49 protein-coding genes and 1 pseudogene (1 of these 50 cut by a window edge) are annotated in these 57,671 nt (G+C 72.6%); 36 read left to right on the forward strand and 14 right to left on the reverse strand.

All coding sequences use genetic code 11. The features are described 5' to 3' along the window. Window positions 1-867 precede the first annotated feature (867 nt). Window positions 868-1,740 carry a tetratricopeptide repeat protein gene (locus E5082_RS19420; protein WP_135792842.1) on the forward strand — a complete coding sequence of 291 codons (873 nt, stop codon included), beginning with the start codon at window positions 868-870 and terminating at the stop codon, window positions 1,738-1,740. A gap of 87 nt (window positions 1,741-1,827) precedes the next feature. Here the strand turns inward: E5082_RS19420 and E5082_RS19425 are convergent, their stop codons facing one another. Next, window positions 1,828-3,111: a DUF1015 family protein gene (locus E5082_RS19425; RefSeq protein WP_135792531.1), complete on the reverse strand. Its 1,284-nt coding sequence runs from the start codon at window positions 3,109-3,111 to the stop codon at window positions 1,828-1,830. Window positions 3,112-3,183: 72 nt separating this feature from the next. Here E5082_RS19425 and E5082_RS19430 point away from each other — a divergent pair, with 72 nt between their 5' ends. Genes E5082_RS19430 through E5082_RS19445 form a run of 4 tightly spaced genes read left to right on the forward strand, consistent with a single transcriptional unit; the run spans window position 3,184 to window position 7,219 of the window. Then, window positions 3,184-4,212, forward strand: coding sequence for an HAD-IIA family hydrolase (locus E5082_RS19430; RefSeq protein ID WP_135792532.1), 1,029 nt, complete (start codon window positions 3,184-3,186; stop codon window positions 4,210-4,212). A gap of 57 nt (window positions 4,213-4,269) precedes the next feature. Further along, window positions 4,270-5,313: a FecCD family ABC transporter permease gene (locus E5082_RS19435; RefSeq protein WP_135792533.1), complete on the forward strand. Its 1,044-nt coding sequence runs from the start codon at window positions 4,270-4,272 to the stop codon at window positions 5,311-5,313. Continuing rightward, window positions 5,310-6,356 (forward strand): FecCD family ABC transporter permease, encoded by a 1,047-nt coding sequence (locus E5082_RS19440; protein ID WP_135792534.1) that lies wholly within the window; start codon window positions 5,310-5,312, stop codon window positions 6,354-6,356. The genes E5082_RS19435 and E5082_RS19440 overlap by 4 nt, the downstream gene beginning before the upstream one ends. After that, a complete protein-coding gene (locus E5082_RS19445; protein ID WP_135792535.1) occupies window positions 6,353-7,219 on the forward strand; it encodes an ABC transporter ATP-binding protein in 867 nt (288 codons plus the stop codon). The genes E5082_RS19440 and E5082_RS19445 overlap by 4 nt, the downstream gene beginning before the upstream one ends. Here E5082_RS19445 and E5082_RS19450 read toward each other — a convergent pair. Continuing rightward, a complete protein-coding gene (locus E5082_RS19450) occupies window positions 7,203-7,550 on the reverse strand; it encodes a sterol-binding protein (RefSeq protein WP_135792536.1) in 348 nt (115 codons plus the stop codon). The genes E5082_RS19445 and E5082_RS19450 overlap by 17 nt on opposite strands. A gap of 42 nt (window positions 7,551-7,592) precedes the next feature. On the opposite strand from E5082_RS19450, the gene E5082_RS19455 reads away from it, so the two are divergent. From E5082_RS19455 to E5082_RS19480, 6 genes are all read left to right on the forward strand, one after another. After that, on the forward strand, window positions 7,593-7,844 hold the full coding sequence (locus E5082_RS19455; RefSeq protein ID WP_135792537.1) for a hypothetical protein: 252 nt from the start codon (window positions 7,593-7,595) through the stop codon (window positions 7,842-7,844). A 59-nt stretch (window positions 7,845-7,903) separates the two neighbouring features. Then, a complete protein-coding gene (locus E5082_RS19460; protein ID WP_135792538.1) occupies window positions 7,904-8,719 on the forward strand; it encodes a TlyA family RNA methyltransferase in 816 nt (271 codons plus the stop codon). Further along, a complete protein-coding gene (locus E5082_RS19465) occupies window positions 8,716-9,633 on the forward strand; it encodes an NAD kinase (RefSeq protein WP_030812355.1) in 918 nt (305 codons plus the stop codon). Before E5082_RS19460 ends, E5082_RS19465 begins: the two co-directional genes overlap by 4 nt. 63 nt (window positions 9,634-9,696) lie before the next feature. Next, on the forward strand, window positions 9,697-11,415 hold the full coding sequence (gene recN, locus E5082_RS19470) for a DNA repair protein RecN (RefSeq protein WP_135792843.1): 1,719 nt from the start codon (window positions 9,697-9,699) through the stop codon (window positions 11,413-11,415). A gap of 4 nt (window positions 11,416-11,419) precedes the next feature. Beyond that, the gene (locus E5082_RS19475; RefSeq protein WP_135792539.1) at window positions 11,420-12,166 is read left to right on the forward strand and encodes a hypothetical protein; all 747 of its coding nucleotides are present in this window, start codon (window positions 11,420-11,422) and stop codon (window positions 12,164-12,166) included. A gap of 300 nt (window positions 12,167-12,466) precedes the next feature. Beyond that, window positions 12,467-13,603 (forward strand): glycosyltransferase family 4 protein, encoded by a 1,137-nt coding sequence (locus tag E5082_RS19480; RefSeq protein ID WP_135792540.1) that lies wholly within the window; start codon window positions 12,467-12,469, stop codon window positions 13,601-13,603. 45 nt (window positions 13,604-13,648) lie between these two features. Here E5082_RS19480 and E5082_RS19485 read toward each other — a convergent pair whose 3' ends face one another. Genes E5082_RS19485 through E5082_RS19495 form a run of 3 tightly spaced genes read right to left on the reverse strand, consistent with a single transcriptional unit; the run spans window position 13,649 to window position 18,556 of the window. Beyond that, the gene (locus E5082_RS19485; protein ID WP_135792541.1) at window positions 13,649-15,268 is read right to left on the reverse strand and encodes a PucR family transcriptional regulator; all 1,620 of its coding nucleotides are present in this window, start codon (window positions 15,266-15,268) and stop codon (window positions 13,649-13,651) included. Between the two features lie 51 nt (window positions 15,269-15,319). Continuing rightward, window positions 15,320-16,702: an FAD-binding oxidoreductase gene (locus E5082_RS19490; protein ID WP_135792542.1), complete on the reverse strand. Its 1,383-nt coding sequence runs from the start codon at window positions 16,700-16,702 to the stop codon at window positions 15,320-15,322. 51 nt (window positions 16,703-16,753) lie between these two features. Beyond that, a complete protein-coding gene (locus E5082_RS19495; RefSeq protein WP_135792844.1) occupies window positions 16,754-18,556 on the reverse strand; it encodes a glycoside hydrolase family 15 protein in 1,803 nt (600 codons plus the stop codon). Window positions 18,557-19,110: 554 nt separating this feature from the next. On the opposite strand from E5082_RS19495, the gene E5082_RS19500 reads away from it, so the two are divergent. From E5082_RS19500 to E5082_RS19545, 10 genes are all read left to right on the forward strand, one after another. Next, the gene (locus tag E5082_RS19500; protein ID WP_130339399.1) at window positions 19,111-20,778 is read left to right on the forward strand and encodes a CTP synthase; all 1,668 of its coding nucleotides are present in this window, start codon (window positions 19,111-19,113) and stop codon (window positions 20,776-20,778) included. Window positions 20,779-20,862: 84 nt separating this feature from the next. Further along, window positions 20,863-21,489 (forward strand): NUDIX domain-containing protein, encoded by a 627-nt coding sequence (locus E5082_RS19505; protein ID WP_135792543.1) that lies wholly within the window; start codon window positions 20,863-20,865, stop codon window positions 21,487-21,489. Window positions 21,490-21,698: 209 nt separating this feature from the next. Continuing rightward, window positions 21,699-23,777 (forward strand): tetratricopeptide repeat protein, encoded by a 2,079-nt coding sequence (locus E5082_RS19510; protein ID WP_135792544.1) that lies wholly within the window; start codon window positions 21,699-21,701, stop codon window positions 23,775-23,777. Between the two features lie 150 nt (window positions 23,778-23,927). Then, window positions 23,928-25,043: an alanine dehydrogenase gene (gene ald / locus E5082_RS19515; protein WP_167514111.1), complete on the forward strand. Its 1,116-nt coding sequence runs from the start codon at window positions 23,928-23,930 to the stop codon at window positions 25,041-25,043. A gap of 556 nt (window positions 25,044-25,599) precedes the next feature. After that, window positions 25,600-26,592 (forward strand): ParA family protein, encoded by a 993-nt coding sequence (locus E5082_RS19520; RefSeq protein WP_381072978.1) that lies wholly within the window; start codon window positions 25,600-25,602, stop codon window positions 26,590-26,592. Beyond that, window positions 26,577-27,125 carry a hypothetical protein gene (locus tag E5082_RS19525; RefSeq protein ID WP_135792546.1) on the forward strand — a complete coding sequence of 183 codons (549 nt, stop codon included), beginning with the start codon at window positions 26,577-26,579 and terminating at the stop codon, window positions 27,123-27,125. The genes E5082_RS19520 and E5082_RS19525 overlap by 16 nt, the downstream gene beginning before the upstream one ends. Before the next feature lie 39 nt (window positions 27,126-27,164). After that, entirely contained in the window at window positions 27,165-28,097 is a 933-nt protein-coding gene (locus tag E5082_RS19530) for a segregation and condensation protein A (protein ID WP_135792547.1), read from the forward strand. 65 nt (window positions 28,098-28,162) lie between these two features. Next, window positions 28,163-28,783 carry an SMC-Scp complex subunit ScpB gene (scpB, locus tag E5082_RS19535; protein WP_229918954.1) on the forward strand — a complete coding sequence of 207 codons (621 nt, stop codon included), beginning with the start codon at window positions 28,163-28,165 and terminating at the stop codon, window positions 28,781-28,783. Continuing rightward, window positions 28,743-29,804 (forward strand): pseudouridine synthase, encoded by a 1,062-nt coding sequence (locus tag E5082_RS19540; protein WP_135792548.1) that lies wholly within the window; start codon window positions 28,743-28,745, stop codon window positions 29,802-29,804. Before scpB ends, E5082_RS19540 begins: the two co-directional genes overlap by 41 nt. A gap of 117 nt (window positions 29,805-29,921) precedes the next feature. Then, the gene (locus tag E5082_RS19545; RefSeq protein ID WP_135792549.1) at window positions 29,922-30,944 is read left to right on the forward strand and encodes an ADP-ribosylglycohydrolase family protein; all 1,023 of its coding nucleotides are present in this window, start codon (window positions 29,922-29,924) and stop codon (window positions 30,942-30,944) included. 247 nt (window positions 30,945-31,191) lie between these two features. Here the strand turns inward: E5082_RS19545 and E5082_RS19550 are convergent, their stop codons facing one another. Next, window positions 31,192-31,878, reverse strand: a complete 687-nt coding sequence (locus E5082_RS19550; protein ID WP_135792550.1) for a nucleotidyltransferase domain-containing protein — start codon at window positions 31,876-31,878, stop codon at window positions 31,192-31,194. A 22-nt stretch (window positions 31,879-31,900) separates the two neighbouring features. Then, window positions 31,901-32,347: a Rieske (2Fe-2S) protein gene (locus E5082_RS19555; RefSeq protein ID WP_135792551.1), complete on the reverse strand. Its 447-nt coding sequence runs from the start codon at window positions 32,345-32,347 to the stop codon at window positions 31,901-31,903. 256 nt (window positions 32,348-32,603) lie between these two features. Between E5082_RS19555 and E5082_RS19560 the strand changes: the two genes are divergently transcribed. The 4 genes from E5082_RS19560 to der all read left to right on the forward strand — a co-directional run bounded on the left by E5082_RS19560 (window position 32,604) and on the right by der (window position 36,736). After that, window positions 32,604-33,698, forward strand: a complete 1,095-nt coding sequence (locus tag E5082_RS19560; RefSeq protein ID WP_135792552.1) for a prephenate dehydrogenase — start codon at window positions 32,604-32,606, stop codon at window positions 33,696-33,698. Window positions 33,699-33,826: 128 nt separating this feature from the next. After that, the gene (gene cmk, locus E5082_RS19565; RefSeq protein ID WP_135792553.1) at window positions 33,827-34,522 is read left to right on the forward strand and encodes a (d)CMP kinase; all 696 of its coding nucleotides are present in this window, start codon (window positions 33,827-33,829) and stop codon (window positions 34,520-34,522) included. Between the two features lie 62 nt (window positions 34,523-34,584). Next, a complete protein-coding gene (locus tag E5082_RS19570; RefSeq protein ID WP_167514112.1) occupies window positions 34,585-35,187 on the forward strand; it encodes a lysophospholipid acyltransferase family protein in 603 nt (200 codons plus the stop codon). Window positions 35,188-35,251: 64 nt separating this feature from the next. After that, entirely contained in the window at window positions 35,252-36,736 is a 1,485-nt protein-coding gene (gene der, locus E5082_RS19575) for a ribosome biogenesis GTPase Der (RefSeq protein ID WP_135792555.1), read from the forward strand. Window positions 36,737-36,811: 75 nt separating this feature from the next. On the opposite strand, the gene E5082_RS19580 is transcribed toward der, so the two are convergent. Together E5082_RS19580 and E5082_RS19585 are read right to left on the reverse strand one after the other, a co-directional pair. Further along, window positions 36,812-37,210 (reverse strand): hypothetical protein, encoded by a 399-nt coding sequence (locus E5082_RS19580; RefSeq protein ID WP_135792556.1) that lies wholly within the window; start codon window positions 37,208-37,210, stop codon window positions 36,812-36,814. Window positions 37,211-37,345: 135 nt separating this feature from the next. Further along, window positions 37,346-38,137, reverse strand: coding sequence for a hypothetical protein (locus E5082_RS19585; protein WP_135792557.1), 792 nt, complete (start codon window positions 38,135-38,137; stop codon window positions 37,346-37,348). Window positions 38,138-38,675: 538 nt separating this feature from the next. On the opposite strand from E5082_RS19585, the gene E5082_RS19590 reads away from it, so the two are divergent. Both E5082_RS19590 and E5082_RS19595 read left to right on the forward strand, forming a co-directional pair. Beyond that, the gene (locus E5082_RS19590) at window positions 38,676-39,356 is read left to right on the forward strand and encodes a transglycosylase family protein (RefSeq protein ID WP_135792558.1); all 681 of its coding nucleotides are present in this window, start codon (window positions 38,676-38,678) and stop codon (window positions 39,354-39,356) included. 393 nt (window positions 39,357-39,749) lie between these two features. Then, on the forward strand, window positions 39,750-39,965 hold the full coding sequence (locus E5082_RS19595) for an I78 family peptidase inhibitor (RefSeq protein WP_135792559.1): 216 nt from the start codon (window positions 39,750-39,752) through the stop codon (window positions 39,963-39,965). Between the two features lie 8 nt (window positions 39,966-39,973). On the opposite strand, the gene E5082_RS19600 is transcribed toward E5082_RS19595, so the two are convergent. Both E5082_RS19600 and E5082_RS19605 read right to left on the reverse strand, forming a co-directional pair. Continuing rightward, window positions 39,974-40,987, reverse strand: coding sequence for a phosphatase PAP2 family protein (locus E5082_RS19600; RefSeq protein ID WP_135792560.1), 1,014 nt, complete (start codon window positions 40,985-40,987; stop codon window positions 39,974-39,976). 238 nt (window positions 40,988-41,225) lie between these two features. After that, window positions 41,226-42,389 carry a glycosyltransferase family 39 protein gene (locus E5082_RS19605; protein ID WP_135792561.1) on the reverse strand — a complete coding sequence of 388 codons (1,164 nt, stop codon included), beginning with the start codon at window positions 42,387-42,389 and terminating at the stop codon, window positions 41,226-41,228. 260 nt (window positions 42,390-42,649) lie between these two features. Between E5082_RS19605 and E5082_RS19615 the strand changes: the two genes are divergently transcribed. After that, on the forward strand, window positions 42,650-44,299 hold the full coding sequence (locus E5082_RS19615; RefSeq protein WP_135792563.1) for an MFS transporter: 1,650 nt from the start codon (window positions 42,650-42,652) through the stop codon (window positions 44,297-44,299). 144 nt (window positions 44,300-44,443) lie between these two features. Then, on the forward strand, window positions 44,444-45,634 hold the full coding sequence (locus E5082_RS19620; protein ID WP_135792564.1) for an acyl-CoA dehydrogenase family protein: 1,191 nt from the start codon (window positions 44,444-44,446) through the stop codon (window positions 45,632-45,634). Window positions 45,635-45,669: 35 nt separating this feature from the next. Here the strand turns inward: E5082_RS19620 and E5082_RS19625 are convergent, their stop codons facing one another. Continuing rightward, complete coding sequence (locus tag E5082_RS19625; RefSeq protein ID WP_030812436.1) at window positions 45,670-46,107, reverse strand: cell division protein SepF; 438 nt, start codon at window positions 46,105-46,107, stop codon at window positions 45,670-45,672. Window positions 46,108-46,604: 497 nt separating this feature from the next. Between E5082_RS19625 and E5082_RS19630 the strand changes: the two genes are divergently transcribed. The 5 genes from E5082_RS19630 (at window position 46,605) to E5082_RS19650 (ending at window position 54,877) form a co-directional block, all read left to right on the forward strand. Then, window positions 46,605-47,498, forward strand: a complete 894-nt coding sequence (locus E5082_RS19630; RefSeq protein WP_135792565.1) for a S1 family peptidase — start codon at window positions 46,605-46,607, stop codon at window positions 47,496-47,498. 427 nt (window positions 47,499-47,925) lie between these two features. Beyond that, window positions 47,926-49,017, forward strand: a complete 1,092-nt coding sequence (locus E5082_RS19635; protein WP_135792566.1) for a S1 family peptidase — start codon at window positions 47,926-47,928, stop codon at window positions 49,015-49,017. A 325-nt stretch (window positions 49,018-49,342) separates the two neighbouring features. Beyond that, on the forward strand, window positions 49,343-52,819 hold the full coding sequence (locus tag E5082_RS19640; RefSeq protein WP_135792567.1) for a DNA polymerase III subunit alpha: 3,477 nt from the start codon (window positions 49,343-49,345) through the stop codon (window positions 52,817-52,819). Further along, complete coding sequence (locus E5082_RS19645) at window positions 52,816-53,796, forward strand: DNA polymerase Y family protein (protein ID WP_135792568.1); 981 nt, start codon at window positions 52,816-52,818, stop codon at window positions 53,794-53,796. The genes E5082_RS19640 and E5082_RS19645 overlap by 4 nt, the downstream gene beginning before the upstream one ends. 226 nt (window positions 53,797-54,022) lie before the next feature. Next, a complete protein-coding gene (locus E5082_RS19650) occupies window positions 54,023-54,877 on the forward strand; it encodes an esterase/lipase family protein (protein WP_135792569.1) in 855 nt (284 codons plus the stop codon). Between the two features lie 61 nt (window positions 54,878-54,938). Here the strand turns inward: E5082_RS19650 and E5082_RS19655 are convergent. Continuing rightward, window positions 54,939-55,961: pseudogene (locus E5082_RS19655) on the reverse strand (lytic polysaccharide monooxygenase auxiliary activity family 9 protein). A gap of 180 nt (window positions 55,962-56,141) precedes the next feature. On the opposite strand from E5082_RS19655, the gene E5082_RS19660 reads away from it, so the two are divergent. Continuing rightward, window positions 56,142-56,603, forward strand: a complete 462-nt coding sequence (locus E5082_RS19660; protein WP_135792570.1) for a GNAT family N-acetyltransferase — start codon at window positions 56,142-56,144, stop codon at window positions 56,601-56,603. 39 nt (window positions 56,604-56,642) lie between these two features. After that, window positions 56,643-57,257: a class I SAM-dependent methyltransferase gene (locus E5082_RS19665; protein ID WP_135792571.1), complete on the forward strand. Its 615-nt coding sequence runs from the start codon at window positions 56,643-56,645 to the stop codon at window positions 57,255-57,257. Window positions 57,258-57,260: 3 nt separating this feature from the next. Here the strand turns inward: E5082_RS19665 and E5082_RS19670 are convergent, their stop codons facing one another. Beyond that, window positions 57,261-57,671, reverse strand: the 3' portion of a protein-coding gene (locus E5082_RS19670; RefSeq protein ID WP_135792572.1) for a ribonuclease FAU-1 family protein. The gene runs 87 nt beyond the window's last position; 411 of the gene's 498 nt are visible here — the last part of the coding sequence; its start codon lies off the right edge, out of view — the gene reads right to left on this strand; the stop codon is at window positions 57,261-57,263.

Here is a 57,671-nt window from a genome sequence, read left to right on the forward strand (position 1 = left end):
GGGGACCGTCCGTCCTTCCGCCGCGATGAGCGTTCCGGTGACCGCCCCTCGTTCCGTCGTGACGACAGCCGTGGCGACTTCCGCCGCGACGACCGCCGTGATGACCGTCGTGGTGACGACCGTGGTGGATTCCGCGGCCGTGACGACCGTGGCGGCGACCGCCCCTCGTTCCGCCGCGACGAGCGCTCCGGTGACCGCCCGTCCTTCCGCCGCGATGACGACCGTCGTGGTGGGGACCGTCCGTCCTTCCGCCGCGATGAGCGTTCCGGTGACCGCCCCTCGTTCCGTCGTGACGACAGCCGTGGCGACTTCCGCCGCGACGACCGCCGTGATGACCGTCGTGGTGACGACCGTGGTGGCTTCCGTGGCCGCGATGACCGTGGCAGCGACCGCCCGTCCTTCCGCCGTGACGACGACCGTCGTGGTGGGGACCGTCCGTCCTTCCGTCGTGACGAGCGTTCCGGTGACCGCCCTTCGTTCCGTCGTGACGACAGCCGTGGCGACTTCCGCCGCGACGACCGTCGTGGTGACGACCGTGGTGGCTTCCGTGGCCGCGATGACCGTGGCGGCGACCGCCCGTCGTTCCGCCGCGACGAGCGCTCCGGCGACCGTCCCTCCTTCCGTCGCGACGACGACCGCCGGGGTGGCGGCGACCGTGGTGGGTTCCGTCGTGACGACAGCCGTGGTGGGGACCGGGGCGGCTTCCGTGGCCGGGACGACCGTGGCGGCGACCGTGGGGGATACCGGGGCCGTGACGACCGTGGCGCCCGGCCGGGCGAGCGCGGTGGGTACCGGGGTCGTGACGACCGCCGGGACGACCGTGGTGGATACCGGGGCCGTGACGAGCGGGACCGCGACCGCGAGCCGATCAAGCGCCTCCCGATCCCGGACGACGTCACCGGCGACGAGATCGACAAGGACGTCCGCCAGGAGCTGCAGAGCCTCCCGAAGACGCTCGCCGAGGATGTCGCCAGGAACCTGGTGATGGTCGCGCGGCTCATCGACGAGGACCCCGAGGGGGCCTACGGCTACTCCAGGGTGGCCCTGCGTCTGGCGTCCCGTGTGGCCGCGGTCCGTGAGGCCGCCGGCTTCGCCGCCTACGCGACCCAGAAGTACAGCGAGGCCCTGGCCGAGTTCCGTGCCGCCCGCCGGATGACCGGCAACACCGAGCTGTGGCCCGTGATGGCCGACTGCGAGCGTGGGCTCGGGCGTCCGGAGAAGGCGCTGGACATGGCGGGTGCCCCCGAGGTGCAGAAGCTGGACAAGGCCGGCCAGGTCGAGATGCGGCTCGTCGCCGCCGGTGCCCGGCGTGACATGGACCAGCTCGACGCGGCCATCGTCACCCTCCAGAGCCCGGAGCTGGCCTCCAACTCCATCCAGCCCTGGACCGCCCGTCTGCGCTACGCCTACGCGGACGCCCTGCTGGCCGTCGGCCGGGAGGGCGAGGCGCGGGAGTGGTTCGCCAAGGCCGTCGAGGCCGACCGCGACGGCAGCACCGACGCCTCCGACCGGCTGGCCGAGCTGGACGGTGTCGAGTTCGTCGACGCCATGGACGAGGACGACGCGGAGACCGAGACCGTGGTGACGGTCGTGGTGGACGAGAACACCACCACGGACGACGAGCCCGCCGCCGAGGACGAGCCGACGGACGAGGACGAGCCGACGGCCGAGGAAGCGCCCGAGGCCGACGAGCCGGGGATCGTCCAGATCAAGGACACCAAGGACACCACCGAGGACTGATCCCGGCGGCGTGGCAGCACACGAATGAAGGGCGGGACCCCGGCGGTCCCGCCCTTTTTTCGTGCCCGGAACCAGCCGGAGCGGCCCTCAGATGTCCACCATCCGCAGCACCAGCCCCGACGCCGGCTTCGGGCCGAACGACGTCGACTTGCGCGGCATCGTCACCCCCTGCCGGGCCAGCTCGCGCACGACCTCCTCGCGCACCGGGTGCAGCAGCACCGCCGTGCCCCCGCCGCGTTCCGCCTTGTCGACGGTGGCCGCCGTGTCGTGGATGTAGGCGATGTGCGCGGGGGAGTCCTCGGGGACGCGCCAGACGTGCTCGAGGAGCACGGCGTGCAGGACCGTCGCGTCCAGGGAGCGCCAGGCGGGCGGGTGGCCGGCCGGGACCGTGCGGTCCAGCAGAGCCTGGTCCGGGCGGTCCAGCAGGTGGAAGCCGCCGTCGCCCGCGAGCAGGAAGGCGTTGCCCTCCGCGGCCGCCTCCGCGAGCGCCTCCAGCGCCTCGGGCAGCGGGACCGCGAGGTGCCGTACCCGGAACAGGTCGCCCACGGCGGCCAGGGCGTCCGCCACCGGCAGGCCGTGCAGCAGGCGGTGGATGGCGCGGACGCGCAGCGGATAGCGGACGGTGTCGACCAGCAGGACCAGGCCCAGGTCCCAGGGGCCGGGGGAGGGCTGCTCGGCGCGGAGCAGGCGGTAGGTGGCCCAGCGGTGATGGCCGTCGGCGATGAGGGCCTGGTGCTGGGCGAGGTCCTCGCGGACCAGGGCCAGCTCGGCCGGGTCGGTGAGGTTCCACAGGCGGTGCCGTACGCCGTCCTCGGTGGTGGTCGTCAGCAGGGGCGGGAGCTTCGCCGTGCGCTCGACGGCCTCGGAGGTGGCGCCGTCGCCGCGGTAGGTCAGCAGCAGGGGTTCCAGGTTGGCGCGGGTGGCTCGCATCAGGCCGGCGCGGTCGGCTACCACCGGGTCCATCACGTCCTCGTGGGGGAGGACGACGCCGTCCTCCGGTTCCGAGACCCGCAGGGCGCCGATGACACCGCGCTGGAGCAGTCCGTCCACGTCCTGCTGCTCGTACACGTACAGGGCGGGGACCGGGTCGGGGGCGAGGATGCCCGAGGCGAGCCAGCGGCGCAGGGTGTCGGCGGCCTGTTCGTTCCGGATCTCGGGCGTGTCGGCCTGGGGCAGGATCAGCCGGACGATGTTGTACGGGTCGGCGTCCTGGAGGTGGTGCAGGCCGTCGGGGCGTACCACCACGTCGTACGGCGGGGAGGTGACGGAGGCCAGACTGCCGACCCGTTGGGGGTCGTAACGAAGGCCGCGGAACGGGGTGAGTTCCAGACCTCGGGGCGCCATTGCTTCCGAGTGACCTGCGATGTTCATCCCGGCATCGTACGTGTGCGGGCGCGTTGCGGGATGATCGGGGGAAAGAGCGTCGAACGAGGAGCGATACGGATGAGCCGGAGCGTCAGGACGAGCCCCGAAGGCAGTGAGCGGCCCCTGCACGAGGCGTACGACACGGCGCTGCTCGACCTGGACGGGGTGGTGTACGCGGGCGGTGAGGCCATCGCGCACGCCGTGGACTCGCTGGCCGAAGCCCGTGCCGACGGCATGCACCTCGCGTACGTCACCAACAACGCGCTGCGCACCCCGGACGCGGTGGCCGGGCACCTCACCGAGCTGGGCATACCGACGGGCGCGGAGGACGTGATCACCTCCGCGCAGGCGGTGGCCCGGCTGATCAGCGAGCAGGTGCCGGCCGGGGCGAAGGTGCTGGTGATCGGCGGCGAGGGGCTGCGGGTGGCACTGCGCGAGCGCGGGCTGACCCCGGTGGACTCGGCGGACGACGACCCGGCGGCGGTGGCGCAGGGGTACGGCGGCCCCGACTTCCCGTGGGGACGCTTCGCGGAGGCGTCGTACGCGGTGGCGCGCGGGGTGCCGTGGTTCGCGTCCAACACCGACCTGACCATCCCGAGCGGGCGGGGCATCGCGCCGGGCAACGGCGCGGCCGTGCAGGTCGTCCGGATCGCGACCGGTGCCGAGCCGCAGGTGGCGGGCAAGCCGCTGCCCCCCATGCACAAGGAGACCATCCTGCGCACCGGCGCCAAGCGGCCGCTGGTGGTCGGGGACCGGCTGGACACCGACATCGAGGGTGCCTGCAACGGCGGGGTCGACTCACTGCTGGTGCTGACCGGCGTCACCGACGGCGCCCAGTTGCTCGCCGCGCCCCCGCAGCACCGGCCGACCTATGTCGACGCCGATCTGCGCGGCCTGCTCACCGGTCAGCCGGAGGTGACGGAGGACGGCGAGGGCTTCCGCTGCGGGGGCTGGACCGCCACGGCCGGTTCGGGCCACCTGGAGCTGTCGGGCGAGGGGGCCGAGCTGGACGGTCTGCGGGCGCTGTGCGCGGCGGCCTGGACGGCGGCCGGGGACGGCACCTGCGGGCTGGACGCCGAGAAGGCGCTGGCCAGGCTGGGACTCTGAGGCTCCGCCGGCTGGGCGGGATCGAGACCGAATAGCAGGATAGGCTAACCTAACCGCGTGTTGGTCGAGAGTCGTCCGGAACAGCGCGCGGAAACCGCCCCCGCGCCCCCGAAGCGACAGCTGGCGCGCGCCCTCGGGCTGCTCCTGGCCGTCGTGCTGCTGGTGTTCGTCGCCATGGCGAGTATCGGAGTCGGCGCCAAGTCGCTGGCGCCGGACCTCGTCTGGCACGGGCTGTTCCACGACAGCGGGACCTACGCCGACATCGTCGTACGGGACCGGATCTCCCGGACCGTCCTCGGTCTGCTGGCCGGGGCCGCGTTCGGGCTGTCCGGCTCGGTGCTCCAGGCGCTCACCCGCAACCCGCTGGCCGACCCCGGCCTGCTCGGCATCAACGCGGGTGCCTCGGCGGCCGTCGTCACCGCCATCACCTTCTTCGGCGTGACCTCGCTCAGCGGTTACGTCTGGTTCGCCTTCGCCGGTGCGGCCGCCGTGGGCGCGCTGGTGTGGTTCCTCGGCGGCACGCGGGGTGCCACCCCGGTACGGCTCGCGCTGGCCGGCACCGCGATCGGAGCCGCGCTGTACGGGTACCTCCAGGCCGTGATGATCACGGACGACGAGGCGCTGTCCCGGATGCGCTTCTGGACCGTCGGCTCGCTGGACTCCGCCGACGACCGGACCATCGTCCAGGTGCTGCCGTTCCTGCTGGCCGGCATGGTCCTCTCGCTCGCCCTGGCCCGGCCGCTGAACGCCATGGAGATGGGCGACGACACCGCCCGCGCGCTCGGCGCCCACCTCAACCGCACCCGCGCGCTGGCCATGCTGGCGGCGACCGTGCTGTGCGGCGCCGCGACCGCCTCCTGCGGCCCGGTCATGTTCGTCGGCCTGATGGTGCCGCACGTGGTGCGCTCCTTCACCGGGCCCGACCTGCGCTGGATTCTTCCGTACGCCGCCGTGCTGTCGCCCGTGCTGCTGCTCGGCGCCGACATCGTCGGCCGGCTCGTCGCCCGGCCCGCCGAGATCCAGGTCGGCGTCATCACCGCGCTGATCGGCGGACCGGTCTTCATCTTTCTCGTACGACGGCGGAGGACGGCGCAGCTGTGAAGACACTCTCCCGGAGCCGTGCGGTGCGCACCCCCGGCGGGCTCTCGCTGCGCCTGGACCTGCGCTCCCTGATCGTCGTCGTCCTGCTGCTGGTCGCCGTGCTCGCCGCGGGCGTGGCACTGATCGGCACCGGCGACGCCCACATCCCCGCCATGGACGTGCTGCGGACCCTCGCCGGGAACGGCAACCCGTACCAGGACTTCATCGTCAACGAACTGCGGCTGCCCCGGCTGCTGGTCGGACTGCTGGTCGGCGCGTCGCTGGGGCTCGGCGGGGCGCTGTTCCAGTCGATCTCCCGCAACCCGCTGGGCAGCCCCGACGTGCTCGGCCTCGCCCAGGGCTCCACCGCGGGCGCCCTGGTGATGATCGTGCTGTTCTCCGGCAGCGCCGCCGCCGTGACCGCGGGCGCGCTGGTCGGCGGCCTGGTCACGGGCCTCGGTATCTATCTGCTCGCCTGGAAGCAGGGGGTGCACGGATACCGGCTGGTCCTGGTCGGCATCGGCGTCTCCGCCGTGCTCACCGCCGTCAACAGCTACCTGATCACCAAGGCCGACATCGTCGACGCCGCCCGCGCGGTGGTGTGGATGACCGGCTCCCTCAGCGGCCGGGACTGGACCCAGGTCTGGCCGCTGCTGATCCTGTGCGCGGTCGTCGTCCCCGTCGTCCTCGCGGGCGGGCGGGGCCTCAGGATGCTGGAGATGGGCGACGACGTGGCGTACGCCCTCGGGGTGCGGGTGCACCGGGTACGGCTGGTGCTGATGGCCGGCGCCGTCCTGCTCACCGCCGCCGCCACCGCCGCCGCGGGCCCCGTCGGCTTCGTCGCCCTCACCGCGCCGCAGCTCGCCCGGCGGCTGACCCGCTCGCCGGGCCCCAACCTCGTACCGTCCCTGTGCATGGGCGCCGGTCTGCTGGTCACCGCCGACTGGCTCTGCCAGCGTCTCTTCGGCGCCGACCAGCTGCCCGTCGGCGTGGTCACCGGTGTCGTCGGCGGCGCCTACCTGCTGTGGCTGCTGGTCGGCGAGCGCCGGGCGGGCCGGGTATGAGCACCGCAACGAGCGGACCGAAGCCGAACACCCCGAGGAGTACCAGCACCGTGAATCGCCTGTCCGCCGAGAACGTCACCCTCGCCTACGAACAGCGCGTCATCGCCGAGCGGCTGTCGGTGGAGATTCCCGACAACTCCTTCACCGTGATCGTCGGCCCCAACGCGTGCGGCAAGTCCACCCTGCTGCGGGCGCTGTCGCGGATGCTGAAGCCGGCCGAGGGCCAGGTGCTGCTCGACGGGCAGGCCATCCAGTCGCTGCCCGCCAAGAAGGTCGCCCGCACCCTGGGCCTGCTCCCGCAGTCCTCCATCGCGCCCGACGGCATCACCGTCGCCGACCTGGTCGGCCGGGGCCGCTACCCGCACCAGGGGCTGCTGCGCCAGTGGTCGGCCGAGGACGAGCGGGTGGTCCAGGAGTCCATGGCGCAGACCGGCGTCGCGGAACTCGCCGAGCGGTACGTGGACGAACTCTCCGGCGGCCAGCGCCAGCGCGTCTGGATCGCCATGGCCCTCGCCCAGCAGACCCCGCTGCTGCTCCTGGACGAACCGACCACCTATCTCGACATCCAGCACCAGATCGACGTGCTGGACCTCTGTGCCGAGCTGCACGAGACGCAGGGGCGCACCCTGGTCGCCGTCCTGCACGACCTCAACCACGCGGCGCGCTACGCCACGCACCTCATCGCCCTGGGGGGCGGCGAGGTCATCGCGGAGGGCGCGCCGAAGGAGATCGTCACCGCCGGCCTGGTCGAGCGGGTCTTCGGGCTGCGATGCCAGGTCATCGACGACCCCGAGACCGGGACCCCGCTGGTCGTGCCCGCCGCCCGCAAGGCGCGGACGGCGAAGGTCACAGCAGCTTCCTGAGCCGGAACAGGTCCATCAGACCCGCCTCCAGCCTGACCCGGCCCGAACCCCAGGCGGAGGCGAAGTTCAGCTCGCCGTCCACCAGGGCCACCAGGTCGTCCCCGGTCAGCGCCAGCCGGATCTGGGCCCGCTCCCCGGGCGGGCCCGGCAGGGTCTCGGCCACCTCGATCCGGCCGCCTCTCATGCGGCCGGCGAAGGTGACGTCCAGATCGGTGACATGGCAGCTCACCGAGCGGTCCAGCGCGGCGGCCGCGCCGACGTCGCCCTCGGCGCCGCTCATGCTGTCCGAAAGCTTCTCCAGTGCCGCACGGCACTCCTCGATCGTGGCCATCGCGCACGACGGTACCCCAGGCGTTCGGGGTAGCGTCTGGGCATGAGCGAGTCCGCGCCCGAGTCCGGGCCCCCGGCGCCCGAGTCCGATCCCGCGGCCCCGGCGCCGCTTGCCGTCCCCCGCAACCCCACCGGGGACGCCGGGGTGGACGCCCGCCTGGCCCGGCTGGCCGACGCTGACCACCTGCCCACCGAGGGACACCTCGGCGTGTACGAGGATGTACACCGGGGGCTGCGCGACGCGCTGGACGCGCTCGACGCCCGCCCGGACCATCCGGCACCCGCCCCCCGGTGAGGCCACGCCCGCACCGCCCGTACCGACGCACGAAGACCTGAGCAGGAGCTGAACCGAACGTGGCAGGAGTCGCACGCCGCCGTCTCGACGCGGAACTGGTCCGCCGCAAGCTGGCGCGCTCGCGCGAGCACGCCAGCCAGTTGATCGCCGCGGGACGGGTCACCGTCGGCAAGACCGTGGCGACCAAGCCGGCCACCCAGGTGGAGACGGCCGCCGCGATCGTGGTGCTGAGCGACGACTCCGACCCCGACTACGTCTCGCGCGGCGGCCACAAGCTCGCCGGCGCCCTCGCCGTCTTCGTCCCCCGGGGCCTCGTGGTCGAGGGCCGCCGTGCCCTGGACGCCGGCGCCTCGACCGGCGGCTTCACCGACGTCCTGCTGCGCGCGGGCGCCGCCCAGGTCGTCGCCGTGGACGTCGGATACGGACAACTCGCCTGGTCTCTCCGGAACGATGAACGGGTCGTCGTCAAGGACCGTACGAACGTACGCGAGTTGACGCTGGACGGGATCGACGGGAAGCCGGTGGACCTGGTGGTGGGCGATCTGTCCTTCATCCCGCTCCATCTGGTGCTGCCCGCCCTCAAGCGGTGCGTGACGCCGGACGCGGATCTGGTGATGATGGTGAAACCGCAGTTCGAGGTGGGTAAGGAGCGGCTGGGCAGCGGGGGTGTCGTACGGAGTCCGCAACTGCGGGCGGAGGCCGTGCGCGGGGTGGCCGACAAGGCGTGGGAGCTGGGTCTCGGGGTGCGAGGAGTCACCGCGAGTCCGCTTCCGGGCCCGTCCGGCAACGTCGAGTACTTTCTCTGGCTGCGTGCCGGAGCCCCCGAGATCGACCCGGCCGACATCGATCGTGCAGTGGCGGAGGGGCCGCGTTGACACAGAACCGAGCGCGTACTGTTTTCCTGCTCGCCCACACCGGGCGTCCCGCGGCGATCCGCAGTGCGGAACTCGTGGTCAAGGGACTGCTGCGGTCCGGCATCGGGGTGCGGGTGCTGGAGGAGGAGGCGTGCGACCTGCCGCTGCCGGGCGAGGTGGAACTCGTCAAGGAGGCGACACCGCAGTCACTCGACGGCTGCGAACTGCTCATCGTCCTCGGCGGTGACGGCACCCTGCTGCGCGGCGCCGAGTTCGCCCGCGCCTCCGGGGTGCCGATGCTGGGCGTCAACCTCGGCAGCGTCGGCTTCCTCGCCGAGGCCGAGCGGGACGACCTGGACCGGGTGGTGGACCGGGTGGTGGCCCGCTCCTACGAGGTCGAGGAGCGCATGACCATCGACGTCGTCGTGCACCGCAACGGTGACATCGTGCACACCGACTGGGCGCTGAACGAGGCGGCCGTGCAGAAGGTGTCCGCCGAGAAGATGCTCGAAGTGGTGCTGGAGATCGACGGCCGTCCGGTCACCGCATTCGGCTGCGACGGCATCGTGCTCTCCACCCCCACCGGCTCCACCGCCTACGCCTTCTCCGCCGGCGGACCGGTGGTGTGGCCCGAGGTGGAGGCGCTGCTCATGGTGCCGATCAGCGCGCACGCCCTGTTCGCGAAGCCGCTGGTCACCTCCCCCGACTCGGTCCTCGCCGTCGAGGTGCTCCCGCACGTCCCGCCGGGCGTGCTGTGGTGCGACGGCCGCCGCACCATCGAGCTGCCGCCCGGCGCGCGGGTCGAGGTCCGGCGCGGCGCGGTGCCGGTCCGGCTCGCCCGGCTGCACCACGCCTCCTTCACCGACCGGCTGGTGGCGAAGTTCGCCCTGCCGACCACAGGCTGGCGCGGCGCCCGGGACCACTCCTCGGAGTGACAGCGGCGGCCCGTGTGCGCGGCACGCCCCGGACCTCGTAAGGTCTGTTCCGTGTTGGAGGAGATGCGGATACGGTCGCTCGGGGTCATCGACGACGCCGTGGTCGAGCTGTCGCCGGGGTTCACCGCGGTCACCGGTGAGACGGGCGCGGGCAAGACCATGGTGGTCACCAGCCTGGGCCTGCTGCTCGGTGGACGCGCCGACCCGGCGCTCGTACGGATCGGTGCGGGCAAGGCGGTGGTGGAGGGGCGGATCGCCCTGACCGCCGGCGCCTCCGCCGTCGTACGCGCCGAGGAGGCGGGGGCCGAGCTGGACGACGGCGCCCTGCTGATCAGCCGTACCGTCTCCGCCGAGGGCCGCTCCCGCGCGCATCTCGGCGGGCGAAGCGTGCCGGTGGGGCTGCTCGCCGAGCTGGCCGACGAACTGGTGGCCGTGCACGGCCAGACCGACCAGCAGGGCCTGCTCAAGCTGTCCCGGCAGCGGCAGGCCCTGGACCGGTACGCGGGCGAGGCCGTCTCCGGCCCGCTGGCCGCGTACACCGAGGCGTACCGGCGGCTGCGGGCCGTCGCCGCCGAGCTGGACGAGATCGTCACCCGCGCCCGCGAGCGCGCCCAGGAGGCCGACCTGCTGCGGTACGGCCTGGACGAGATCGCCGCCGTGGAACCCCGCGCGGGGGAGGACACCGAACTCGCCGAGGAGGCGGAGCGGCTCGGGCACGCCGAGGCGCTGGCCGCCGCGGCCACCGCCGCGCACGCCGCCCTGGCGGGCAACCCCGAGGACCCGGAGGGCATCGACGCCTCCACCCTGGTCGCGGGTGCCCACCGGGCCCTGGAGGCGGTCCGGGCCCACGACCCGGCGCTGGCCGCGCTCACCGACCGGATCGGGGAGATCGGCATCCTCCTCGCCGACGTCGCCGGTGAGCTGGCCGGATACGCCTCCGACCTGGACGCCGACCCGCTGCGGCTGGCCGCGGTCGAGGAGCGCCGGGCCGCGCTGACCGCGCTGACCCGCAAGTACGGCGAGGACATCGGCGCCGTGCTGGCCTGGGGCGAGCAGAGCGCCGCCCGGCTCACCGAGCTGGACGGCGACGACGAGCGGATCGGTGAACTCACCGCCGAGCGCGACGCCCTGGGCATCGAACTGGGCGCGCTCGCCGAGACGTTGACCAAGGCCCGCACCGAGGCGGCCGAGCGGTTCGCCGCCGCCGTCACCGCCGAACTGGCCTCGCTGGCGATGCCGCACGCGCGGGTCTCCTTCGACATCCGGCAGACCGAGGACCCCGACGGCATCGAGGCCGGCGGCCGTACGGTCGCCTACGGGCCCACCGGGGTCGACGAGGTCGAGCTGCTGCTCGCCCCGCACCCCGGCGCCCCGCCCCGGCCCATCGCCAAGGGCGCCTCCGGCGGTGAGCTGTCCCGCGTGATGCTCGCCGTGGAGGTGGTGTTCGCGGGCACCGACCCGGTGCCGACGTACCTCTTCGACGAGGTGGACGCCGGGGTCGGCGGCAAGGCGGCCGTGGAGATCGGGCGGCGGCTGGCGAAGCTCGCCCGGACCGCCCAGGTCGTCGTGGTCACCCACCTTCCGCAGGTCGCCGCGTTCGCCGACCGGCAGCTGCTGGTGGAGAAGACCAACGACGGTTCGGTCACCCGGTCCGGTGTGAAGGTCCTGGAGGGCGAGGACCGCGTCCGCGAGCTGTCCCGCATGCTGGCCGGCCAGGAGGACTCCGAGGCCGCCCGCGCCCACGCCGAGGAACTCCTCGCCACCGCCCGCGCGGAGGACTGAGGCGGTGACGTCCCGTGTCGCCGCCCTGCTCACCTCGGCGCTGCTCACCCGGGGTCTGACGGCGGTGCTCCGGCACCGTGCGCCGGGCGGCCGGGACCGCTGGGAACGGAAGAACCACGCGGGCCGCACCGTCGAGCTGTACGCCGGGCCCGCGAGCGCCGCCGCCACCGCGCTCGCCGCCGCCCGGGTCCACCCGGCGGCCGGGCTCGCCGTACTGGCCGCCGGAGCCTGCGGCGCCTACGACGACATCGCGGGCGCCGACGACCCCCGCCGGGGCTTCGGCGCCCACCTCGGCGCCCTGCGTACCGGCGAAGTCACCTCCGGTGCGGTCAAGCTGTTCGGCATCTCCGCCGCCGCGCTGGCCGCCGGGACCCTGCTGAAGGAGCGGCCGCTGGACCGGCTGCTCGCGGGCGTCGTCATCGCGGGCGCCGCGCACACCGCCAACCTGCTCGACGTACGCCCCGGCCGCGCGGCGGGCGCCGTGCTCGCGCTCGCGGCGCCGGGGCTCGCCCGCAGCGGGACGGGCGGCGCGCTGGCCGCCGTCACGGCGGGCGGGGCCGCCGCCGTGCTCCCCGAGGACCTGGGGGAGCGGGCCATGCTCGGCGACACCGGCGCGCACGCCCTGGGCGCGGCGCTCGGCACCGCCGTCGTTTCGGCCAGCGGGCGCGCGGGCCTTCTCGTGCACGCCGTCGCCGTGGTCGCCGCCACCGTGCACGGGGACCGGGTGTCCGCCTGGGCGCGGGCGCTGTGAGCCGCTGACCTCGCGGTACGCACGCCGGCCGGCTCCGCCGGGCCGACGGCCGCTCTCACTCGTACGGGTGAGATGCGCCGGCGCATTGCCATCGTGCCCCGCCCGCCGGCTCCGGCGGGATTTCCCGGAACAGCCGTACGTACTGGCATGCTTGACGGTGTGCCGCCTTCGGGCGGGGGCCCGCGCGGCCCGTCGTGCCCCGCTTCCGGCGTTTCGCCGTTCGCTACCTTCTGTACGTCCTCGTGACCGCTCCGTACCTCCCCCGACCGACCCCGCCCCGACCCAGGAGTCCCGGCCTCAGTGACCCCCGTGAGCAGCAACGCCCCGCACGGCCAGTCCTCGCTGCGTACCGTGCAGGTGCTCGGCGGCGGCAACGCCGGGAGCAGCGCCCATGTGCGCTCCCTGGCCGAGGGGCTGGTCGCGCGGGGCGTCCGGGTCACCGTCTGCGCCCCGGCCGAGGCCGATCACGCGTACGACTTCCGGGGCACCGGCGCCGACCACGTTCCGGTGCCCCGCAGCAGCGACCCGGCGGCCGTGGGCCGGCTCCGGGCGGCCTGCGCGGACGCCGACCTGGTGCACGCCCACGGACTGCACGCCTCCTTCCGGGCCGCGCTGGCGCTCGGCGGGCGGGCGACCCCGCTGGTCGTCACCTGGCACGACCGGGCGCACGCCGAGGGCGCGCGGGCGCATCTGCTGAGGCTGCTGGAGCGGCGCGTGGCGCGGACGGCCGCCGTGGTCCTCGGCACCAGCTCCGCCCTGGTCGACCGGGCCCGCCGCACCGGCGCGCGGGACGCCCGGCTCGGCGCGATGGCCCTGCCCGGCCGACCCCGGCCCGCCGCAGCGGGGGACCCGGACCGCCCCTCTGCCAAGCTCCGCGCCGAACTCGGCGCCACCGGCCGCCCGTTGCTCCTCGCCGTCGGCTCCCTCGACCGGCACCGGGGCTACCGCGTGCTGCTGGACGCCGCCCGCCGCTGGAGCGGCCTCGACCCGCAGCCGCTCACTCTGATCGCGGGCGAGGGGCCGCTCCGCGCCGAGCTGCAACAGCGCATCACCGACGAGGAGTTGCCCGTCCGGCTGCTCGGCGTCCGCGACGACGTGCCCGGCCTGCTCGCCGCCGCCGACCTCGCCCTGCTCACCAGCCGCTGGGAGTCCCGCCCCCTCTTCGCGCAAGAGGCCCTGCACGCCCGCGTCCCCCTGGTCGCCACCGCTGTCGGCGGCGTCCCGGACCTCGTCGGCGACGCCGCCGCCCTCGTCCCCTACGGCGACTCCCGCGCCCTCGCCGACACCGTCACCGCCCTCCTCGCCGACCCCGAACGGTGCGAGCGGCTCACCGAACGCGGCATCCGCCAGGCGGCCGGCTGGCCCACCGAGGACGACACGATCGCCCAAGTACTCAGCATCTACGACGAGTTGACCCAGCCGCTGGCGCTCCTCTAGGGCGTGCCAGGCGTCGCGAGCCAGGCGGGACTTTGCGGACACGCCCTAGTCCACGTGCCGCCTCGCCCGCAGGGCCAGGCTCAACGCCAGGACCGTGTGCGGGTCGTCGAGGTCGGCGTTCAGCAACTTGCCTATGCGGGCGAGGCGGTTGTAGAGGGTCTGGCGGTTGAGGTGGAGTTCGCGGGCGGTCTCCGCCTTGCGGCCCGCGTGGGCGAGGTAGCTCTCCAGGGTGGGGAGCAGTGGCGGTTTCGCGCGCCGGTCGTGCTCGCGCAGCGGGCCGAGGGCGCGGTCCACGAAGGCCGACAGGTCAGGGTGGTCCCGCAGCCGCCACAGCAGCAGGTCGATGTCGAGGCGGCGGGCGTCGTACCAGGGCTGGTCCGTGAGGCCCTGTGCGGCGGTCGCCGTCTCCGCCGCGTGCCGCAGCCCCGCCGAGGCCGCCGCCCAGTCGCCCGGCACCCCCACCACCACGACCGGCGGCCGGGCTCCCGGCCGGATCATCCCGGCCCGCTCCGCGCCCGTCCGCAGCGCGGCCGCCACCCGGTCCGCGACCGGTGTCCGGTCGGCCTTTGCGCGCAGCCCCACCAGCACCGGCACCCGGCCCTCCACCGGCCGCACCCCCAGCAGCACCGGCACCCCCACCGACGCCAGCTCCTCGCCGACCGCCCGCGCCAGCACCGCCCAGCCGCCCGCCGGGGACAGCGCGTCCCCCACCCGCATCACCACCGGCAGCAGCGGGCCGTCACCCGGCCGGAACCCCAGCACACGGGCCTGCGCCGGGGCGTCCCCGGCCCGTACCCTGCCCTCGGCCAGGTCCGTCAGGAAGTCACCCCGGCCGCGCGCCGCCAGCTCCTCCTCCTGCCGGGCCTGCATCAGCACCACCGCCACGGTTCCCGCCACCCGCTCGGCCGCGATCCGGTGCACCGGCGCCAGCGGAGCGCCCACCGGCAGCAGCACCAGCCGCGCCCGCACCCCGCCCGGCCCCGCGCCACCGCCCGGCACGTCCACCAGCAGCGCACCCGCCGGCGGCGGCTCCGCCCGGTGCGGTCCGCGCAGCCCCTCCCACACCTGCAAGGGGTCCGCGCCCTCGGGGCCCTGCCCGGCGGCGTACAGCAGGCGGCCGTCCGCGGTCTCCAGGAACACCGGGTTGGCGCAGAAGCCGGCCAGGATGGCGAGCAGCTGGGGCACCCCCCCCCCGCCGAGCAGCGCCTCCGTACAGCGCCGGTGGACGTCCTCCGCCCGCTGGAGCAGGGCGTAGTGGCCGTTGACGATCTCGGTGTGGATCTCCTCGGTGACCGCCACGAAGGGGACCTCGCGGTGCAGTTGGACCAGCGGCAGGCCGGTCGCCCGCGCGGTGTCCACCATCGCGGCGGGGAGCCGGGTGAAGCGCTGGCCCAACTCCACCACCAGCGCGGCGATGCCCCGCTCGGCCAGCGTGCGCACGAACGCCCGCTGCTCGGCCGGACGCCTGCCCAGCCCGTACCCGGTGGTCAGCAGCAGTTCGCCGCCCTTGAGCAGCGAGGCGATGTGCGGGACCTCGCCCGCGTGCACCCAGCGCACCGCGCGCTCCAGCCGGTCCTCGCCCGCCACCACCTCCGGCAGCCCCCCGCGCAGCCCGGGCAGCTCCAGCGCCCGCCGCACGGTGATCCCGCCACCCTCTGTGCCCATGCGCGGGACGCTACCCCCCTGACCTCGTACGGAACAGCCGGAGCCGTGCAGCTACAGCGGCCGGATGTTGTGGTTGAAGCGGAAGACGTTATCCGGGTCGTAGGCCCGCTTCACCTTCTCCAGCCGGAGCATGTTGCCCACGCCCAGCCCCGCGCCGACCCGTTCCGCGCCCTCGTCGCCGATGAAGTTCAGGTACACGTCGCCGGTGCTCCACGGCTCGACCTCGGAGCGCACCTCCCGCACCCAGGAGATGGCGCGCTCGTCGTCGGCGGGGTCCTCCCAGATGGCGAAGGGATGCGCCGACCAGGGGGCGTCCCGGTAGGGGATCGGGTAGTCGTGCGGGCCGGACGCGAGGGCGCCGCCCTGTGGGAACAGGATGTGCTGGGTGCCGGTCGGCACCGGCATCCGCTCCGCGAGCGAGCAGTAGACGTCCACCAGATCGTCAGGCAGGCCGGTCAGATACTCGGCCGACCAGTAGTTCCGCAGGCCGGGTGGGTCGTCGATCATGCACTGGACGTCCGCGTACGGCAGCGCGGCGACCAGCCCGCCCGCCACCGGCAGCGCCAGCAGCGGCCCGATCAGGTCGCGCAGCGCCTCCACCCCGCCCGCGTACGTCACCAGCGCCCCGCACACCAGGTGCCCCACCAGCTCCTCGGGGACGAACTCCTCGGGCGGGCCGGTGATGTACAGCAGCGCCCCGCTCAGCCGGTCCGGGCCGGCGTCGATCGCCTCGCGGAAGGCGCGCACCGCCCAGGGACCGTGCTCCGGAAGGTACAGCAGCAGGGCGACCGAGAACTCGGGCAGCTCGTGCAGGCGCAGGGTGAGCGCGGTGGCCACGCCGAAGTTCCCGCCCCCGCCGTGCAGTGCCCAGAACAGCTCGGGATGCTCCTCGGGGTCGGCCCGCACCTGATCGGCGTCGGCCGTCACCAGCTCCACGCCCCGGAGGTTGTCCACGGCGAGCCCGAAGGCACGGTCCAGCCAGCCGGTGCCGCCGCCGAGCACGAACCCGCCGACCCCGGTGGTGGAGGCCCGGCCGCCGGTCGTGGCCAGCCCGTACGGCTGGCAGGTCCGGTCCAGGTGGCTCATGGTGGCCCCGCCCTCGACCCGTACGGTGCGGGCCTCGGGGTCGACGCTCACGCCGTGCATCCGGCGCAGGTCCACCACCACCGCGCCGTCGCCCAGGGCGTTGCCCGCGACGCTGTGCCCGCCGCCGCGCACGGCGACGGGCAGATCCAGGTCACGGGCGAAGCGGACCGTGCGCACCACGTCGGCGGTGTCCGCGCACTGGGCGATCACGGCCGGCCGCCGGTCGGTCATCGCGTTGAAGACGGCACGGGCCTCGTCGTACCCCGCCTCGCCCGGCACGAACACCTCGCCGGTCAGCTCCTCACGGAGCGCGGTGAGCGCCGCGCCCGCCTTCGAGAGGGAAGCCATGGCCGCCCCCTTCCACATCGGGAGTGGTCCACTTCCCACCCTAGGCGGGGGTCAGCCTCCGTACGCCCCCGAGGCCGTCAGCCGCAGGGCGGTGTCGATCAGGGGGACGTGGCTGAACGCCTGCGGGAAGTTGCCGACCTGGCGCTGGAGGCGGGGGTCCCACTCCTCGGCGAGGAGGCCGAGGTCGTTGCGCAGATCGAGCAGCTTCTCGAACAGCTTGCGGGCCTCGTCCACCCGGCCGATCATCGCGAGGTCGTCCGCCATCCAGAACGAGCAGGCCAGGAAGGCGCCCTCGTCACCGGGGAGGCCGTCCACACCCGCGTCCTCGCCGTCGGTCGGGTAGCGCAGGATGAACCCGTCGGAGGTGGACAGCTCGCGCTGGATCGCCTCGATGGTGCCGATGACCCGCTTGTCGTCCGGTGGCAGGAAGCCCATCTGCGGAATCAGCAGCAGGGAGGCGTCCAGCTCCTTGGAGCCGTAGTACTGGGTGAAGGTGTTGCGCTCCGGGTCGTAGCCCTTCTCGCAGACCACGCGGTGGATGTCGTCGCGCAGTTCCTTCCAGCGCTCCAGCGGGCCCTCCGCGTCCCCGGACTCGATCAGCTTGATCGTGCGGTCCACGGCGACCCAGGCCATCACCTTGGAGTGCACGAACTGGCGGCGCGGCCCGCGCACCTCCCAGATGCCCTCGTCCGGCTCCTGCCAGTGGTCCTCGAGGTAGCGGATCAGCTTGAGCTGGAGCACCGAGGCGTAGTCGTTGCGGGCGAGACCCGTCATATGGCCCAGGTGGAGGGCCTCGATGACCTCGCCGTACACGTCGAGCTGGAGTTGGTCGGCCGCGCCGTTGCCCACCCGGACCGGACGGGAGTGCTCGTACCCCGGCAGCCAGTCCAGCTCGGCCTCGCCCAGCTCACGCTCACCGGCGATGCCGTACATGATCTGGAGGTTCTCCGGGTCGCCCGCCACCGCCCGCAGCAGCCACTCGCGCCAGGCGCGGGCCTCGTCGCGGTAGCCGGTGCGCAGCAGCGAGGACAGGGTGATCGCCGCGTCCCGCAGCCAGGTGTAGCGGTAGTCCCAGTTGCGCACGCCCCCGATGTCCTCCGGCAGGGAGGTGGTGGGCGCGGCCACGATGCCGCCGGTGGGGGCGTAGGTGAGCGCCTTCAGCGTGATCAGCGAACGGATCACTGCCTCACGGTAGGGGCCGTGGTACGTACACTGCTCGACCCAGTCGCGCCAGAACTCCTCCGTCGCCCGGAGTGCCTGCTCCGGCTCGGGCAGCGGCGGCGCCTCCTTGTGCGAGGGCTGCCAGGAGATGCTGAACGCGACCCGCTCACCGGCGGAGACGGTGAAGTCGGCGTACGTCGTCAGGTCCTTGCCGTAGGTGTCCGCCTCGGTGTCGAACCACACCGAGTCGGGACCCGCGACGGCGACCGTCCGGGTGTCGTACTTGTGCACCCACGGCACCACACGGCCGTAGGAGAACCGCATGCGCAGCTCCGAGCGCATCGGCACCTCGCCGCTGAGCCCCTCCACGATCCGGATGAGCTGCGGGGCGCCGTCACGCGGGGGCATGAAATCCGTCACCCGCACGGTGCCGCGGGGGGTGTCCCACTCCGACTCCAGGATCAGCGAGTCGCCCCGGTAGTTCCGCCGGGCCGCCGTGGGCGGGGGTGAGTCCGCCGCGTACGCCGGGCCGAGCCGCCAGAAGCCGTGCTCCTCGGTGCCGAGCAGGCCGGCGAAGATGGCGTGCGAGTCGAAGCGTGGCAGGCACAGCCAGTCCACCGTGCCGTCCCGGCAGACCAGGGCAGCGGTCTGCATGTCTCCGATGAGTGCGTAATCTTCGATGCGCCCGGCCACGTGCAACTCCAGTCGAACGGCCACGTCACCCCCGCACGAGGGGGCAGTCGCTTGGTGCGGTCAAGGGGTGGTTGTCATACGTTGAGCGGTGAAGCAAAGCAGCCCGCCTAGCCCTGAGGCAAAACGGCGGTCCATGCTCAACGAACTGCCGCGGTCTCCATGTTCCACATGCCAGTGGCGGGGATGCTGGAGGCGGGGGTGTGCCGTCATCCCGGCCGCGCTCGGCAGCGAGTGTCCGAGCAGGATACGACGCACCCGGATGATCCGCGCGCCGCTCGGGGCAACCCGTGTGGGCCGAACGAGTGACTGCGGGGTGAGAGCCCCGTGACGGCCGCCCGCGCGTCCGGTGCCTGGTCACCCCAGCCCTCCCGGCCGTGTGCGGAGCGTGGCCGGACGCCGACTCCTCCAGGCGCTGATACCCTGGTAGCCCGTGGACCGGTGGGCCCCAAAACCCCCGAACCGCAGCGACGACGCCACCGCGAGGAACACCAGATTCTCCGGGCCGGCGACCGCACCGCATCACAGACAGCGACCACGGGAGCCCCCTCTTGGCCATGCCGCCGAAATCTACGACGACCAAGCACATCTTCGTCACCGGGGGTGTCGCCTCCTCGCTCGGCAAGGGCCTCACCGCCTCCAGCCTGGGCATGCTGCTCAAGGCTCGCGGCCTGCGCGTCGTGATGCAGAAGCTCGACCCGTACCTGAACGTCGACCCCGGCACGATGAACCCCTTCCAGCACGGTGAGGTGTTCGTCACCAACGACGGCGCCGAGACCGACCTGGACATCGGCCACTACGAGCGCTTCCTCGACCGTGACCTCGACGGCTCGGCCAACGTCACCACCGGCCAGGTCTACTCCACGGTCATCGCCAAGGAGCGGCGCGGCGAGTACCTGGGCGACACCGTGCAGGTCATCCCGCACATCACCAACGAGATCAAGCACCGCATCCGGCGCATGGCCACCGACGAGGTGGACGTCGTCATCACCGAGGTCGGCGGCACCGTGGGCGACATCGAGTCGCTGCCGTTCCTGGAGACCGTCCGCCAGGTCCGCCACGAGGTCGGCCGGGACAACGTCTTCGTCGTACACATCTCGCTGCTGCCCTACATCGGTCCCTCCGGCGAGCTGAAGACCAAGCCGACCCAGCACTCCGTCGCCGCGCTGCGCAACATCGGCATCCAGCCCGACGCGATCGTGCTGCGCTGCGACCGCGAGGTCCCCACCGCCATCAAGCGCAAGATCTCGCTGATGTGCGACGTGGACGAGGACGCCGTCGTGGCCTGCCCCGACGCCCGCTCCATCTACGACATCCCGAAGACCATCCACGGCGAGGGCCTGGACGCCTACGTGGTCCGCAAGCTGGACCTGCCCTTCCGGGACGTGGACTGGACCACCTGGGACGACCTGCTGGACCGTGTGCACAAGCCGGACCACGAGATCACCCTCGCCCTGGTCGGCAAGTACATCGACCTGCCCGACGCCTATCTGTCGGTCACCGAGGCGCTGCGCGCCGGCGGCTTCGCCAACCGCGCCCGCGTCAAGATCAAGTGGGTCACCTCCGACGACTGCAAGACCCCGGCCGGTGCCGCCGCCGCCCTCGGCGACGTGGACGGCATCTGCATCCCCGGCGGCTTCGGCGACCGCGGTGTGCTCGGCAAGGTCGGCGCCATCCGCTACGCCCGCGAGAACAAGATCCCGCTGCTCGGCCTCTGCCTGGGCCTGCAGTGCATCGTGGTCGAGGCCGCGCGGAACCTGGCGGACATCCCGGACGCCAACTCCACCGAGTTCGACCCGGCCACCGCCCACCCGGTCATCTCCACCATGGCTGAGCAGATGGACATCGTCGCCGGTGAGGGTGACATGGGCGGCACCATGCGGCTGGGCATGTACCCGGCCAAGCTGGCCGAGGGCTCCATCGTCCGCGAGGTCTACGACGGCAAGGAGTACGTCGAGGAGCGGCACCGCCACCGCTACGAGGTCAACAACTCCTACCGCGCCGAGCTGGAGAAGAAGGCGGGCATCGTCTTCTCGGGCACCTCGCCCGACGGCAAGCTCGTCGAGTACGTGGAGTACCCGCGCGAGGTCCACCCCTACCTCGTCGCCACCCAGGCGCACCCCGAGCTGCGCTCGCGGCCGACCCGGCCGCACCCGCTGTTCGCGGGCCTGGTGAAGGCTTCCGTCGAGCGCAAGACGGCGGGCAAGCCGAAGAACTCCAAGTAACACACCAGTTGTTACGGTGGCCGGGGTGCGAACCTTCAAAGGTGCGCACCCCGGTTTTCTTGTGAGCACGTGGAGGGACAGGGCATGACGATCAAGGACACCCCCGAGGAGTGGGAGATCCGCGACAGCGCGACCCCGTTCAGGGGCAACAAGACCGCCGTCCGCACGGACGACGTGGTCATGCCCGACGGCTCGGTGGTCCGCCGCGACTACCAGGTCCACCCGGGCTCGGTCGCCGTCCTCGCCCTGGACGAGGAGGACCGGGTCCTGCTCATCAGCCAGTACCGCCACCCCGTACGCCACAAGCTCTGGGAGATCCCGGCCGGCCTGCTCGACGTGCCCGGCGAGAACCCGCTGCACGCCGCCCAGCGCGAGCTGTACGAGGAGGCGCACGTCAAGGCCGAGGACTGGCGGGTGCTGACCGACGTCTACACCAGCCCCGGCGGCTGCGACGAGGCGGTACGGATCTTCCTGGCCCGCGACATCTCCGAGGCGCAGGGCGAGCGCTTCGTCCCGGAGCACGAGGAGACGGACATGGAGCACGCGCGCGTGCCCGTGGACGAGCTGGTGCGGCTGGTGCTGGCCGGGGACCTGCACAACAACTGCCTGGTCGTCGGCGTCCTCTCGCTGGCCGCCGCCCGCGCCGGGGACGGGCTGGACAGCCTGCGCCCGGCCGACGCGCCGTGGCCCGCGCGGCCCTTCACGTCCTGACCGCCTGCTGAATCCGGCCAAGATCCACACCAGTACCCCAGCAGCACTCCAGTAGCACTCCAATGGTGTGACCATCGCCTGATCCGATCGGGGGACCCGTCCGCCGCGCTCCACCGGGGACGTCGCAGAGCGTGAACTAGGCTCTGGAAAACGCCCGCACCGGAAGAACCGGCGGGCTTTGCGCGTGCGGTGGGACGGGAGCGTGGCCCGTGACGGATCAGGCGGTGGACCAGGATGAGGCGCGGCTGCCGGAGCCGCCGGCCCCGGAGGGTCATTTCCTCGGGCGCACACGGGAGTTGAAGGAGCTCAGGGCCGACATCGAGCGCACCGGCCTGGACACCCTCGCCGGCCGCAAGGCACCCCGCGCCCGGGTCCTCCTCATCGCCGGGCGACCCGGTTCCGGCCGGACCGCGCTCGCCGAGGAGTTCGTCCGCCAGGTCGCGCAGCGTTACCCCGACGGAGTGTTCCGGACCCGTCTCGGCGACCCGGACGGCACCCCGGTACCCGTGGAGCGCGCCGCCCGCGAGCTGCTCGGCGCGCTCGGTGCCCCCGCCCCCGCGGGCGCCGCCGAGGACGAGCTGAGCGAGGCCCTGCGCACCGCCCTCGCCCACCGGCGCGCCCTGCTCCTGCTGGACGACGCCACCGGGGCCGAACAGGTCGACGCCCTCATCCCGGACGCCCCCGACTGCCTGGTGGTCGCCGTCTCCCGCGGCCCCCTCACCGGGATCTCCGACGTCCGCCCCTGCACCCTGGGCGGCCTGGACACCAAGTCCGCGGTGGAACTGCTCACCCGGTACACCGGCTCGGTCCGGGTCACCGTCGACCCGCGCTCCGCCGAGAGCCTCGCCGAGATCTGCGAGGGACAGCCAGCCGCCCTCACCCTGGCCGGCGGCTGGCTCGCCGCCCGCCCCCAGACGGCCGTCTCCGACCTGGCCAAGCGGCTGCACAGCGGCCCCGACGACGCCCCCACCCTGGCCCGCGTCCTCCAGCTCGTCCACGACGGACTGCCCGCCGCCACCGCCCGGACCCTGCGCCTGCTCTCCCAGGCCCCGGCCGGCACCGTCGACGCGCACTCCGCCTCCGCACTGGCCGGCTGCTCGGTCAAGACCGCGCAGACCGTACTGCGGGAACTCGCCGCCCTCGGCTTGCTCCGCCCGGTCGCCGGCCCGCTGCCCGAGTACGACATCCCCGGTTGCCTGCACCCCCTGCTGCGCGGGCTCGCCGAGGCGGGCGAGCGCCCCGCCGAACTCCAGTTGGCCCGCGCCCGGCTGCTGGAGCGGGACGTACGCCTCCTCCAGTCCTGCCGCGCCGCCGCCGAGACCGACAGCCCCCAGGCCCGGGAGAAGCTCCAGGCGATCCCGGCGCCGCTGCGCTTCCCGACCCCCGCCGCGGCCGCCGCCTGGCTCACCGCCCGGCGCCCGGCACTGCTGGCCGCCGCCCGGCTCGCGGTGGCCGACGGCGAGCTGGACACCCTGGCCCGTCGCCTGATGTCCCAGCTCGTGCGCGCCATGGTCGCCCACTTCGGCACCCGGGCCGCCGCCCCCGACCTGTACGGCATCCACGGCCTGGTCCTCGATGTCGCCGAGCGGCGCGGACTGCCCCGTGAGAAGGCCGCCGCCCTGCTGAACCTCGGCGACGTGGACGCCCAGACCGGCCGCACCCGCGCCGCGCTGGCCCGCTACCGTGCCGCGCTGGACGCCGGACGCGAGGCGAACGACCCCTATGCCACCGGCCGCGCGATGGAATCCGTAGGCGGCGCCCACCAGGAGCTGGGCGACCACGACCGGGCCGCGGACTGGTTCGGCCGCGCCCTCTCCCAGCGCCTCGCCCGCGGCGAGCGCGTCGAGGCCGCTCGGCTCTACGGCCGTATCGCCACCGCCCACACCTACGCGGGCCGGTACGGCGAGGCGCAGCGCAACTGGCGGGCGGCCCTGGCCGGGTACCGCAAGGAGGGCGACATCGCGGCCCACGCCCGCGCCCTGAGCGAGCTGGCCCGCGTCCAGGAGTACGCCGGGCGGCCCGAGGAGTCCCTGCGCACCTGCCAGGAGGCGGTGGAGTGGGCGCGGCGCGCGGAGGACACCCGGCTGCTGGCCGCGCTGCAGTTGCGGCTGGCCGACACCCTGGACCGGCTCGGCGATCCCACGGCCGCCCGACTGCACCGCGCGGCGGCCGAGCGCATGCTGGAAGAGGAGGCGGCCACCGGCACCGCCGCCGACGGAGAGCCAGGGGAATCGGACCCCCACACCTCAGGTGCCTGCGAAATCCGTAGTGCATCCAATGAAGATTGATGCAATGGAAGGCTAGACACGCGGAACGCCTTCATTAGACTGGCTCTGCCGCACGTTCTCCTGCGGTGTCTCCCGGTGTGCCCCGGCACGCCCGGGTATGTCTTTCAGCGCACCCCCCCCATACCCCCTGAGCCAAGGACCGTGATCGACGTGAAGGTCGGCATCCCCCGCGAGGTCAAGAACAACGAGTTCCGGGTGGCCATCACCCCCGCCGGCGTGCACGAGCTGGTGCGTAACGGCCACCAGGTCGTCATCGAGCGGGGCGCCGGTCTCGGCTCCTCGATCACGGACGAGGAGTACATCGCCGCCGGCGCCGGCGTCCTGGACTCCGCCGACCAGGTGTGGGCCGACGCCGACCTGGTGCTGAAGGTCAAGGAGCCGGTCGCGGAGGAGTACCACCGCCTGCGCAAGGACCAGATCCTCTTCACCTACCTGCACCTGGCCGCCTCCCGCGAGTGCACCGACGCGCTGCTGGAGTCCGGCACCACGGCGATCGCGTACGAGACCGTCGAGCTGACGAACCGCGCGCTGCCGCTGCTCGCCCCGATGTCCGAGGTCGCGGGCCGGCTCGCCCCGCAGGTCGGCGCCTACCACCTGATGCGCCCGGCCGGCGGCCGCGGTGTGCTCCCCGGCGGCGTGCCGGGCGTGACCCCGGCCAAGGCCGTCGTCATCGGCGGCGGTGTCTCCGGCTGGAACGCCACCCAGATCGCCGTCGGCATGGGCTTCGAGGTCACCCTGCTGGACCGCGACATCAACAAGCTGCGCGAGGCCGACCGGATCTTCGGCAGCAAGGTCAAGGCGATCATGTCCAACGCCTTCGAGCTGGAGAAGGCCGTCCTCGACGCGGACCTCGTCATCGGCGCCGTCCTCATCCCGGGCGCCAAGGCCCCGAAGCTGGTCACCAACGAGCTGGTGTCGCGGATGAAGCCCGGAAGTGTCCTTGTCGACATCGCCATCGACCAGGGCGGCTGCTTCGAGGACTCCCGTCCCACCACGCACGCCGAGCCGACCTTCCGGGTGCACAACTCGGTCTTCTACTGCGTCGCGAACATGCCCGGCGCGGTGCCCAACACCTCCACCAACGCGCTCACCAACGCGACGCTCCCGTACATCGTCTCGCTCGCCAACAACGGCTGGGTCGAGGCGCTGCGCCGGGACGAGGCGCTCGCCCGCGGCCTCAACACCCATGACGGCAAGGTCGTCTACAAGGAGGTCGCCGAGGCGCACGGCCTGGAGCACGTGGCGATCGAGACCCTGATCGGCTGACCTCCAGAACGACGGCGAAGCACCAAGTCGCCCGCGTGGAAAAGGCGATTCGTCAACATGGATCGTCAACACCGCGAACCCGGCCGGACCTTGCCCGACAAGGTCCGGCCGGATGTGTGTATGGTCACTTTGCGACGCTAGGTCAACTCGCCTCGAACGTAACGCTTGGACCGATTCGCACACCGGTGAAACCTGCGGTGCGACGGCTGTACGCCCTTGACAGCGGGATGTTTCATTGTCGACACATCGTGCCGGGTCCGGCGGATTGTGTTGCTGCGGACCGCCGACACGCCATAGAGTCGCCAACCGTCGGCATGGTGCCACGCTGACCTTGTCTAGAAGTTTCCTGGTCACCAAGGAGGTAAGACGACTTGTGAATGAGTCGACATTTTCTCCCGGAGGTGGTCGACCAGGATTGCGCGGAGAGGGCCAGGGTCCCGAGGGGCACGAGGCCGTCGGCTCCGTCGCGGTGCGCACCTTCGCAGCCCACCAGAGTCCGGTACCGCAGACGGCCCGGAGAGCACACCAGAGCATGGATGGCCAACACGTGAACGCCATGGCCGGCGACGGAAGTGGCGCGCCCCGCAACCACTTCGCCGACTACGACGAACTGCCCGAGGGGCACTTCTACGACCCCGACGCCGAGTACGAGCCCGATCCGGAGTACGCGGCCACGCTCGCGCCCGACGCGGCCCGCCAGCGCCGTGAGCGCGTCGGCCCGACCGGGCGCCCGCTGCCGTACTTCCCGATCCCGGGCCCGCTGACCGACCACGGCCCCGCCAAGATCATCGCCATGTGCAACCAGAAGGGCGGCGTCGGCAAGACCACGTCGACCATCAACCTGGGCGCGGCGCTCGCGGAGTACGGACGGCGCGTGCTGCTCGTGGACTTCGACCCGCAGGGCGCGCTGTCGGTGGGTCTCGGCGTCAACCCGATGGAGCTGGACCTCACCGTCTACAACCTGCTCATGGAGCGGGGCATGTCGGCCGACGAGGTGCTGCTGAAGACGGCGGTCCCGAACATGGACCTGCTGCCCTCCAACATCGACCTGTCGGCCGCCGAGGTCCAGCTGGTCTCCGAGGTCGCGCGCGAGTCCACGCTCCAGCGCGCCCTGAAGCCGCTGATGGACGACTACGACTACATCGTGATCGACTGTCAGCCCTCGCTGGGCCTGCTCACCGTCAACGCGCTGACCGCCGCGCACAAGGTGATCGTGCCGCTGGAGTGCGAGTTCTTCGCGCTGCGCGGTGTTGCCCTGCTGACCGAGACCATCGAGAAGGTCCAGGAGCGGCTCAACCCCGAGCTGGAGCTGGACGGCATCCTCGCCACGATGTACGACTCGCGCACGGTGCACAGCCGCGAGGTGCTGGCGCGGGTGGTCGAGGCGTTCGACGACCACGTCTACCACACGGTCATCGGGCGTACGGTCCGCTTCCCGGAGACCACGGTCGCCGGTGAGCCGATCACCACGTACGCCTCCAACTCCGTCGGTGCCGCCGCCTACCGTCAGCTCGCCAGGGAGGTGCTCGCCCGGTGTCACGCCGAGTGAGTCTGCCCGGAGCCGACGAACTGTTCCGCACGACAGGGGGGATGGGGCTCCAGTCCTCCTCGCCCCGGCGCGGGCCGGGCCCGGAGGCGCGGGTCCCCGCGCCGGCGGGGGAGAGCGACCCGGCCGCCGCGGCGCAGGACGCGCCCCAGGCGGTGCCCGCGCAGGGCGGTGACGGCGAGGGCGCCGAGCACACCGCCGCGGTCGGCCCGGAACCCGACGGGGCCGGTGAGTCCCGTATCCGGCCCGCCCGGCGGCAGAGCGAGCCGGACGGCTCCGGCGAGCAGCCCCGCAAGCGTGGCCGTGCGGCCGCCCGGCGGCCCAGCGGTCGCGAGCGCCACGACGAGAAGATCACCGTCTACGTCTCGGCCGAGGAACTCATGGACCTCGAGCACGCCCGTCTGGTCCTGCGCGGCGAGCACGGCCTCGCCGTCGACCGCGGCCGCATCGTCCGCGAGGCGGTCGCCGTGGTCCTCGCCGACCTGGAGTCCCGCGGGGAAGCCAGCATCCTGGTACGGCGGCTGCGGGGGCGCTAGCCCGGCCTCCCACCGCCCGACCGATAGCCTGCGACCCCCATGAACGCGCACCGCACCGCCACGACCGGCCCGAGACGCCCGCTGGGCCGGGGCCCGGACACCGCACCTCCGGACCCGGCCCCGGCGCCCGAGACGCCCGCGCCCGAGGCTCCGGCGCCCGACGGCGTCTTCAAGGTCCGGCTGGACAACTTCGAGGGTCCCTTCGACCTGCTGCTCCAGCTCATCACCAAGCACAAGCTGGACGTCACCGAGATCGCGCTGTCCAGGGTCACCGACGAGTTCATGGCGCACATCCGGGCCATGGGGCCCGACTGGGACCTGGACCGCACCACCGAGTTCCTGGTCGTCGCCGCCACCCTGCTCGACCTCAAGGCCGCCCGGCTGCTGCCCGCGGCCCAGGTCGAGGACGAGGCCGACCTCGCCCTGCTGGAGGCGCGGGACCTGCTCTTCGCCCGGCTGCTGCAGTACCGGGCCTACAAGCGGATCGCGGACATCTTCAACGAGCGGCTGGACGACGAGGGCCGCCGCTACCCGCGTACCGTCGGCCTGGAGCCGGAGCACGCCGAGCTGCTGCCCGAGGTCGTCATCAGCGTCGGGCCGGAGGGGTTCGCCCGGCTCGCGGTGAAGGCGATGCAGCCGAAGGCCAAGCCGCAGGTGTACGTCGACCACATCCACGCCCCGCTCGTCAGCGTCCAGGAGCAGGCCCGGGTCGTGGTGGCCCGGCTGCGCGAGGCGGGTGAGGCCGACTTCCAGGAGCTGGTGGCCGACACCGACGACACCCTCACCGTCGTCGCCCGCTTCCTCGCGCTGCTGGAGCTGTACCGCGAGAAGGCGGTCGCCCTGGAGCAGGAGACCGCGCTCGGCACGCTGCTGGTCCGCTGGACCGGCGGGGACACGGCGGGGCCGGCGGTCACCGACGAGTTCGACCGGCCCGTGAAGCCGGGCCAGACCACCGGGGAGCAGAAGACGTGAACCACCAGGCCCCGGACGACCGCGTCGCCGCTCTCGACCTCAAGCCCGCGCTGGAGGCCGTCCTGATGGTCGTGGACGAGCCCGCGACCGAGGAACACCTGGCGCGGGTCCTCCAGCGGCCCCGGCGCCGGATCGCCGAGGCGCTGCGCGAACTGGCCGACGACTACACCGCCCAGGGCCGCGGCTTCGAGCTGCGCTTCGTCGCGGGCGGCTGGCGCTTCTACACCCGCCCCGCCTACGCCCCCGCCGTGGAACGCCTGGCGCTGGAGGGCCAGACGGCCCGGCTCACCCAGGCGGCCCTGGAGACCCTCGCGGTCGTCGCCTACCGCCAGCCGGTCGGCCGCAGCAGGGTCTCCGCCGTACGCGGGGTCAACTGCGACGGGGTGATGCGCACCCTGCTCCAGCGGGGTCTGGTGGCCGAGGCGGGCACGGAACCCGAAACAGGTGCGATCCTGTACGTGACGACGAACTATTTCCTGGAGCGGATGGGCCTGCGCGGCTTGGACGAGCTTCCGGAACTCGCGCCCTTCCTCCCCGAGGCGGAGGCGATCGAGGCGGAGACCCAGGAGGGAGTCCCGTCGTTCGACCCGGACGCGCCCGACGCGGCCGGTGGTCAGGACGCAGACGACTACGACGGAAACCTTGATGCGAAGCAGCGGCAGCGGCAGGAACAGCGGACGCGGTAACCCCCGCGGCAACGACCGGGACGAGCGCAAGGGGCAGGGCCGCCCCAGCAAGCCCCGTCCGGAGGAGCGCCGCTACGACGTCGGACCCGGCGCCACGAAGGACGGCCCGAAGTCCGGCCGTGGCGGCGCGGCACGCGGCGGCGCCAAGGGCGGCCCCAAGCAGTCCCAGCAGGCGGGGCGCGGCCGTACGGCGCCCGGCCGCTCGCGGGAGTTCGAGACGCGGGCCGAGGAGCGCAACCGGGAGCGGTACGAGGGCAAGAAGGACGTCAATCTGCCCAAGACCTTCCCCGGCGCCGAGCAGGACGGCGAGCGGCTGCAGAAGGTCCTGGCCCGTGCGGGCTACGGCTCGCGGCGCGCCTGCGAGGAGCTGATCGAGCAGGCCCGCGTCGAGATCAACGGCGAGATCGTGCTGGAGCAGGGCCGCCGGGTCGACCCGGAGAAGGACGAGGTCAAGGTCGACGGCCTGACCGTCGCGACCCAGTCCTACCAGTTCTTCTCGCTGAACAAGCCCGCCGGTGTGGTCTCCACGATGGAGGACCCCGAGGGCCGCCAGTGCCTCGGCGACTACGTCACCAACCGCGAGACCCGGCTCTTCCACGTGGGCCGGCTCGACACGGAGACCGAGGGCGTCATCCTGCTCACCAACCACGGCGAGCTGGCCCACCGACTCACCCACCCCAAGTACGGCGTGCGCAAGACGTACCTCGCGCACATCGTCGGCCCGATCCCGCGCGACCTCGGCAAGCGGCTGAAGGACGGCATCCAGCTCGAGGACGGCTGGGCCCGCGCCGACCACTTCCGCGTGGTCGAGCAGACGGGCAAGAACTACCTGGTCGAGGTGACCCTGCACGAGGGCCGCAAGCACATCGTGCGCCGCATGCTGGCCGAGGCGGGCTTCCCCGTCGACAAGCTGGTCCGCGTCTCCTTCGGCCCCATCACCCTCGGCGACCAGAAGTCGGGCTGGCTGCGCCGCCTGTCCAACACCGAGGTCGGCATGCTGATGAAGGAAGTCGACCTCTAGGAAGGGGTCTTGCCGCCGGTGACGGTCCGGCTTTATGGTCAACCTGACGATTAGTCGGGTGGCCGTGCGGCCGGACCAACGGGGGCCGGGTCATGGGCACCCGGAAGGGCTTGACCCATGACCACCACGCCCGCGGATAAGCGTGCCGCCGCCGGTTCCCTGCTCGGACTCGCCCTCGGTGACGCGCTGGGCTTCCCGACCGAGTTCAACGACGTGCCGTCCATCCTCGCCAAGTGCGGACCCTGGCGGGAGATGGAGCTGCCCGGCCGCGCCTTCGTCTCCGACGACACGCAGATGACCCTCGCGCTCGGACGCGGGCTCCGTACCGCCATGGGCCGGGGGTGGCTCGCGCCGAAGCGGCTGCAGCGGCCGCTGCGCGAGGAGTTCGTCGACTGGTACCAGTCCCCGGAGAACAACCGCGCCCCCGGCCGCACCTGCCTCACCGCCTGCGCCCTGCTGAAGGAGGAGGGGCGGGACTGGCAGGAGGCCAGTCAGGTCCGTTCCAAGGGGTGCGGCGCCAACATGCGGGTCGCCCCGCTCGGCCTCGCTCCCGGCCTGACCGGTGAACAGCGGGCGGGCGCCGCCCAGTTGCAGTCCGGCCTCACCCACGGCCACCCCACCGCGCTGGCCGCCTCCGACCTCACCGCGCACGCGGTGCGGCTGCTGGCTCAGGGAACGGACCCCGCAGGGCTCGTCGGCCGGCTGCGCTCGTACGCCCTCGACAACCGCACCCGCTACCACCACCTCTGGCTCGGCGACCTGTGGCAGCGCGCCGGGGACGCGAGCCCGGAGGAGTTCATCGCGCGCGGCTGGGACGAGTGCCTGGCAGTCCTCGGCCGTCTCCAGGACGCGCTGCGCGCGCCCTCCCCGGAGACCGACCCGTGCCTCGCCACCGGCGAGGGCTGGATCGCGGAGGAGGCACTGGCCACCGGACTGCTCTGCTTCCTGCTCTTCCCCGCCGACCCCGTCCTGGCGCTGCGCCGGGCCGCCTGCACCTCCGGCGACTCCGACTCCATCGCCTGCCTGACCGGCGCCTTCGCGGGCGCCTGGCTCGGGGCGGACGCCTGGCCCGCGGACTGGGTGGACCGGATCGAGCACCGGGACGAACTGCTGGAACTGGGCGCCCTCTGGGACGCTTAGGGCCTGTCCGGCGGATCATGGCGCGAACGCGGGGTCTGGCACGCCCTCCCCCAAGCTCTGTGAGCAGGGGGGACCCCCAGCGGCGTTGTCGTCACTCGCCGACGCCCCCCACGCTCGGCTGCGCTCGCGTGGGGGGACCCCCATCGCGTCGACTCCCTTCTCCGCCTTGCACCTGGACGCACCAGACCCCGCTCACCTGGGACGATCGGCACCGCTGCTTCCCCGCCCCTGCTCCGCCGGACAGGCCCTACGCGGCTGCGGCCGACGCCTGTCGGGTGCGGTGCAGGAAGTCGGCCACCCGGGCCTCGTCCGGCTCGGCGGGGAGCGGGGTGCGGAGCAGCGCCGCGTCGGTCTCGCCGGCCAGCCGGGCCATCCGCGCCTCGATCTCCGGCCAGCCCACCTCGCCCCGCTTCACCGCGAGCAGTGCCTCGCGCTCCTCGCCCACGTCCAGCCGCAGCTCGCCGGTGCGCAGCAGGTCGCGAGCACTGCTCAGCAGGCGGAGCAGATGCATCGCGTGCTTCCAGCGCGGGGCGCCGGTGGTGCGGATGTCGGCGTCCAGCTTGCGGCGCTGGCCGAGGGCGTAACCGGTGAAGGTGGCGTGCACCTGGCGGGAGAGGAACGCCCCGCGCAGAAAGAGCAGTTCGCGGCCGGTGTCGTCCAGGTGCTCCACCAGCGGGGAGTGCAGGCACTCCAGGATGTTCGGATTGGCCCGCAGCGCCAGCTCGCAGAAGCGCTCCAGCTCCCAGGAGAACCGCTCCTCGCCCGGCCCCTCGACATGCGTGGGCGGCTTCTCGAACCGCCAGAACAGCGGGGTCGGGGCCAGGAACACGCCCCGCCGGTCGGTGTCACTGGCGTCCGTGGCCAGACCGAAGGCGCGCGAGCCCATGACACAGGCGTAGACGGTGTGGTCACGGACCAGGTCGGCGGGGCGCATGCGGGGGAGCGTACGCGGGCGGTCAGCCCAGGTGCACCGTGTTTCCGTGCACCATGATCTCCTTGGCGGCCAGCGGCTGGGTGGCCGGGCCCTGCGCGACCGAGCCGTCGGAGATACGGAACCTGCTGCCGTGGCACGAGCAGTCGACGGTGCCGTCCGCGACCTTGTCCAGGGAGCAGCCCTGGTGGGTGCAGATGGCGGAGAACGCCTTGTACTCGCCCTTCTTGGGCTGCGTCACCACCACCTTCTGCGCGGCGAAGATCTTGCCGCCGCCCTCCGGGATCTCGCTGACGCTGCCCAGCGCCTGCCCGTCGCCGGAGTCGGAGGAGGCCGGGACGCTCTCGCCGACGGGGGAGGTACTGGCGGTGGCCGAGGAGGTGTCGCCGTCGTCGCCGCATCCCACACAGCAGACGGCGAGCGTGGCGGCCCCCGTGGCGAGAAGCGTGCGCCGCGTCGCGGGCTGGGTCATGTCGTCACTCCAAGAGGTTCAAGAGGCGGAAAACGCGCGGAAAAGGGGACGGAAAGCCCCATACTTCCGGGCATCTTGGCACCGAACACCGCCCGGACGAAGGAGGTGACAGCGGGTCGGGCCCCGCCTCGGCCGAACGGGCGCCCGTCTCACCGCGCGGCCGGCGTGCGTCCGGCCCGCCCCGGCTGACTAGGCTGGACGCCACCAGAAGCCGGCCCCGGGCCGGTGCCGCCGCTCCGCACAAGGACATCGCCCAGTGAGAACCGCACTCGTCATCGGCACCGGGCTGATCGGGACCTCGGCCGCGCTCGCCCTCACCCGGCGGGGCGTCACCGTCCACCTCACCGACCACGACCCCGCGCAGGCCCGTACCGCCGCCGCCCTCGGCGCCGGTACCGACGAGCCGCCGCAGGGCCGGGTCGACCTCGCGCTCATCGCCGCCCCGCCCGCGCACGTCGCCGCCGTCCTCGCCGACGCCATGCGCCGCGACCTCGCCCACGGCTACCTCGACGTGGCCAGCGTCAAGGGCGGCCCGCGCCGCGAGCTCGAGGCGCTCGGCCTGGACGAGGCCGTGCTCGCCCGCTACCTCGGCACCCACCCCATGTCCGGCCGCGAGAAGTCCGGCCCGCTGGCCGCCACCGCCGACCTCTTCGAGGGCCGCCCCTGGGTGCTCACCCCGACCCGCGACACCGACACCGAGGTGCTGAACCTCGCCCTCGAACTGGTCTCGCACTGCCGTGCGGTCCCGGTCGTCATGGACGCCGACGCCCACGACCGCGCCGTCGCGCTCGTCTCCCACATGCCGCACCTGGTCTCCAGCCTGGTCGCCGCCCGGCTGGAGAACGCCGAGGAGGCCGCCGTACGGCTGTGCGGGCAGGGCATCCGGGACGTCACCCGGATCGCCGCCTCCGACCCCCGGATGTGGATCGACATCCTCTCCGCCAACCCCGGCCCGGTCGCCGACCTCCTCACCGACGTCTCCGCCGACCTCGACGAGACCGTGCGGGCCCTGCGGGCCCTGCAGTCCGCCGACGAGGACAAGCGGCGCACCGGCGGCGCCGGGATCGAGGACGTGCTGCGCCGGGGCAACGCCGGCCAGGTCCGCGTCCCCGGCAAGCACGGCTCCGCCCCGCGCGCCTACCAGACCGTCGCCGTCCTCATCGACGACCAGCCCGGCCAGCTCGCCCGCATCTTCGCCGACGCCGGACGGGCCGGGGTCAACATCGAGGACGTCCGCATCGAGCACGCCACCGGACAGCAGGCCGGTCTCGTGCAGCTCATGGTCGAGCCGGGGGCCGCGCCCGGCCTCACCGAGGCGCTGCGCGAGCGGGGCTGGGCGCTGCGGCAGTAGCACGGGGCCGCTGCGGTCACGCGGCGCACGTGCGTCCGTACGAGTGACCCACACCCAGTAACCTTGTGCGGGGCGCCCTCGCGTCCCGCCACCCCGACCGACACCCTTCACCAGGAAGGTGCCCTCCCGTGGAAAACGGCGCCGCCCCGACCGCCCAGCCCGTGATCGTAGCGATCGACGGACCCTCCGGCACGGGCAAGTCGAGCACGTCGAAGGCCGTGGCCGCGCAGCTCGGCCTCAGCTACCTGGACACCGGCGCCCAGTACCGGGCCATCACCTGGTGGATGGTGACCAACGGCATCGACCTCACGGACCCCACCGCGATCGCCGCCGTCGCGGGCAAGCCGGAGATCGTCTCCGGCACCGACCCGCTGGCCCCGACCATCACCGTCGACGGCTACGACGTGGCCGGCCCGATCCGCACCCAGGAGGTCACCTCCAAGGTCAGCGCGGTCAGCGCGGTGCCCGAGGTGCGCACCCGGATCACCGAGCTGCAGCGCTCCATCGCGGCCGGGGCCGAGGAGGGCATCGTGGTCGAGGGCCGGGACATCGGCACCACCGTGCTGCCCGACGCCGACCTGAAGATCTTCCTGACCGCCTCCCCGGAGGCCCGCGCGGCCCGCCGCAGCGGCGAGCTGAAGGGCTCCGACGTCGCCGCCACCCGCGCCGCCCTGATCCAGCGGGACGCGGCCGACTCCAGCCGCAAGACCTCCCCGCTCGCCAAGGCCGGCGACGCGGTCGAGGTCGACACCACCGAGCTGACCCTCGCCCAGGTCATCGAGTGCGTCGTCACCCTGGTCGAGGAGAAGCGGGCCGGGAAGTGAGCCGGAGCGCACCGCCCTCGGAGCGGGGCGCCGAGATCGGGCGGCGCATCGGCGTCGGCCTGATGTACGGCCTGTGGAAGCCGCGCGTGCTGGGCGCCTGGAAGGTGCCCGCGTCCGGCCCGGTGATCCTCGCGGTGAACCACTCCCACAACATCGACGGCCCCATGGTCATGGGCGTGGCGCCCCGGCCGACGCACTTCCTGATCAAGCAGGAGGCGTTCATCGGGCCGCTCGACCCCTTCCTGACCGGCATCGGCCAGCTCAAGGTCGACCGCACCACCGCCGACCGCACCGCCATCGGGCGGGCGCTCGGCGTGCTGGAGCAGGGTGGCGTGCTGGGCATCTTCCCGGAGGGCACCCGGGGCGAGGGGGACTTCGCCTCGCTGCGCGCCGGACTCGCCTACTTCGCGGTACGCGGCGGGGCGCCGATCGTGCCGGTGGCCGTGCTCGGCAGCGCCGACCGGCCCGGCCGCCTGGTCAAGGCCCTGCCACCGCTGCGCTCCCGCGTGGACGTGGTCTTCGGAGACCCGTTCGAGGCGGGCGACAGCTCCGGGCGGCGTACGCGCAAGGCGCTGGACGAGGCGACCGAGCGCATCCAGAAGCGGCTCACCGCACACCTGGAAAACGCCAGGCGCCTGACCGGGCGCTGGGCGACACTTGAGTAGTGGAACCGGCCCCCATCGGGCCACTTCCACCGATCACCACGAACGACGACGAGGTACGGACTTCATGAACGACCAGAACCAGCCCGACGGCTCGGCCGCGCACGAGTACGAGCACGGGGCTCTCGGCGACGCCGAGTACGCGGAGTTCATGCAGCTCGCCGCGGAAGAGGGCTTCGACATCGAGGACGTCGAGGGCGCCATCGAGGAGGCGGGCCACGGCCCCCTTCCCGTGCTCGCCGTCGTCGGCCGCCCCAATGTCGGCAAGTCGACCCTGGTGAACCGGATCATCGGCCGCCGCGAGGCGGTCGTCGAGGACAAGCCCGGTGTCACCCGCGACCGCGTCACCTATGAGGCGGAGTGGGCCGGCCGCCGCTTCAAGGTGGTCGACACCGGCGGCTGGGAGCAGGACGTCCTCGGCATCGACGCCTCCGTGGCCGCGCAGGCCGAGTACGCGATCGAGGCCGCCGACGCGGTCGTCTTCGTGGTGGACGCCAAGGTCGGCGCCACCGACACCGACGAGGCCGTGGTCCGGCTGCTGCGCAAGGCGGGCAAGCCGGTCGTGCTGGCCGCCAACAAGGTCGACGGCCTCTCCGGCGAGTCCGACGCGGCCTACCTGTGGTCCCTCGGACTCGGCGAGCCGCACCCGGTCTCCGCCCTGCACGGCCGCGGCACCGGCGACATGCTGGACGCCGTCCTGGAGGCCCTGCCGGACGCGCCCGCGCAGACCTTCGGCGGCACCGGCGTCGGCGGTCCCCGCCGCATCGCCCTGATCGGCCGCCCGAACGTCGGCAAGTCCTCGCTGCTGAACAAGGTCGCGGGCGAGGAGCGTGTCGTCGTCAACGAGCTGGCGGGCACCACCCGCGACCCGGTCGACGAGATGATCGAGCTGGGCGGCAAGACCTGGAAGTTCGTGGACACCGCCGGTATCCGCAAGCGCGTCCACCTCCAGCAGGGCGCCGACTACTACGCCTCCCTGCGCACGGCCGCCGCCGTGGAGAAGGCGGAGGTCGCGGTCATCCTGATCGACGGCTCCGAGAACATCTCGGTGCAGGACCAGCGCATCGTCACCATGGCCGTCGAGGCCGGGCGCGCGGTCGTCGTCGCCTTCAACAAGTGGGACACCCTCGACGAGGAGCGCCGCTACTACCTCGAGCGCGAGATCGAGACCGAGCTGGGCCAGATCGCGTGGGCCCCGCGCGTCAACGTCTCCGCCCGCACCGGCCGCCACATGGAGAAGCTGGTCCCGGCGATCGAGACCGCGCTCGACGGCTGGGAGACCCGCGTCCCCACCGGCCGGCTGAACGCCTTCCTCGGCGAGCTGGCCGCCGCCCACCCGCACCCGGTCCGGGGCGGCAAGCAGCCGCGCATCCTGTTCGGCACCCAGGCCGGCACCAAGCCGCCGCGCTTCGTCCTCTTCGCCTCCGGCTTCATCGAGGCGGGCTACCGGCGCTTCATCGAGCGCCGTCTGCGCGAGGAGTTCGGCTTCGAGGGCACCCCGATCCACATCTCGGTGCGGGTGCGCGAGAAGCGCGGCGCGAAGAAGAAGTGACCGCCACGGCGGATTGACGCACGGCGAAGGGGCGGCCCGGTCTCGGTGGAGACGGGCCGCCCCTTCGTGTCCGGCTCAGTCGCCCTGGCGCGGGGCCGGGGGGAGCGCCGGGGGCCCCTCGCCGTCCGGCTGGGCCCGCCTGATCGTGCCGATCCGCTGCCACTGGGACTGCTGTGACTGCTGCCGCGCGCTGTAAGCACCCGCGCTGTAGGCGCTGTAGGAGCTGCTGAACGACCCCGGCCGGTGCCCGCCGTACGAGCCCGTGCTCTGCGGGAGGTTCCCGAAGGCGGTGAAACCCAGGTTCTCCTCGCCGCTGCGATCCCCGGGCAGCGTACGGAAGGTCTTGACCCACTCCGCGTACAGCGTGTCGTAGATCGGCGTGGACGAGGGCCCGCCGGAGTTCTCCTGCCCGGACCGGGCGAGGGGAACGGGGGACAGGGCGGGCCGGCGGGGAGAGGCGTCGTATGGGTGCACGTATGTCCAAACGACGGTGCACCCAAAGGGATGCGGCCACGCGGGGGGCTGCCGGGGGTACGCCGGACAGCACGACCGGCCGTGCCGCCCTGGGGGTGGGGGACGGCACGGCCGGTGTCCGGGGGAGGGGTGGGGTCAGGTGCCGGCGAGGGGAAGGGCGGCGGCCACCAGGCGGCCGTTGGCGGCGGCCTGGTCCAGGGCGTCGCGGAGGAGGTCCTCGCGGGGCTGGCGGCCGATGGAGCCGACGGGGGCCGCGAACATCAGCACCTGCTGGTGCTTGTTGGCGGCGGCCCGCCAGCTGTCGGTGACCTGGAGCGGCTGGTGCGCCTGCCACCAGGCCACCGGCTGGCTGCCGTGGGGGCCCGGCTGGAGCACAGCGTGGAGCTGGCCGACGGCGAGCAGCACCGACCAGCCGTGCAGCACCGGGGGGACGGTGTCGAGCGCGGTCACCGGCATGAAGCCCTGCTCGATGAGGAGGGGGAGGAAGTCGTCCCCGCCCCCGGTGGCGCCGGGGCGCGCGATGGGTGCGGTCGGCTCGACGACGAGCGCCGGGTGCAACTCGCCCTCGATCAGCACCAGGCCGCTGGTCACGCCGAGCACGGCGGGCTCGGGCGCGGCCCGGTGGGGCTGCTCCGGCTCCTGGGGGGCCGCCTCGCCGCCGATGGAGCGGACGGCGCCCTGCAACTGCTCCTCGGTGACCTGCACGACCTGCGAGGGCAGACAGCCCGCGTGGGCGAAGGCGAGGACGGCGGTCTCGTCCCCGACGAACAGGACGGTGCTGGTGCGTTCCTGATCGGAGTCCCCCGGAGTGCGGCAGGACGTGCAGTCGTAACTGCCCGGAGCGTTCGCTCCGGTGAGCAGCCGGTCGGCTTCTTCGTCGCCGATCTCGGCGCGTACGGCGTCACTGACGTCGAGCATGCGCGGCACGGTGGCTCCCTCGGGATGCGCGCGGTCGGCCGGGTGGCTCCCGGTCGCTGAGCCTTGGGATCGCGGGCTCATGCAGAAGACAACGGGCGTCCTGTGGTGGGAGTCACGCCCCAGGGGGCATGGAATCGAACCAGCCTGCGCGCAGGGTCACTTTCGACACGGAATCGGCCACTCACCGTCAACTCCGTACCCAGTCAAGGAACTTGAAAGGGTGATGTGTGTCACGGGCAGGTGCCGCTCATGGTCGACAAGTACCGAAATAACCGTATGAAGTGGTTGGCCGGAAATCGCCGATACTGGCGGTAACCACCAACTGGCCTGCCGCGACGAGGTGTTGTTGAAATGCGGCACCTGTCCTCCTTAGATTCCTTCGCCGTGTGCAACTAGCACCGCTCGGGTAGGTCCGCCGCCCGGCGCCGGGTCCGTCAGGGCCGCGGCACCGGTCACCGGTGGACGGGGCGGGCACGAGGAACCGCGGTCCGACGCGGCGAGACGTGCCCCGCCCAGGGGGAGCCCGGGTTCGTGGAGAGGGAACTGCATGACCGAGTGTGCCGATACGACCCGTTCGACCGCCCGTAAGGGCCGTACGACGGCCGCCCTCGCCGGGGCCGCGCTGCTCGCCCCGCTGGGGCTGCTGGCAGCCTCCGGAGAGGCGCAGGCGGCGGACAACGGGGTCTGGGACCGCATCGCCCAGTGCGAGAGCGGCGGCAACTGGCACATCAACACCGGCAACGGCTACTACGGCGGACTCCAGTTCTCCGCCAGCACGTGGCGTGCCTACGGTGGCGGCGCCTACGCCGCCACCGCGGACCAGGCGTCGAGAAGCGCGCAGATCGCCGTGGCGTCCAAGGTCCAGCAGGCCCAGGGCTGGGGCGCCTGGCCCGTCTGCTCCGGCCGCGCCGGGGCCTACGGGTCCGCACCGTCCAGCGCCTCGGCGGGCAACGGAACCGACAAGGGCGTGACGAAGAAGTCCGCTCCCACGCGATCCGCCCCGACCCGGACCGCACCGACGCGGTCCGCCCCGGCCCCGCAGCGCCCGGCGACGACCCATGCCGACCGGGGAGCCGGCCGGGGCGGCTACACCGTCCGCCAGGGCGACACGCTGAGCACCATCGCCGCCCGGCACGGGGTGAGCTGGCAGCGGGTCTACGAAGCCAACCGGTCGGTCATCGGGGCCGACCCCGATCTGATCGTGCCGGGGCAGCATCTCGCGCTCTGACGCGAGGCCCCGCCTCGACGGCCACGGCCGCCGCCCTCCGGAGGGCGGCGGCCGTTCGCATCTGTTCGTGCGGAGAACTCGTGAATTTCCTATGCGGCATCAGCTCCGGCGCGCGTGCGCCGCATTTCGCGGGAAAAACGTTCCGGGCCTGTTCCTGGCCGGTTCCGGTCTGTGATCCGACGCATTACGAGCGTTAATTGGCCCCCGTGACGGCCCGCACAGGAAAATTCTGTTCGATTACCCCGTGAAGGTGAACGGAAACCCCCATACGTGTGACGGAGTACGCGGGTTACGGGCATCGGGAGCTGTGACAGAAGTGTGACCGGCCAGCGCCCCGGCGGCCGTCGCGGCGCGTGCCTTCCGTAGTCGGCGCGGGCCGCCTAGCGTGGCCGCATGGCACAGATCCCCGCTCCGCCGCCGGAGCCTCAGGACACCCTGGACAGCTATGTCGGCCTGGCCCCGGAGGGCGCCGACCGGCGCGCCCGGAGCCGGGGCTGGCAGACGGTGCGGGCGCTGCCGCCCGGCGCGGTCATCACCATGGAGTACCGCACGGGCCGACTCAACTTCGAGGTGAAGGACGGCCGGGTCGCCCGCGTCTGGAAGGGCTGACCCGGCCGTCAGGGGCGCGCGGCCTGCGAGGCCCCGCGCGGAAGCCGGTCCGCGTGCGGCGGACGCCGGCTGCCCGCCGGGGTGACCGGGGTGCGGTCGGAGCGGGCCGTGTGCGGGCCCGGCGCCAGATGGATCGGCGGCCGGGGCCCGCGCGCCGACGTGACCGGCTCCCGCGCCGGTACGGACGGCTCGGCGGCCTTGGCCAGCGGCTGGAGGGCCACCGGGGCGAGCGGCGCGGCCGGCGCGGGCACGGTCCGCCGCCGGCGGGCGCGCAGCCGGTCCCGCAGCGCGAACAGCGCGTTCTCCGCGCGGGAGATCAGCGGCTCGAACCAGGGGAGCGCCAGCAGGATCAGCAGCCCGGCGGCCCAGCCCAGCAGCACGTCGCTCAGCCAGTGCGTACCGAGGTAGACGGTGGTGAGGCCGACGCCGAGGGAGGTGATCGCGGAGAGGGCGGACAGCCAGCGGCGTGCCCTCGCCGTGGAGGCCAGATACGCCAGGATGCCCCAGGTCACGACCGCGTTGGCGGTGTGACCCGAGGGAAATATGTCTCCGCCCAGGCCCATCTCGTTCGAGCCGATCACGGTGGCGTAGTGCGGGCCGAGCCGGCCCATGCCGAGCTTGGCGGCGCCGACCGTGATGTTCAGCAGCAGCAGCGAGGCGGCCAGGGTCAGCAGCGGACGGACCGTGTGCTGCCGCCAGGAGCGCCAGCCGAGCCAGGCCGCGACCATCACCGCGGTGGGGCCGCGCTGGCCGAGCACCACGTAGTAGTCGAGGAAGGCGTGGATGCCCGGCCACTGCTGGTAGGGGCGGAAGAACATGACCCGCCAGTCCAGCCGGACCAGCCAGGACGTGGTGATCACGGCCCACACGATCGCCAGGTAGAAGGCCAGGGTCGAGGAGAACAGCACGGCCCGGTGCCGCGACATCCGCGGCACGTCGATATGGGCCGGCCGTTCCGGCTCACGGTCCAGCCTGGCGAACACCCGGTCCAGACGCCGGGTGAGCTTTCGTTCGGTACGCACCCAATCGACGTTACAGCGAGTGAGCTGTGTGCCCGGTCGGTACTGGGGCTTTGTGATGACGATGTGATGTGGGAAACGTCTCAGGAACCGCTTGAATTCCTGAACGTCGGCGATATCGCCGGAGCGGCCCCCGTAATTGCCCCGGATCTCGCCGGGAGCGGTTTTATGGCGCTTTTAATTCGGTTCACCGAAAGGTGGTCCGGTATTCGGCGGGCGCTCACCCGGCCCGTCGGGCCCCTCACGGCGGACCGGAGCCGTTCAGCCACCAGGCGCCGTACACCGCCGCACCGGCCGCGAGCGCGCCGACCAGCGGCGCGGCGCGGGCCGGGCGGGCGCGGGCCAGGGCCTCGGCCAGGGGGAAGAGCAGGGGGAAGGCGGGCAGCAGCAGCCGGGGCTTGGAGCCGAAGTAGCTCGACGCGCACAGGGCCAGCGCCAGCACGACCCCGCTGTAGACCAGCAGCGCGAGCGGCTGCCCCCGGCGCACCCCGGCCCCGTACAGCCACAGCAGCAGGACGACGCCGGTGATCAGGGCGATGCCCGCGAGGGCCGACGGGAACGCGGTGAGCATGCCGCCGACGAAGCGGGCGAAGGCGTACCCGCCGTCGAACCCGTTGCGCCACCCCGCCTGGACGTCGAGGTAGCCGAGCGGGCCGTCCCCGGTGCGGTGACCCACCCACAGGACGTACGCCGCCGCGCCCAGCGGGGCCAGGGCGGCGCCCAGCACCCGGCGCCAGGCGGGGGAGCGCGGGCCCCCCGCGCTCCGCGTTCGCCCGAACGAGGCAACGGCCGCCACCCACACCGCGGCGACCACCGCCGCCCCCACCGGCCGGGTCAGCCCCGCGAGCGCGGCCAGCAGCCCCGCCGTCACCCAGCGCCCCGACACCACCGCGAACAGCGACCAGGCGGCCAGCGCGGTGAACAGGGACTCGCTGTACGCCATCGACTGCACGATCCCGACCGGCAGCACCGCCCACAGCAGCACCGCGTACATCCCGGCCCGCGCTCCGTACAGCCGTTCCGCCAGCGCGAAGACCCCGCCCGCCGCCGCCAGCGAGGCCGACGCGGAGACCGTGAGTCCCGCGTCCGCGTACGACAGCGGGGCCAGCGCGTGCAGCAGCCGCTCCAGCCAGGGCAGGAGCGGGAAGAAGGCGAGGTCGGAATGGACGTCGCCGCCCGGCAGCCGGACCTCGTGGCCGTAGCCCGCACCGGCGACCCGCGCGTACCAGAGGGAGTCCCAGCGGGCGGAGAGCAGCTTGTGCGCGCTCGTGCCGCGTGCCGCGCTCCACCCGGCCAGCACGGCCAGCCCCAGGGCCCGGACCCCGGCGTACCCCAGGAGCGCCGGGAGGGCCCGGCGGGGGAGGGAGGTCACGGGCGGGGCCGCCCGCGTGGCTGTCTCGGTCACGCGCCGATTATCGACGCCCGCGCCGGCCGGGCCGTCCTGCGCCGATGCCCCCGGATGGCGAGGTGGCGCACGCCACACCGATCGGGGCACAACCGTGAGAGGTCCACCACGTGACCTGGGGATGAACTCGCGTACGCTGACGAACCACCCGCGTGGGTCCGAGCGGGCCGGTGCCACCGCTTCTCTCCGGCCGTACGGCGTGGAGATCCCCCCACCCCGCCGGCCCGCCGCACGCGAGGACTCTTCTGGGAGGTACGTACATGTCCGGGACGACCACGGCCGCCGTCCGGCCGTCCCGTGGGGCGACCGGGGCCGGTACCAACCGCTGGGTCGTCCTCGTCGTCCTCTGTGTCAGCCTGCTGCTCGTCGGCCTCGACGCCACCGTGCTGCACGTGGCGGTCCCCGCCGTCACCGAGGACCTCAGGCCCAGCGCGGTCGAACTGCTCTGGATCGTCGACATCTATCCCCTGGTCTGCGCCTCGCTGCTGATCCTCTTCGGCACGCTGGGCGACCGGGTCGGACGCAGACGCGTCCTGCTGCTCGGCTACGCCCTGTTCGGCGTGGCCTCGGCCGTCGCCGCCCTCTCCCACAACGGTGAGACGCTGATCCTGGCCCGCGCGCTGCTCGGTGTCGGTGGCGCCATGATCATGCCCGCCACCCTCTCCATCCTGCGCCAAGTCTTCCCCGACCGGCGCGAACGGGCGCTCGCCATCGGCATCTGGAGCGCGGTCGCCGCCGTCGGCGCGGCCGTCGGCCCGCTGCTCGGCGGGTTCCTGCTGGAGCACTTCTGGTGGGGCTCGGTCTTCCTGGTCAACATCCCCCTGATGCTGGTGAGCCTGCCCATCGGCCGGATGCTGCTGCCCGAGTCCCGCGGCGAACGGGACGGCCCCTGGGACATCGTCGGCGCCCTGATGGCGGCGGGCGGCCTCTTCGGCGTCGTCCTCGGCGTCAAGCGGCTCGGCGGCGGCGAGGACGTGACCGGCCCCCTCACCCTGGTACCGCTCCTGGTGGGCGTGGCCCTGCTCGTCCTCTTCGTCCGGCGCCAGTCGCACTGCGCCCACCCGCTGGTCGACCTGAGCATGTTCCGGCGGCCCGCCTTCAGCACCTCGGTGGGCTGCATCGTGCTCGCCATGCTGGCCCTGGTCGGCCTGGAGCTGATCGCCGCGCAGTACCTCCAGCTCGTGCTGGGCCTGTCCCCGCTCCAGACCGGGCTGCGGCTGCTCCCGCTGACCGTCGCCGCGATGGCGGCGGGCCTCGCCGGCGCCCGCGTACTGCGCGGTCTCGGACCGCGCCGGATGGTCTGCGCCGGATTCGTCCTCACCGCCGTCGCCGTCGTCACCCTCACCGCGATGGGCGGCCGCGACAACACCCCGCTGCTCCTCACCGGTTTCGTGCTGCTCGGCTTCGGCCTGGAGACGACCCTCTTCGGGGCCTACGAGTCCATGCTCAGCGAGGCCCCGGCCGACCGGGCCGGCGGCGCGGCCGCCATCGGTGAGACCTCCTACCAACTGGGCGCCGGCATCGGCATCGCCCTGCTCGGCAGCGTGATGAACGCCGCCTACGCGCCCGCCCTCGACTCGGTGCCCGGCGTCCCCGCCTCCGCCTCCTCGGCCGCGGGCCGCTCCCTGGGCGAGGCGTACGACATCGCCGCCCGGCTCGGCGGGCCCGCCGGGGCCGCGCTGCGGGACGCCGCCCGCGACTCCTTCGTGCACGGACTGCATGTGACGCTGCTGGTCAGCGCCGGTCTGCTGCTGCTCGGCGCGCTGATGGCGCTCCGGCTGCCCCGCGTCATGAACTGCGCCCCGGAGGCCGCCGGGGCACCGGAACCGGTCGCGGAGAGCCCCGTACCGCTCGCCAAGAGCGAGCTGCCCGCGCCCCGGGCGGCCGGGAAACCCACGGTCTCCGCCTGACCTTCGGCCCGGTCGCTCTGGACGCGCGGCGCGCTCGGGCCGTAACGTCGGCCGGGCATACGTAACTAGCGGTGCTAGTTTTTGAACGCAGCACAGTTCGAGCGCCGCAGGTCCTGAGCCGCAGAGTGCCGGAGGGTGTTCCCCATGTCCGCGTCCCCGAAGCCGCCCGCGTTCGACCCCGCCGACCCGCTCGGCCTCGACGACCTCCTCGACCCCGAGGACCTCGCCGTCCGCGACACCGTCCGTTCCTGGGCGGCCGACCGCGTGCTGCCGTACGTGGCCGACTGGTACGAGAAGGGCGAGCTGCCCGGCATCCGGGAGCTGGCCCGCGAACTCGGCTCGATCGGCGCCCTCGGCATGTCCCTGACCGGGTACGGCTGCGCGGGCGCGTCGTCCGTGCAGTACGGGCTGGCCTGCCTGGAGCTGGAGGCCGCCGACTCCGGCATCCGCTCCCTGGTCTCGGTCCAGGGCTCGCTCGCCATGTACGCGATCCACCGGTACGGCAGCGAGGAGCAGAAGAACGAGTGGCTGCCCCGCATGGCCTCCGGCGAGGTCATCGGCTGCTTCGGGCTGACCGAGCCCGACCACGGCTCCGACCCGGCCGGCATGCGTACGTTCGCCAAGCGGGACGGCGACGACTGGGTGCTCAGCGGGCGCAAGATGTGGATCACCAACGGCTCGGTCGCCGGGGTCGCGGTGGTCTGGGCGCGCACCGAGGACGGCATCCGGGGCTTCGTCGTCCCCACCGGCCTGCCCGGCTTCTCGGCGCCGGAGATCAAGCACAAGTGGTCGCTGCGGGCCTCGGTCACCAGCGAACTCGTGCTGGACGACGTACGGCTGCCCGCCGACGCGGTGCTGCCCGGCGTCACCGGGCTGCGCGGACCGCTCGGCTGTCTCTCGCACGCCCGGTACGGCATCGTGTGGGGCTCGATGGGCGCCGCCCGCAGCAGCTTCGAGGCGGCTCTCGACTACGCGAGGACGCGGGAGCAGTTCGGGCGGCCCATCGGGGGCTTCCAGCTCACCCAGGCCAAGCTCGCCGACATGGCGGTCGAGCTGCACAAGGGAATCCTGCTCGCCCACCATCTGGGGCGGCGGATGGACGCCGGGCGGCTGCGGCCCGAGCAGATCAGCTTCGGCAAGCTGAACAACGTCCGCGAGGCCATCGAGATCTGCCGGACGGCGCGGACGATCCTCGGCGCCAACGGGATCTCCCTCGAATATCCCGTGATGCGGCACGCGACGAACCTGGAGTCGGTGCTCACCTACGAGGGCACCGTGGAGATGCACCAGCTCGTGCTGGGCAAGGCGCTCACCGGGCTCGACGCCTTCCGGTGAGCCCCCTGGGGGCGGGGCCGGTGAACGGCCCCGCCTCAGCTCTGATTGAAGAAGCCGTCCTCCCGGCGGCCCGCCGGTTCGCCACTGATGATCTCGGTGTGGGCGGGCGTCAGCAGGAACACCCGCGTCGCCACCCGCTCGATCGTGCCCCGCAGACCGAAGGTGAGCCCGGCCGCGAAGTCCACCACCCGCTTGGCGTCGGCGCCCTCCATCGCCGTGAGGTTCATGATCACCGGGACCCCGTCCCGGAACAGTTCGCCGATGGCGCGGGCGTCCCGGAAGCTGTCCGGGGTGACCGTGCCGATGCGGCGGCCCTTGTCCTCGGCCGTGTCCGCGGCCACCTTCACCCGCGGGTCGGTGACCCAGGCGTCAGCGGGCTCCGTGCCCTCGGAGTAGTCGTCGTCGTAGTAACGCTCGTCATCGTTGTCGTCGACGAGGCCGAGCCACGCACTCGCCTTGCGTACCGATCCCATGGACGCCTCCTCTCACAGCGGTCTTGTCTGTTCTTCGCTTCCCTATGGTCATCCATGATGCGGACGGTGCGCCAAGTGGATAGACGCCGCGCGGGGGGTTTGTGACGGTACTGGTGCACGATCGATCCGTCGAGAGCCCTTGTGCCCCAAGGCCTGCGACTCATACGGCTGCTGACTGAGAGTGAAATATGATTTGTCGCGGCGGATGGGTGATGTGTGGTGTGTCCGGGTGACGGAAGGGGTCTCAGGGGCATCCGGGGTGGGGCGTGTGGGGCGATGTCGGCTCTGGTGACGTGAGGGGACGTCAGGGTGTGCGGGTCGCCCGATCGTTGAGCCGTGTACGGCCGAAAGGCACCCTTGTGCCGACCGGTCGTTCGGCCGAATACTCCCCCTCAGCGCTTGTCAGGGGCATGCACGTCCGATCGACCTGCCGCTGACTGCGCCTCACGGGCCCCGACCCCACGCGGGCCCCCGAATTCCCCAGGAGGGAACGACACGTGAGGATCAAGCGCACCACTCCCCGAGGCCGTATCGCCAGACGCACCCAGCTCACGGCGGCCGTCAGCGGCCTTCTCGCCGTAGCCGCGTTCGCCGCCCCCACCGCGAACGCCAGCGACGTCCACACGTTCAGCGCCGGCCAGCTCACCAAGGCGAGCGACTCCGTCCGCCAGGCCGACGTCCCCGGCACCGCCTGGGCCGTCGACAGCAAGACCAACCGCGTCCTCGTCACCGTCGACAGCACGGTGTCCCAGGCCGAGATCGCCAAGATCAAGCGGCAGGCCGGCGCGGACAGGCTCACCATCAAGCGGACGGCCGGCAAGTTCAACAAGCTGATCACCGGCGGTGACGCCATCTACGGCGGCTCCTACCGCTGCTCGCTCGGCTTCAACGTCCGCAGCGGCAGCACGTACTACTTCCTGACCGCCGGGCACTGCGGTGAGGTCGCCTCCACCTGGTACAGCAACTCCGCGAAGACCACGGTGCTCGGCACCAACGTCGGGTACAGCTTCCCCGGCAACGACTTCGCGCTGGTGCGCTACACCAACTCCTCCGTCGCGCACCCGAGTGCGGTCGGCAGCCAGACGATCAGCAGCGCGGCCACTCCGGCGGTCGGAACCACCGTGACGCGGCGCGGTTCCACCACCGGGACGCACAGCGGGCGGGTCACCGCGCTGAACGCCACCGTCAACTACGGCGGCGGGGACGTGGTTTCCGGGCTCATCCAGACCACGGTGTGCGCCGAGGGCGGTGACAGTGGTGGCCCGCTGTACGGCGGGAGCGTCGCTTACGGGCTGACGTCCGGCGGCAGCGGCAACTGCTCCTCCGGCGGGACGACGTTCTTCCAGCCTGTCACCGAGGCGTTGAGCTACTACGGGGTGACCCTTCCGTAGGTTGCCCGAGGTTCCCTGACGGGCCGTCCTCACTGACGGGTCGGTTCGGCGGGCCCCTGTACGCGGTCACTCGCGTGCGGGGGCCCGCTTTTTGTCGAGGGTCAGGGCGCGGGGGCGGGCGGGGTGTGTGGGGGGTCTGTGTGGGGGATGTGGGACTTCGGGTTTCGGGGGCTTTGGGAGGGGCGGTTTTTGGACACCCGATCGTGTTGCTGTGCGGTGGCCGGGTTTTGACGTTTCGTGTTTGCGCTGCGAATTTCCTGGGGTGACTGTCCTCGGTCAAGCTGGGGAGGTTGTTCGATGGTCCGGCCTGAAGTCGGTCTTGTGTGCCCGCTGTGACCTTCGGAAGAGTGGGCCGCTCGTCAACCAGCCTTCCGGCCCGTCAGGTCCCCACAACCTGGCGGACCGACCCCCCACAGGAGGACGTGAGTTGAAGCATCGACGCATACCCGCACGCCGGGCCGCGATCGCCGGAGCGGGTGTTCTCGCACTGGTCGGAGCGGGAGTCACCTTCCAGACTGCGAACGCCAGCGAACCCGCCGGGGCCGCGGACTCCGCGGCCGGCGCGCGCGTTCTGTCCGCTCCCGCGGCCGGAAAGCTCGCCTCCACGCTGCTCGCCGATCTCGGCTCGGACAGCGCGGGCAGCTACTACGACGCCCGGGCCAGGAGCCTCGTCGTCAACGTGCTCGACGCCTCCGCCGCCGATACCGTCCAGGCGGCCGGCGCCAGGGCCAGAATCGTCTCCCGCTCGCTCGCCGTGCTCGACGGGGCGCGGTCCACGCTCACCAGGGACGTGACGATCCCGGGCACTTCGTGGGCCACCGACCCGGTCTCCAACAAGGTCGTCGTCACCGCCGACAAGACCGTGTCCCCGGCCCAGTACGCCAAGCTGGGGAAGGTTGTCTCCGGGCTCGGGGGCGCCGCCGAACTCAAGCGGTCGAAGGGGGAGTTCAAGCCCTTCGTCTCCGGTGGCGACGCCATCAACGGGTCGGGCGGGCGGTGTTCGCTCGGGTTCAACGTGACCAAGGGCGGGGCGCCGTACTTCCTCACCGCGGGGCACTGCACCGCTGCGATCTCCAGTTGGACCGATGCGTCCGGGAACGCCATCGGGTCCAACGTGGACTCCAGTTTTCCCGGTAACGACTACGGGCTCGTGAAGTACGCCGACGGGGTCGACCACCCGAGCGAGGTCAATCTCTACAACGGGTCCGCTCAGCAGATCTCGGGGGCTGCCGAGGTCACCGTGGGGATGAAGGTCACTCGTAGTGGGTCCACTACTCAGGTGCACGACGGGACCGTGACGGGGCTGAACGCGACGGTGAACTACTCCGAGGGGACCGTGAGCGGGCTGATTCAGACCGATGTGTGTGCTGAGCCGGGGGACAGTGGTGGATCGCTGTTCTCCGGGAGCAGTGCGGTGGGGCTTACGTCGGGGGGCAGCGGGGACTGCTCCTCCGGTGGGGAGACGTTCTTCCAGCCTGTGACTGAGGCGCTGGCCGCTACGGGGACGCAGATCGGCTGAGGTTCCTGGCTCCGGCTCCGGCCGGCCTTTGGGCCCCCGCTTCTCCTTCGGGAGGGCGGGGGTCCCTTGCGTTGTGGGGCGGGGCCGCGCCGGGGGGTGTCCGTCCTCGGTCCGGCGACTTCTGTTTCTTCGATGCGTTCGGCTTGCCTCTTCGCCGGCCGCTGCGGGCGGACACCCCCCGGCACGTCCCCTCGCCGCCGTCGCCGGCTCTCCCGGCGTACGGGGCTGTTGTCTGGGCCGCAGTGGTCTTGGGTGGCTGGCGGGCGTGTTTTCGCAGGTGAGAGGGGTGGGCGCTCTTGTCGTACGTGCGTTCGATAGTGGGGGTATGGTAGAAGGGAACGGGTGTTCGATTGGCTTGAGTGGTGGGAGGTGCTGGGTGGCGTTCGCGCATTTGCGGGCTGTCTCCGGGTTCTCCCTGCGGTACGGGGCCTCGCATCCGGAGCGGCTTGCCCTGCGGGCCTCCGAGCGGGGGATGGATGCGCTGGCCCTTACGGACCGGGACTCGCTCGCCGGGGCCGTTCGGTTCGCCAAGGCGTGTGCGGTGAGTGGGGTGCGGCCCGTTTTCGGGGTTGATCTCGGGGTTGCCGTTCCTTCCGGTGGGGGTGGCGGTGGGCGGCTCCGGGCGCCGGTGCGTGGGGGTGCTTTTGTGGACGAGTCGGCTCCCCGGGTGACCTTTCTGGCGCGGGACGGGGCTTTGGGGTGGGCTGAGCTCTGTCGGATGGTCAGCGCCGCTCATGCCGGGGGTGGGGGTACGCCGCTGGTGCCCTGGGAGGCGCTCCGGGGGGAGGGGGTTGTTGTTCTCCTGGGGCCCGACTCCGATGTGGGGCGGGCTCTCGGGGCCGGGCGGCCTGACCGGGCCGCGCGGTTGCTGGGGGCCTGGCGGGAGGTTTTCGGGGACGCTCTGCGGGTTGAGGTTGTCTGGCACGGGGTGGAGGGGACGGGGAGCGGGTCCCTGCGGCTTGCTGCTCGGAGCCTTGGCTTCGCTGTGGAGCAAGGGGTGCGGCCTGTTCTCAGTAACGCGGTGCGGTATGCCGATCCGGGGCAGGGGCGGGTGGCCGATGTGCTGGATGCTGCCCGGCGGCTGGTGCCCATTGATCCGCGGAAGGGGCTTGATTCCGGTGAGGCCTGGCTGAAGGGGCCGGCCGAGATGCTCCGGGTTGCCGAGCGGGTGGTGGAGGCTGCCGGGTATCGGCGGGAGACCGCGGGGCGGTTGATCGCCGAGACTCTCGCTGTCGCCGGGGAGTGTGTTGTCGATCCTGAGGATGATCTCGGGATCGGGAGTGTGCGGTTTCCCGAGGGGCGGCTCGTGGGGGCCGGGCGGCGGGGGGCTCAGCGGGCGCTTGCCTCTCGGGCCGTTGCCGGGATGGTGCGGCTTGGGTATTCCGGGCGGCGGGAGTACTGGGAGCGGATGCATGAGGAGTTGGAGATCATTGGGCATCATGGGTTTGCGTCTTATTTCCTGACCGTTGCCCAGGTTGTCGACGACGTGCGGGAGATGGGGATTCGGGTCGCCGCTCGGGGGTCCGGGGCCGGGTCCCTGGTGAATCATCTGCTGGGCATCGCTCATGCTGATCCGGTGGCGCACGGGCTGCTCATGGAGCGGTTCTTGTCGCGGGAGCGGGTGGCGCTTCCTGATATCGATGTAGATGTGGAGTCCGCTCGGCGCATCGAGGTTTACCGGGCGATTATCGGGCGGTTCGGCGAGGAGCGGGTCGCCACCGTTGCCATGCCGGAGACCTATCGGGTTCGGCATGCCATTCGGGATGTGGGGGCCGCTCTTTCGATGGACCCTGCCGAGATCGATCGGATTGCCAAGGCTTTTCCGCATATTCGGGCGCGGGACGCCCGGGTCGCGCTTGCCGAGTTGCCCGAGCTGAAAGGGCTTGCCGGGGAGCAGGAGCGGTACGGGGTGCTGTGGGAACTGGTGGAGGCGCTTGATGCCCTGCCGCGTGGGGTTGCCATGCATCCTTGTGGGGTTCTGCTGTCCGACTCCTCGCTGCTGCGGCGTACTCCGGTGGTTCCCACCAGTGGGGAGGGGCTGCCCATGTCGCAGTTCGACAAGGAGGATGTGGAGGATCTCGGGCTGCTCAAGCTGGATGTGCTCGGGGTGCGGATGCAGTCGGCCATGGCGCATGCCGTCGCCGAGGTGGAGCGGGCTTCGGGGGAGCGGGTCGATCTGGATGCTTTGCCCGCGGGAGATGCCGATACGTATCGGCTCATCCGGTCCACCGAGACGCTCGGGTGCTTTCAGATCGAGTCGCCTGGACAGCGGGATCTGGTGGGGCGGCTTCAGCCTGATTGTTTCGGGGATCTGGTGGTGGATATTTCTTTGTTCCGGCCCGGTCCTGTTGCCGCCGACATGGTGCGGCCTTTTATCGAGGCCCGGCATGGGCGGGCGCCTGTGCGGTATCCGCATCCGGATCTTGAGCCGGCGTTGCGGGACACCTATGGGGTGGTGGTGTTCCATGAGCAGGTCATTGACATTCTTGCCGTCATGACCGGGTGCGGGCGGGGAGAGGCTGATGCCGTGCGGCGGTTGCTCTCCGACTCCGAGGCCCAGGGGCGGGTGCGGGTGTGGTTCGCCCAGCGGGCCGAGGAGAAGGGGTACGACGCCGAGACCATCCGGCGGACCTGGGAGATCGTCGAGGCTTTCGGGTCCTATGGGTTCTGCAAGGCGCATGCCGTCGCTTTTGCCGTGCCCACCTATCAGTCGGCCTGGCTCAAGGCGCATTACCCTGCCGCTTTTTATGCCGGGCTGCTCACGCACGATCCCGGTATGTATCCCAAGCGGCTGCTCCTGGCTGATGCTCGGCGGCTCGGGGTGCCGATTCTGCCGCTGGACGTGAATGTGTCCGGGGTCGCTCATCGAATCGAACTGGTGTCTGGGGCGTGGGGGGTGCGGCTCGCCCTCGCCGATGTGCACGGGATCAGCGAGGCGGAGGCCGCGCGGATCGCCGAGGGGCAGCCGTACGCGTCCCTGCTGGACTTCTGGGAGCGGGGGCGGCCGGGGCGGCCGCTCGCCCAGCGGTTGGCGCAGGTCGGCGCGCTGGACGCGTTCGGGGCCAATCGGCGCGATCTTCAGTTGCACCTGGCCGAGCTGCACCGGGGGGCCCGCGGCGGGCGTGGGGATCAGCTTCCGCTGGGCGGGGGGCGGCGGACCGCCTCCGCCGGGCTGCCCGATCTGTCGGAGACCGAGCGGCTCAGTGCCGAGCTGGGCGTGCTGTCCATGGACGTCTCCCACCACCTGATGGACGACCACCGGGGCTTCCTGGAGGAGCTGGGCGTGGTGTCGGCGCGGCGGCTGCGCGAGGCCCGGCACGGGGAGACCGTACTGGTCGCCGGGGCCAAGGCGGCCACCCAGACGCCGCCGATCCGGTCCGGCCGGCGGGTCATCTTCAGCACCCTGGACGACGGCACCGGGCTGGTCGACCTCGCCTTCTTCGACGACTCGCACGACGCCTGCGCGCACACCGTCTTCCACTCCTGGCTGCTGCTGGTGCGCGGAGTGGTGCAGCGGCGCGGGCCGCGCAGCCTGAGCGTGGTCGGGTCGGCCGTCTGGAACCTCGCCGAACTCGCCGAGCTGCGGGCCGAGGGAGGTCTGGAGAAGGTGGCGGCCCGGCTGGCCGAGCCCGCGCCGGAGGCGAAGGCCGCGGAGGACGGGGTGGGGCGCCGGATTCGGATGTCCACCGGCTTCCAGATGCACCCGTGGGCCGACCTGCGCCCGGCCGGCCAGGAGGTGTCCGAGCAAGCGCCTTCCGCCATGCGGAAGTTGTGGCATCAGAGTCCGGGGAGTGCGGGATGACCATTCTCTGTGTGCGTTTCCGCCGGGCCGGCGAGGGTGACGGTGAGCTGGAGCTGTCCGAACTGCTCGGACTGCTGGAGGAGTTCACGCCCGTCGTGGAGGGGCTGCCGCCCGACGGGGCCCTGGCCGATCTGCGCGGGGCCGAGCGGTACTTCGGGCGCGGGCCGGTGGAGCTGGCCGCGCTGATCCGGGTGCGGGCCCTCGCCCGGTACGGGGTCGACTGCGTGGTGGGCGCCGGCCCCGGACCAATGCTGGCCCGGATGGCGCTGCGACAGGCCCGGCCGGGGGTGGTGTGCGCCGTTCCCGACGAGCCCGGTGCCGGGGCGGAGTTCCTCGCCGGGCTGCCCGTGGTCGCGCTGCCCGGGGTGGGGACGGCCACCGCCCGGACCCTGTGCGAGTACGGGCTGGACACCCTCGGGCGGGTCGCCGTCGCGCCGCCCGCCACGCTCCAGCGGCTCGTCGGGGCCAGGACCGCCCGTGAGCTGCGGGAGCGGGCCAACGGGGTGGACCGGGGGCGGGTCGTGCCGAACGCCGTCTCCCGGTCGGTGGCCGCCGAGCGGTCCTTCGGCAGGGACGAGCTGGACCCCGGCCGGCACCGGCGGGCGCTGCTGGCCGACGCCGAGGAACTGGGGGCCCGGCTGCGGGGGATGGAGCACGTCTGCCGCTCCCTGACGCTCACCGTGCGCTACGCCGACCGCTCCACCACGGTCCGCGGGCGCACCCTCGCCGAGCCGACCGCGCACTCGGCCGACCTGACGAGGGCGGCGTACGGCATGTACGAGGCGCTCGGGCTCCAGCGGGCGCGGGTGCGGGCGCTCGCCCTGCGCGCCGAGGGGCTGACGCCGGCCGGGGAGGCCGCGCACCAGCTCACCTTCGACCCCGTGGACGAGAAGGTCCGCCGGATCGAGGAGGTCGCCGACCTGGCGCGGGCCAAGTTCGGACCCCGCGCGGTGATGCCCGGAACGCTCGCGGCCTGAGTCACCCGTGTCGCGGGAGCTTCTGGTGGGATTCGGCGGCCCTGTGCCGCCTCGTGACGGTTCCTCAGTGTGCGGGTGCTTCTGAGGGCGGATGGAACTTTTTACCGACGCGTAACTTCACAGTTGCACTACTCGTCCGTAACTTGACGAGTGAACAGCATCCCGTGATCCGGATCACAGGGTTAGGCCGTGCACCTTCTCCCTTGAGCCGCAAGGAGATCACACGATGCTGCCCTGGAAGCGAGCGCTCAGACCGCTCGCCGCGCTGGTCCTGGCCGCCGCGCTCGCCACCGTTCCCGCCGCCACCGCCCACGCCGCTCCCAGCAGTGGCTGGAACGACTACTCCTGCAAGCCCTCAGCCGCCCACCCGCGGCCCGTCGTCCTCGTCCACGGCACCCTCGGCAACTCCGTCACCAACTGGGTGTCGCTCGCTCCGTACCTCAAGGAGCGCGGCTACTGCGTCTTCTCCCTCGACTACGGACAGCTCCCCGGCGTCCCCGTCTTCTACGGCCTCGGCCCGATCGACAAGTCGGCCGAGCAGCTCTCCGCCTTCGTCGACAAGGTGCTCACCGCCACCGGCGCCACCAAGGCCGACCTCGTCGGCCACTCCCAGGGCGGCATGATGCCCCGGTACTACCTGAAGTTCCTCGGCGGGTCCGCCAAGGTGAACGCGCTCGTCGGGATCGCCCCCAGCAACCACGGCACCGATCTGAGCGGCCTCACCAACCTGCTGCCGTACTTCCCCGGCGCCGAGGACCTCATCAAGTCCACCACGCCCGCACTGGCCGACCAGATCACCAACTCGGCCTTCATGACCAAGCTCAACGCGGGCGGCGACACCGTCCCCGGTGTGCACTACACCGTCATCGCCACCAAGTACGACGAGGTCGTCACCCCCTGGCGCACCCAGTACCTCTCCGGCTCCGACGTCCGCAACGTCCTCCTCCAGGACCTCTGCCCGCTCGACCTCTCCGAACACGTCGCGATCGGCATCTTCGACCGCATCGCCTACCACGAGGTCGCCAACGCCCTCGACCCGTCCCACGCCACGGCCACCACCTGCGCGTCCGCCTTCAGCTGAGATGACCCGGGGCCCTGCCCGGCCTGAGCCGCCCGGCAGGGCCCCGCGTTCACAGGGGTGTTCAGTGCGGGTTCCGGCCCGTCGCGCGCTGGCGCACCGAGAGGAACAGTGCCGCTGAACCGAGGGCCAGGGCGGCGGCGCCGCCGATGGCCGCGTACGAGGTGCCGGTGGGGGTGCCGGTCTCGGCCAGGGGGACCGAAGTGCCCTCCGGCCGCGGGGCGTTGGGGGCAGGGCTCACCGGCTTCGCCGAGGTGCTCGGGTCGTTGTCGCCGTGGCCGTGGTGCTCCACCGTGGAGCGGTCGGCGCCGGCCGCGATCTGGCGCTCCGAGGGGGCGGAGACGGTGGGCGTGGGGGTGGTCCTCGCGGACTTGGTCACCTTGGCCGTACCGGCCGGGGCGGCCGCCGCCGCGCCGCCGAAGTCGACGTCCGAGCAGGAGTAGAACGCCTCCGGGCTGTCCGAGCGCTGTCACACCGCGTACAGCAGGTGGCGGCCCGTACGGGCGGGGAGCGTGCCGGAGAAGGTGTAGAAGCCGTCCGTGGCGACCGGGTCCGTGGACTTCGCCACCGGGTCTGCCAGGTCCAGGTCGGACCAGGCCAGAGGCTTCGCCGGGTCGTAGCCGGGCTTGGTCGCGTAGACCTCGAAGGTGCCCTTGTGCGGAGCGGTCACCCGGTACTTGAAGGTGTACGAGCCGCTGTGCACGCCGGTCGCCGGCCAGTCGACGCGGGCCAGGTCGAGGCCCTTGAACTCGTCGTTCCCCGCGCTGCACAGCTTGCCGTCGGGGATCAGATCCTGGTGGCGGCCGCCCGCGTCGCCGATCCGGATGCCGTTCCAGTCGTACAGCGCCTGGGTGCCGCCCGCCGCCACGGCCGCCTGGCAGGCCGCCGACTTCGGGGACTCCGGGCCCTCCGCGAAGCACTGCGCGACCCGGCTGACCGGGTCGCCCATCGAACCGTGCGCGGACGCGGGCGCGGCGGCCAGCACGGTCAGGGTCAGCGGCGCCAGGCCGAGCGCGGCCGCGGTGGCGGCGGCCCGCAGCCGGGGCACGCGCCGCCCGCGCGGGGTCGAGGGCGTGGCGAAGGGCATCGGAACTCCTCGGAACAGTGGGGCCGGCCGACTGCCGGAAGGGGGCTGGTCCCGTGGGGGGACGGTCAGAAACTAGCCCCGCACGACGGCGGATCGACCCGCTCCGGTCCCTTTGAGGCGATCTTTATGGTCCGCTTAAGGCCGTGCTCAGACTGGGCTCAGGTCGCTACCGTGCCCAGCATGAACGATCACCCCGACGCCCCGGTCCGCGCCGCCACGGCCGCCGACGTGCCCGCCGTGCGCGCGGTCACCGCCGCGGCCTACCGCCCCTACATCGCGCGCATCGGTGTGGTGCCCCAGCCCATGGAGGCGGACCACATGGCCGACGTGGAAGCGGGGTGTGTCTTCGTCACAGGAGAGCCCGTCACCGGACTCGTGGTCGTCCGCGCTCGCCCCGACCACCTCTTCCTCGACAGCATCGCCGTCCACCCCGACGCCCACGGCCGGGGCGTCGGCGGCCGGCTGCTGCGCTTCGTGGACGCCCGCGCCCGTGCGCTGGGGCTCTCCGAGATCCGGCTCTACACCAACGCCCTGATGTGGGAGAACCAGAAGATCTACCCCCGGTACGGCTACGAGTTGGTGGAACGCCGTGTCGACGGCCCCTACGACCGGCTCCACTACCGCAAGCCGCTGAACCGCTGACGGAACCTGATTGTCAGTGGTGGATGGCACGCTTGCCGTATGAGTGACGCGAGCGAGTGGACCGCCGGGGCGGACGTGGACTGGGACGCCGAGGCCGCCGTCTTCGACGACGAACCGGATCACGGCCTGCGCGCGCCCGAGACACGGGCCGCGTGGGCCGAAAGGCTCCGCGGGTGGCTGCCCGGACAGCCCTCGGACGTGCTCGACCTCGGCTGCGGCACCGGAAGCCTCGCGCTGCTCGCCGCCGAACAGGGGCACCGGGTGACCGGCATCGACGCCTCCCCGGCGATGGTCGAGCGGGCCCGCGCCAAGCTCGCCGGGCAGGACGCGCGGGTCCTGTGCGGGGACGCGGCCGTACCCCCGGTGGCGGAGGAGGGCTACGACGTGATCCTCGTCCGGCATGTGCTTTGGACGCTGCCCCGCCCCGCCGAGGTGCTGCGCCACTGGCGCACCCTGCTGCGCCCCGGCGGCCGGTTCGTGCTGGTCGAGGGCGTCTGGGGGAGCCTCTCCCCGGTAGGGACGCCCGTCGACGAGGTCACCGCCCTGCTGGCGCCCCTCGCCGGGCGGATACGGGTGGAGCCGCTGTCCGGCGACCCGCTGCTGTGGGGCAGGACCGTCACCGACGAGCGGTACGCGGTGCTGGCCGAGATCTGAGGCTCAGACCAGGCCCGTCAGGCCCTCCGCGCGGGCCAGCACCTCCAGCTCGTCCAGCGCCGACCGGGCGGCGGCCGCCGCCTGCGGGTCCCGCTCGGCCAGCCCGCTCGCGGCGAACTCGTCCTCGTCCAGCCGGAGTACGTCCTTGCCGTCGCCGGAGACCCAGAGGTCCAGGTCGAGGTCCTCCACCACGAGTTCGGCGCCGGACCGGACGGCGGGCCGGGTGACGTCGCAGTACCAGCCCTTCAGGGTGCCGTCCTGCGCACGCACCTCCTTGACCGAGTACCAGCGGTCCCGCCAGTAGTGCTCGGTGAACACGTCGCCCGGCTCGAAGCGTACGAACCCGAAGTCCCGCACACCCTCACCCGCCCAGGGGGCGCGCACCGAGACACGGGTGCCGTCGTCCGCGAGCAG

This window comes from Streptomyces griseoluteus, assembly GCF_004784465.1.
Lineage (GTDB): Bacteria > Actinomycetota > Actinomycetes > Streptomycetales > Streptomycetaceae > Streptomyces > Streptomyces griseoluteus.

Excerpts from the sequence above, each read along its gene's own strand:
- E5082_RS19615 (WP_135792563.1), top strand. The coding sequence starts at position 42,650 with ATGTCCGGGACGACCACGGCCGCCGTCCGGCCGTCCCGTGGGGCGACC.
- E5082_RS19485 (WP_135792541.1), bottom strand. The coding sequence starts at position 15,268 with ATGGGCACAGAGGGTGGCGGGATCACCGTGCGGCGGGCGCTGGAGCTG.
- E5082_RS19650 (WP_135792569.1), top strand. The coding sequence starts at position 54,023 with ATGCTGCCCTGGAAGCGAGCGCTCAGACCGCTCGCCGCGCTGGTCCTG.
- E5082_RS19660 (WP_135792570.1), top strand. The coding sequence starts at position 56,142 with ATGAACGATCACCCCGACGCCCCGGTCCGCGCCGCCACGGCCGCCGAC.
- E5082_RS19450 (WP_135792536.1), bottom strand. The coding sequence starts at position 7,550 with ATGGCCACGATCGAGGAGTGCCGTGCGGCACTGGAGAAGCTTTCGGAC.
- E5082_RS19590 (WP_135792558.1), top strand. The coding sequence starts at position 38,676 with ATGACCGAGTGTGCCGATACGACCCGTTCGACCGCCCGTAAGGGCCGT.
- E5082_RS19425 (WP_135792531.1), bottom strand. The coding sequence starts at position 3,111 with ATGAACATCGCAGGTCACTCGGAAGCAATGGCGCCCCGAGGTCTGGAA.
- scpB (WP_229918954.1), top strand. The coding sequence starts at position 28,163 with ATGGTCGTGGACGAGCCCGCGACCGAGGAACACCTGGCGCGGGTCCTC.
- E5082_RS19640 (WP_135792567.1), top strand. The coding sequence starts at position 49,343 with ATGGTAGAAGGGAACGGGTGTTCGATTGGCTTGAGTGGTGGGAGGTGC.
- E5082_RS19490 (WP_135792542.1), bottom strand. The coding sequence starts at position 16,702 with ATGGCTTCCCTCTCGAAGGCGGGCGCGGCGCTCACCGCGCTCCGTGAG.
- E5082_RS19530 (WP_135792547.1), top strand. The coding sequence starts at position 27,165 with ATGAACGCGCACCGCACCGCCACGACCGGCCCGAGACGCCCGCTGGGC.
- E5082_RS19550 (WP_135792550.1), bottom strand. The coding sequence starts at position 31,878 with ATGCGCCCCGCCGACCTGGTCCGTGACCACACCGTCTACGCCTGTGTC.
- E5082_RS19540 (WP_135792548.1), top strand. The coding sequence starts at position 28,743 with ATGCGAAGCAGCGGCAGCGGCAGGAACAGCGGACGCGGTAACCCCCGC.
- E5082_RS19445 (WP_135792535.1), top strand. The coding sequence starts at position 6,353 with ATGAGCACCGCAACGAGCGGACCGAAGCCGAACACCCCGAGGAGTACC.
- E5082_RS19570 (WP_167514112.1), top strand. The coding sequence starts at position 34,585 with ATGTACGGCCTGTGGAAGCCGCGCGTGCTGGGCGCCTGGAAGGTGCCC.
- E5082_RS19545 (WP_135792549.1), top strand. The coding sequence starts at position 29,922 with ATGACCACCACGCCCGCGGATAAGCGTGCCGCCGCCGGTTCCCTGCTC.
- E5082_RS19625 (WP_030812436.1), bottom strand. The coding sequence starts at position 46,107 with ATGGGATCGGTACGCAAGGCGAGTGCGTGGCTCGGCCTCGTCGACGAC.
- E5082_RS19645 (WP_135792568.1), top strand. The coding sequence starts at position 52,816 with ATGACCATTCTCTGTGTGCGTTTCCGCCGGGCCGGCGAGGGTGACGGT.
- E5082_RS19505 (WP_135792543.1), top strand. The coding sequence starts at position 20,863 with ATGACGATCAAGGACACCCCCGAGGAGTGGGAGATCCGCGACAGCGCG.
- E5082_RS19595 (WP_135792559.1), top strand. The coding sequence starts at position 39,750 with ATGGCACAGATCCCCGCTCCGCCGCCGGAGCCTCAGGACACCCTGGAC.
- E5082_RS19620 (WP_135792564.1), top strand. The coding sequence starts at position 44,444 with ATGTCCGCGTCCCCGAAGCCGCCCGCGTTCGACCCCGCCGACCCGCTC.
- E5082_RS19665 (WP_135792571.1), top strand. The coding sequence starts at position 56,643 with ATGAGTGACGCGAGCGAGTGGACCGCCGGGGCGGACGTGGACTGGGAC.
- E5082_RS19500 (WP_130339399.1), top strand. The coding sequence starts at position 19,111 with ATGCCGCCGAAATCTACGACGACCAAGCACATCTTCGTCACCGGGGGT.
- recN (WP_135792843.1), top strand. The coding sequence starts at position 9,697 with ATGCGGATACGGTCGCTCGGGGTCATCGACGACGCCGTGGTCGAGCTG.
- E5082_RS19555 (WP_135792551.1), bottom strand. The coding sequence starts at position 32,347 with ATGACCCAGCCCGCGACGCGGCGCACGCTTCTCGCCACGGGGGCCGCC.
- E5082_RS19455 (WP_135792537.1), top strand. The coding sequence starts at position 7,593 with ATGAGCGAGTCCGCGCCCGAGTCCGGGCCCCCGGCGCCCGAGTCCGAT.
- E5082_RS19430 (WP_135792532.1), top strand. The coding sequence starts at position 3,184 with ATGAGCCGGAGCGTCAGGACGAGCCCCGAAGGCAGTGAGCGGCCCCTG.
- der (WP_135792555.1), top strand. The coding sequence starts at position 35,252 with ATGAACGACCAGAACCAGCCCGACGGCTCGGCCGCGCACGAGTACGAG.
- E5082_RS19520 (WP_381072978.1), top strand. The coding sequence starts at position 25,600 with ATGGCCGGCGACGGAAGTGGCGCGCCCCGCAACCACTTCGCCGACTAC.